General features: G+C 43.9%; 45 protein-coding genes (1 of these 45 cut by a window edge). 24 read left to right on the top strand and 21 right to left on the bottom strand.

The genetic code is table 11. The features are described 5' to 3' along the window. Positions 1-52: 52 nt before the first annotated feature. Positions 53-1,570 (bottom strand): fumarate hydratase, encoded by a 1,518-nt coding sequence (locus tag ATB74_RS17540; RefSeq protein WP_017068776.1) that lies wholly within the window; start codon positions 1,568-1,570, stop codon positions 53-55. A gap of 254 nt (positions 1,571-1,824) precedes the next feature. Here ATB74_RS17540 and pabB point away from each other — a divergent pair, with 254 nt between their 5' ends. Beyond that, positions 1,825-3,204, top strand: a complete 1,380-nt coding sequence (gene pabB, locus ATB74_RS17545; protein ID WP_061019284.1) for an aminodeoxychorismate synthase component I — start codon at positions 1,825-1,827, stop codon at positions 3,202-3,204. A gap of 145 nt (positions 3,205-3,349) precedes the next feature. On the opposite strand, the gene ATB74_RS17550 is transcribed toward pabB, so the two are convergent. Both ATB74_RS17550 and ATB74_RS17555 read right to left on the bottom strand, forming a co-directional pair. Continuing rightward, positions 3,350-5,068, bottom strand: a complete 1,719-nt coding sequence (locus ATB74_RS17550; protein WP_061019285.1) for an ATP-binding protein — start codon at positions 5,066-5,068, stop codon at positions 3,350-3,352. A 1-nt stretch (position 5,069) separates the two neighbouring features. Next, the gene (locus ATB74_RS17555) at positions 5,070-5,612 is read right to left on the bottom strand and encodes a heme NO-binding domain-containing protein (protein WP_061019286.1); all 543 of its coding nucleotides are present in this window, start codon (positions 5,610-5,612) and stop codon (positions 5,070-5,072) included. A 302-nt stretch (positions 5,613-5,914) separates the two neighbouring features. On the opposite strand from ATB74_RS17555, the gene ATB74_RS17560 reads away from it, so the two are divergent. The 3 genes from ATB74_RS17560 to ATB74_RS17570 all read left to right on the top strand — a co-directional run bounded on the left by ATB74_RS17560 (position 5,915) and on the right by ATB74_RS17570 (position 9,559). Continuing rightward, positions 5,915-6,514 carry a CoA pyrophosphatase gene (locus ATB74_RS17560; RefSeq protein WP_060981748.1) on the top strand — a complete coding sequence of 200 codons (600 nt, stop codon included), beginning with the start codon at positions 5,915-5,917 and terminating at the stop codon, positions 6,512-6,514. 309 nt (positions 6,515-6,823) lie between these two features. After that, entirely contained in the window at positions 6,824-8,077 is a 1,254-nt protein-coding gene (locus tag ATB74_RS17565) for an aromatic amino acid transport family protein (RefSeq protein WP_061019287.1), read from the top strand. A 120-nt stretch (positions 8,078-8,197) separates the two neighbouring features. After that, positions 8,198-9,559, top strand: coding sequence for an L-serine ammonia-lyase (locus ATB74_RS17570; RefSeq protein WP_060981746.1), 1,362 nt, complete (start codon positions 8,198-8,200; stop codon positions 9,557-9,559). A 105-nt stretch (positions 9,560-9,664) separates the two neighbouring features. On the opposite strand, the gene ATB74_RS17575 is transcribed toward ATB74_RS17570, so the two are convergent. Then, positions 9,665-10,807 (bottom strand): amino acid permease, encoded by a 1,143-nt coding sequence (locus tag ATB74_RS17575; protein WP_146491325.1) that lies wholly within the window; start codon positions 10,805-10,807, stop codon positions 9,665-9,667. A gap of 717 nt (positions 10,808-11,524) precedes the next feature. Here ATB74_RS17575 and ATB74_RS17580 point away from each other — a divergent pair. Then, a complete protein-coding gene (locus ATB74_RS17580; RefSeq protein WP_061019288.1) occupies positions 11,525-13,147 on the top strand; it encodes a methyl-accepting chemotaxis protein in 1,623 nt (540 codons plus the stop codon). A gap of 55 nt (positions 13,148-13,202) precedes the next feature. On the opposite strand, the gene ATB74_RS17585 is transcribed toward ATB74_RS17580, so the two are convergent. Then, on the bottom strand, positions 13,203-14,693 hold the full coding sequence (locus ATB74_RS17585; RefSeq protein ID WP_061019289.1) for a SulP family inorganic anion transporter: 1,491 nt from the start codon (positions 14,691-14,693) through the stop codon (positions 13,203-13,205). A 559-nt stretch (positions 14,694-15,252) separates the two neighbouring features. Here ATB74_RS17585 and asnS point away from each other — a divergent pair. Then, complete coding sequence (gene asnS, locus ATB74_RS17590; protein ID WP_017060416.1) at positions 15,253-16,653, top strand: asparagine--tRNA ligase; 1,401 nt, start codon at positions 15,253-15,255, stop codon at positions 16,651-16,653. Between the two features lie 134 nt (positions 16,654-16,787). On the opposite strand, the gene ATB74_RS17595 is transcribed toward asnS, so the two are convergent. Then, positions 16,788-16,994 carry a hypothetical protein gene (locus tag ATB74_RS17595; RefSeq protein WP_061019290.1) on the bottom strand — a complete coding sequence of 69 codons (207 nt, stop codon included), beginning with the start codon at positions 16,992-16,994 and terminating at the stop codon, positions 16,788-16,790. A gap of 127 nt (positions 16,995-17,121) precedes the next feature. Continuing rightward, positions 17,122-18,525 carry a PLP-dependent aminotransferase family protein gene (locus tag ATB74_RS17600; RefSeq protein ID WP_061019291.1) on the bottom strand — a complete coding sequence of 468 codons (1,404 nt, stop codon included), beginning with the start codon at positions 18,523-18,525 and terminating at the stop codon, positions 17,122-17,124. A gap of 218 nt (positions 18,526-18,743) precedes the next feature. On the opposite strand from ATB74_RS17600, the gene ATB74_RS17605 reads away from it, so the two are divergent. From ATB74_RS17605 to ATB74_RS17615, 3 genes are all read left to right on the top strand, one after another. Then, positions 18,744-19,043, top strand: coding sequence for a hypothetical protein (locus ATB74_RS17605; RefSeq protein WP_017060414.1), 300 nt, complete (start codon positions 18,744-18,746; stop codon positions 19,041-19,043). Between the two features lie 252 nt (positions 19,044-19,295). Further along, positions 19,296-20,837: an HD-GYP domain-containing protein gene (locus ATB74_RS17610; protein ID WP_061019292.1), complete on the top strand. Its 1,542-nt coding sequence runs from the start codon at positions 19,296-19,298 to the stop codon at positions 20,835-20,837. Positions 20,838-21,039: 202 nt separating this feature from the next. Further along, complete coding sequence (locus ATB74_RS17615; RefSeq protein WP_061019293.1) at positions 21,040-22,230, top strand: amino acid aminotransferase; 1,191 nt, start codon at positions 21,040-21,042, stop codon at positions 22,228-22,230. 103 nt (positions 22,231-22,333) lie between these two features. Here ATB74_RS17615 and ATB74_RS17620 read toward each other — a convergent pair whose 3' ends face one another. Then, positions 22,334-22,978: an outer membrane beta-barrel protein gene (locus ATB74_RS17620; RefSeq protein WP_061019294.1), complete on the bottom strand. Its 645-nt coding sequence runs from the start codon at positions 22,976-22,978 to the stop codon at positions 22,334-22,336. A gap of 150 nt (positions 22,979-23,128) precedes the next feature. Between ATB74_RS17620 and ATB74_RS17625 the strand changes: the two genes are divergently transcribed. Together ATB74_RS17625 and ATB74_RS17630 are read left to right on the top strand one after the other, a co-directional pair. Continuing rightward, positions 23,129-25,018 carry a DUF294 nucleotidyltransferase-like domain-containing protein gene (locus ATB74_RS17625; protein WP_050634573.1) on the top strand — a complete coding sequence of 630 codons (1,890 nt, stop codon included), beginning with the start codon at positions 23,129-23,131 and terminating at the stop codon, positions 25,016-25,018. 5 nt (positions 25,019-25,023) lie between these two features. Next, the gene (locus tag ATB74_RS17630) at positions 25,024-25,740 is read left to right on the top strand and encodes a 3'-5' exonuclease (protein WP_060982732.1); all 717 of its coding nucleotides are present in this window, start codon (positions 25,024-25,026) and stop codon (positions 25,738-25,740) included. A gap of 79 nt (positions 25,741-25,819) precedes the next feature. On the opposite strand, the gene ATB74_RS17635 is transcribed toward ATB74_RS17630, so the two are convergent. Both ATB74_RS17635 and ATB74_RS17640 read right to left on the bottom strand, forming a co-directional pair. Next, positions 25,820-26,512 carry an MOSC domain-containing protein gene (locus ATB74_RS17635; RefSeq protein ID WP_060982733.1) on the bottom strand — a complete coding sequence of 231 codons (693 nt, stop codon included), beginning with the start codon at positions 26,510-26,512 and terminating at the stop codon, positions 25,820-25,822. Positions 26,513-26,567: 55 nt separating this feature from the next. Further along, positions 26,568-26,756, bottom strand: coding sequence for a hypothetical protein (locus ATB74_RS17640; protein WP_244267560.1), 189 nt, complete (start codon positions 26,754-26,756; stop codon positions 26,568-26,570). A 141-nt stretch (positions 26,757-26,897) separates the two neighbouring features. Between ATB74_RS17640 and ATB74_RS17645 the strand changes: the two genes are divergently transcribed. Continuing rightward, on the top strand, positions 26,898-27,710 hold the full coding sequence (locus ATB74_RS17645; RefSeq protein ID WP_061019295.1) for an AraC family transcriptional regulator: 813 nt from the start codon (positions 26,898-26,900) through the stop codon (positions 27,708-27,710). 86 nt (positions 27,711-27,796) lie between these two features. Here the strand turns inward: ATB74_RS17645 and serC are convergent, their stop codons facing one another. Continuing rightward, entirely contained in the window at positions 27,797-28,891 is a 1,095-nt protein-coding gene (serC, locus tag ATB74_RS17650) for a 3-phosphoserine/phosphohydroxythreonine transaminase (protein WP_017065411.1), read from the bottom strand. A 163-nt stretch (positions 28,892-29,054) separates the two neighbouring features. Further along, on the bottom strand, positions 29,055-30,317 hold the full coding sequence (locus tag ATB74_RS17655) for a DUF945 family protein (protein ID WP_061019296.1): 1,263 nt from the start codon (positions 30,315-30,317) through the stop codon (positions 29,055-29,057). 183 nt (positions 30,318-30,500) lie between these two features. On the opposite strand from ATB74_RS17655, the gene ATB74_RS17660 reads away from it, so the two are divergent. The 3 genes from ATB74_RS17660 to ATB74_RS17670 all read left to right on the top strand — a co-directional run bounded on the left by ATB74_RS17660 (position 30,501) and on the right by ATB74_RS17670 (position 33,765). Next, positions 30,501-32,444, top strand: coding sequence for an ATP-binding protein (locus tag ATB74_RS17660; protein WP_061019297.1), 1,944 nt, complete (start codon positions 30,501-30,503; stop codon positions 32,442-32,444). Further along, positions 32,437-32,934, top strand: a complete 498-nt coding sequence (locus tag ATB74_RS17665) for a response regulator (protein WP_060982738.1) — start codon at positions 32,437-32,439, stop codon at positions 32,932-32,934. The genes ATB74_RS17660 and ATB74_RS17665 overlap by 8 nt, the downstream gene beginning before the upstream one ends. Positions 32,935-33,222: 288 nt before the next feature. Then, positions 33,223-33,765 carry a hypothetical protein gene (locus ATB74_RS17670; RefSeq protein ID WP_060982739.1) on the top strand — a complete coding sequence of 181 codons (543 nt, stop codon included), beginning with the start codon at positions 33,223-33,225 and terminating at the stop codon, positions 33,763-33,765. A gap of 131 nt (positions 33,766-33,896) precedes the next feature. Here the strand turns inward: ATB74_RS17670 and ATB74_RS17675 are convergent, their stop codons facing one another. Next, positions 33,897-34,478: a TfoX/Sxy family DNA transformation protein gene (locus tag ATB74_RS17675; RefSeq protein WP_060982740.1), complete on the bottom strand. Its 582-nt coding sequence runs from the start codon at positions 34,476-34,478 to the stop codon at positions 33,897-33,899. A 353-nt stretch (positions 34,479-34,831) separates the two neighbouring features. On the opposite strand from ATB74_RS17675, the gene ATB74_RS17680 reads away from it, so the two are divergent. From ATB74_RS17680 to ATB74_RS17700, 5 genes are all read left to right on the top strand, one after another. Next, a complete protein-coding gene (locus ATB74_RS17680; protein ID WP_060982741.1) occupies positions 34,832-35,752 on the top strand; it encodes an HDOD domain-containing protein in 921 nt (306 codons plus the stop codon). 54 nt (positions 35,753-35,806) lie between these two features. After that, a complete protein-coding gene (locus tag ATB74_RS17685) occupies positions 35,807-36,712 on the top strand; it encodes a lysine exporter LysO family protein (RefSeq protein WP_060982742.1) in 906 nt (301 codons plus the stop codon). Positions 36,713-36,886: 174 nt separating this feature from the next. After that, positions 36,887-37,414, top strand: a complete 528-nt coding sequence (locus ATB74_RS17690) for a hypothetical protein (RefSeq protein ID WP_017065407.1) — start codon at positions 36,887-36,889, stop codon at positions 37,412-37,414. A 118-nt stretch (positions 37,415-37,532) separates the two neighbouring features. Further along, complete coding sequence (panP, locus tag ATB74_RS17695) at positions 37,533-39,176, top strand: pyridoxal-dependent aspartate 1-decarboxylase PanP (protein ID WP_060982744.1); 1,644 nt, start codon at positions 37,533-37,535, stop codon at positions 39,174-39,176. Between the two features lie 359 nt (positions 39,177-39,535). Next, a complete protein-coding gene (locus ATB74_RS17700) occupies positions 39,536-40,390 on the top strand; it encodes a MurR/RpiR family transcriptional regulator (protein ID WP_004734686.1) in 855 nt (284 codons plus the stop codon). 104 nt (positions 40,391-40,494) lie between these two features. On the opposite strand, the gene ATB74_RS17705 is transcribed toward ATB74_RS17700, so the two are convergent. Beyond that, positions 40,495-41,796: an iron-containing alcohol dehydrogenase gene (locus ATB74_RS17705; protein WP_061019298.1), complete on the bottom strand. Its 1,302-nt coding sequence runs from the start codon at positions 41,794-41,796 to the stop codon at positions 40,495-40,497. Between the two features lie 406 nt (positions 41,797-42,202). Between ATB74_RS17705 and ATB74_RS17710 the strand changes: the two genes are divergently transcribed. Further along, entirely contained in the window at positions 42,203-42,466 is a 264-nt protein-coding gene (locus tag ATB74_RS17710; protein WP_009847069.1) for a GrxA family glutaredoxin, read from the top strand. Between the two features lie 247 nt (positions 42,467-42,713). Further along, complete coding sequence (locus tag ATB74_RS17715; RefSeq protein ID WP_017630384.1) at positions 42,714-44,396, top strand: aspartate:alanine antiporter; 1,683 nt, start codon at positions 42,714-42,716, stop codon at positions 44,394-44,396. A 326-nt stretch (positions 44,397-44,722) separates the two neighbouring features. Here the strand turns inward: ATB74_RS17715 and fabV are convergent, their stop codons facing one another. The 4 genes from fabV to ATB74_RS17735 form a co-directional block, all read right to left on the bottom strand. Continuing rightward, on the bottom strand, positions 44,723-45,925 hold the full coding sequence (fabV, locus tag ATB74_RS17720; protein WP_061019299.1) for an enoyl-ACP reductase FabV: 1,203 nt from the start codon (positions 45,923-45,925) through the stop codon (positions 44,723-44,725). A gap of 209 nt (positions 45,926-46,134) precedes the next feature. Continuing rightward, complete coding sequence (locus ATB74_RS17725) at positions 46,135-48,417, bottom strand: acyl-CoA dehydrogenase (protein ID WP_061019300.1); 2,283 nt, start codon at positions 48,415-48,417, stop codon at positions 46,135-46,137. Positions 48,418-48,472: 55 nt separating this feature from the next. Then, positions 48,473-49,102: a TetR/AcrR family transcriptional regulator gene (locus ATB74_RS17730; RefSeq protein WP_052878168.1), complete on the bottom strand. Its 630-nt coding sequence runs from the start codon at positions 49,100-49,102 to the stop codon at positions 48,473-48,475. A 444-nt stretch (positions 49,103-49,546) separates the two neighbouring features. Next, a complete protein-coding gene (locus tag ATB74_RS17735; RefSeq protein ID WP_061019301.1) occupies positions 49,547-52,642 on the bottom strand; it encodes a VCBS domain-containing protein in 3,096 nt (1,031 codons plus the stop codon). A 301-nt stretch (positions 52,643-52,943) separates the two neighbouring features. On the opposite strand from ATB74_RS17735, the gene ATB74_RS17740 reads away from it, so the two are divergent. Both ATB74_RS17740 and ATB74_RS17745 read left to right on the top strand, forming a co-directional pair. Next, the gene (locus tag ATB74_RS17740) at positions 52,944-54,251 is read left to right on the top strand and encodes a TolC family outer membrane protein (protein WP_060982749.1); all 1,308 of its coding nucleotides are present in this window, start codon (positions 52,944-52,946) and stop codon (positions 54,249-54,251) included. Next, positions 54,251-54,862 carry an OmpA family protein gene (locus ATB74_RS17745; RefSeq protein WP_060982750.1) on the top strand — a complete coding sequence of 204 codons (612 nt, stop codon included), beginning with the start codon at positions 54,251-54,253 and terminating at the stop codon, positions 54,860-54,862. The genes ATB74_RS17740 and ATB74_RS17745 overlap by 1 nt, the downstream gene beginning before the upstream one ends. Before the next feature lie 212 nt (positions 54,863-55,074). On the opposite strand, the gene nhaA is transcribed toward ATB74_RS17745, so the two are convergent. The 3 genes from nhaA to ATB74_RS17760 form a co-directional block, all read right to left on the bottom strand. Further along, a complete protein-coding gene (nhaA, locus tag ATB74_RS17750) occupies positions 55,075-56,238 on the bottom strand; it encodes a Na+/H+ antiporter NhaA (protein WP_029405366.1) in 1,164 nt (387 codons plus the stop codon). A 275-nt stretch (positions 56,239-56,513) separates the two neighbouring features. Further along, entirely contained in the window at positions 56,514-57,662 is a 1,149-nt protein-coding gene (locus ATB74_RS17755; RefSeq protein WP_061019302.1) for a lipocalin-like domain-containing protein, read from the bottom strand. Beyond that, a protein-coding gene (locus ATB74_RS17760; protein ID WP_060982753.1) for an ABC transporter permease crosses the window boundary here: on the bottom strand, positions 57,652-57,671 show its 3' portion. Its footprint extends 2,434 nt past the window's final position; the window shows 20 of its 2,454 coding nt (coding positions 2,435-2,454); its start codon lies off the right edge, out of view; its stop codon occupies positions 57,652-57,654. Before ATB74_RS17760 ends, ATB74_RS17755 begins: the two co-directional genes overlap by 11 nt.

The following is a 57,671-nucleotide window of genomic DNA, read 5'->3' on the forward strand; positions in this document are numbered from 1 at the left end:
GCAATTCAAACGCTGAAGTTAGCGACAATTACGATTTTTTGGCGTCGGTTAATTACGCTTTCTCAGCTTCAGCAATCTTCACTTTCCACGTGTCAGGGCCGATCTGGTGTGCGTTCACGCCGTTAGAGTCAACCGCTACCGTTACAGGCATGTCTTCAACTTCAAACTCGTAAATGGCTTCCATACCGAGATCTTCAAACGCAACAACGCGTGCCTTTTTAATTGCTTTCGCGACTAAATAAGCTGCACCGCCAACCGCCATTAGGTAAACCGCCTTGTGTTCTTTGATTGATTCAACCGTTGCAGGGCCACGTTCCGCTTTACCGATCATGCCCATAATGCCGGTTTCGTTCAGCATCATGTCAGTGAACTTATCCATACGCGTTGAAGTTGTTGGACCCGCAGGACCTACCGCTTCGTCACCTACTGCATCAACAGGGCCCACGTAGTAAATGAACTTGCCTTTGAAATCAACGCCAGCAGGTAAGCCTTCGCCGCTTTCTAGCATGCCTTGAATACGCTTATGTGCCGCATCACGACCCGTTAAGATCTTACCTGATAGCAGAACCGTTTCGCCGGTCTTCCACTCTTGTACGTCTTCTTTAGTTACTTCATCAAGGTTAACACGGCGTGTGTTTGCGCCCGCTTCCCAAGTGATGTCTGGCCACTCTTCGAGCTTAGGTGGCGTTAGCTCTGCTGGGCCGCTGCCATCTAGTGTGAAGTGAACGTGACGTGTCGCTGCACAGTTCGGGATTAAACAAACTGGCTTAGATGCTGCGTGTGTCGGTGCTGTTTTGATTTTCACATCAACCACAGTCGTTAGACCGCCTAGACCTTGAGCACCAATACCCAGCTTGTTTACACGGTTGAAGATGTCTAGACGAAGCTCTTCTTCTGCGTTCTCAGGACCTTTCTCGATAAGCTCTTGGATATCGATGTGTTCCATCAAAGATTCTTTCGCTAGCACAGCTGCTTTCTCAGCCGTACCGCCGATGCCTATACCTAGCATACCCGGTGGACACCAGCCTGCACCCATTGTTGGTAACGTCTTCTCTACCCATTCTGCAATATCATCAGAAGGGTTCAGCATAACCATCTTGGTTTTGTTCTCAGAACCGCCGCCTTTAGCCGCGATTTGAATTTCAACTTTGTTGCCTGGGACCATATTAATGTGGACAACCGCAGGTGTGTTGTCTTTGGTATTAATACGCTTACCTGCAGGGTCCATTAGGACAGATGCACGCAATGGGTTATCTGGGTTGTTGTAAGCTTGACGAACGCCTTCATCAACCATCTGTTGTACTGTTTGATCCGTTTCCCACCTAACATCCATACCGATGTTCACGAAACAAGTAACAATACCCGTATCCTGACAAATTGGACGATGGCCTTCCGCAGACATACGCGAGTTGATAAGAATCTGAGCAATAGCATCTTTAGCTGCTTGGCTCTCTTCTTTCTCGTACGCTTTTTCTAGGGCTTGGACAAAGTCTAAAGGGTGATAATAAGAAATGTACTGAAGTGCGTCAGCGACACTGCTGATCACATCTTGCTTACGAATAACCGTCATTGCATGCCTCTTTATTGTTCTGGTTCCATGTGGGTTCACAGCTTGGCTATCTATGCCAAATCGAATTAGGTGGTTTAGCTTTTTATTGTGTTGAGCTGTATTTAGTTGCTTTAGCAATCGCTTGCATAGCTTTAAACTAAACCACTTGGATTACTCCGTTCTAATCAAGAACCCATTTTATTTTCAATTTATGATACTCTTGCTTCCTCTCACACGCCATGCAGTGATCGAACTCTTTGTCACAAATTAAACAAATGAATAACAACGAATTTCGCTCTACCCAAATCAAGCCGCTTGAATATCAATCAACTTTAGCTAAACAGCTGTTTTCCCATATTGAAAACCTGCCGTGGGCTATGCTATTACGCTCCGCTTCAGAAAGCCACGTTGATAGTCGATACGATATTTTAGTTGCTCAACCCATCGCCACCTTCGAGACAATCGGTGTAGAAACGACCGTTAATGTTAATGAAACGTGCGAGGTTTCAGACTCTGATCCTTTCGAACTACTCGACCACTATCAGCAACAGTTATTACCTGCGACTAAAGAGCACGCTGAGTTGCCATTTGTTGGCGGCGCTTTAGGCTACTTTAGTTATGATTTAGGGCGTAGAGTAGAGACACTTCCTTCACTCGCAAAGCGTGATATTGAAGCACCTGATATGGCGGTTGGCTTGTATGAATGGGCAGTGATCGTTGACCACAAATTGAAAACAGCGTGTATTGTCGGCAGAAATATCGATGAACATCATGATTGGCTGATGCAGCAAATGGCTCAATCAAACGTAACACATGCGCCCTTTGGATTAACCACGCCGTGGCAATCCAATATGAGTGAAGAGCGCTACGCCACCAAGTTCGATAGTGTTCAAGAGTACCTGTTATCCGGTGACTGCTATCAGATTAATTTGGCTCAGCGCTTCAATGCCCAATACCAAGGCAGTGAATGGCTGGCTTACGAAAAGCTTGAGCAGTACAACTCAGCGCCCTTTTCTGGCTTTATCCGTTTGGCCGACTGCGCAATCATCAGCGTTTCGCCAGAGCGTTTCTTAGAACTCAAAGACAATGTGATTGAAACCAAGCCAATCAAAGGCACACGCCCTCGTTCTGACGACCACGTGATTGATGATGCTAACGCGCAGGACCTAGCAAGCGCAGATAAAGATCAGGCTGAAAACCTGATGATTGTAGATTTACTTCGTAACGATATCGGTAGAGTGGCAAAGCCAGGAACGGTTCATGTCCCTAAATTGTTCGATATTGAAAGCTTCCCTGCCGTGCACCACTTAGTAAGTACGATACGAGCTGACCTTGATGACCAATATTCAGCGACTGATCTTCTGAGAGCTTGTTTTCCTGGCGGGTCAATTACCGGCGCACCAAAGGGTCGCGCTATGCAGATCATTGAGGAATTAGAGCCACATCGACGTTCAGCGTATTGCGGCAGTATTGGTTACATCAGCCGAAATGGCAGAATGGACACAAGCATTACCATTCGCACTTTGGTGGCAGAGAACAATACGCTTTATGCTTGGGCTGGCGGTGGTGTGGTATTTGATAGTGATTGTGCTTCTGAATACCAAGAAACACTGGATAAGCTGAGTCGAATTCTACCGATACTTGAAGATTGCTAAGCATAGCGTCATTAATCGCCATTCCGCTGCTTTGCGACTAGCAAACGCTCGATATAACAAGAAACCGAAGGATCGCAAAATCACTTCGGTTTTTTTAGTTTCTAAATCAGGGAGTTCACAATTAGTCACTCGTTATTAGCACGGCTTAAACGATCTTCACAGCAGAAGCACCCCACTTCTTGAGCATTTCTTTAAGGTCGTTGGCTGTATAAGGCTTACTAAGAATGTCGTCCATCCCACACTGAATACAACGTTCGCGCTCTTCTAGCGTCGTTCCGGCGGTGAGTGCCACAATAGATTTAACGTAACCCTTCTCTCTAAGCTTCTCTGTCGCTTCAAAACCGTCCATGACTGGCATTCTGCAATCCATAAACACTATGTCATATTCATTGCCTGAAGCAAGCTCTAGCCCTTCGACTCCATTGCTGGCAATAGCAGGCTCTATCTTGTGCTTACGCAACATCTGTTGGATGATGATCTGGTTCATCTTAATATCATCAACCACCAGCACTTTTAATAAAGACAAGCCGACATCTGATTCAGTATCTTGCGACACTCGACTGTTTTCATCAGAAACATCGATTACCTGCAAAGGCAGCGCAATAGTAAAAGTTGTCCCACTTCCCACGATGCTGGTCACGCTAATATCACCATGCATCAATCCAACTAGCTTACGACAAATAGCCAGACCTAGCCCTGTGCCTTCATAATTTCGGCTACTTGAATTATCGGCCTGAGTAAAAGGTTCAAACAGTGTCTTATAAGCGGATTGAGCGATCCCGACTCCAGTGTCCTCAACGGAAAAGATAAATTGGTCTTTCAGCCATTTGATCTCAACATTTACATGACCTTGAGCCGTGAACTTGATAGCGTTTCCAATCAGGTTTACGAACAGTTGAGTAATACGCTCTAAGTCACCATAGAAGTGGCTCGGTACACCTTTGTCTACGTTGACATCAAACTTAAGCTGCTTTTCAAGCGCTCGATTGGTAAAAATACTATCAATAGTATTTCTCAGATCATGGAGCGCGAACTTCTTCGGTATTAACTCCAACATTCCCGCATTGATTTTACTGTAATCCAGTAGGTCATTGATGATGGTTCTGAGAAACTCTCCAGATTGGCTCAGGTTATTCACTATCTCACGCTGAGACCCACTTAATTCTGTATCACTGATCAGTTCAGCACTACCGAGTAAGCCATTAAGAGGGGTTCTTAATTCGTGATTAATCATCGCGACAAAATCACGGGTTGCCCTTTCGGACTCCTCTGCTCGTTTACGCGATTCAACATTTCGATTAATAGCAAGCTGATGAGTTAGTGCACTACAGATAAGATCAGTAACCAACACCAGTTGACTCTGTATAAATTCATAGTCTTGATCTAACAATCTGACCTTCACTATTAACGCACCGACTATCACCTTTTCTACCTCTAACGGCACGGTAAGTAGGCAGCCTTGCCAATGAGGCTCTTGAATATCTTGATCTAGTACCTCGACAGTTTCATCGCCATAGTCGTATGTTTTTAGCTGAGGAAGTAATTTTGGAGGCAAAATCAAGCGACTGCCTTCAATCAAATAACTGTTGGTCACATTCGTCGTCAGCTGTGATAACATGACATCGTCTAGATCATTCATAAGAAATGTACGACCGAAATCAATCAACAGGTTATCAACCTGTTCTTGGAATTCAATCCGACGTAAATTTGCGTTGGAGCGCTTTTCTAACTGACGCAGCGCAAGCTCAAGTTGTTGGTTTGCCTCAAACAGTTCGAGACTTTTTTGTTCCAACAACGCTTCGGCCACTTTCCGTGCAGCAATTTGACGTTTAAGCTTTTTCTCTAGGGCTGATGCCAGATCCATATCACTTTTCTACTTTGAGATTAAACCTAACCACGCTTTGGTCATCATTTTGTGGCGTCATTTCTACCACGATAGATTCACCATGGTATTCAGCACACCCTTCGATAAGCCCTAAACAAACGTGAGACATACACCTTGCGCTTTTGTAGTCAAAAACAAGTTGTGCTTCGGTCGTAGTGATAAAACTGAATTCAGGTGGCTCAGCATCCGGATAGAGCTTCTTCACTTCAACGTGAATGTAGCGCTCTACGTGCTGAATAAATTGAAAGGTGGTATTGCTATGAGCAAGGCTCGCTTTATTAGGTAAAGAGGCGAGTAAGTTCTTAAATACAGACTGCCCGAAAACGCGTTGCAAGCTTGCAGCATCGATATCCGTTTTTTTGCTCAAGTTAATGATGAGCTTAACCAGATCTTTGTGATCATAACTACCAACGGACGTGTAGATCCCTTCATCTTCTGACATTTCTAGAACTTCTTCCAAAAGCTCTAAACCAAACTTGTCTTCAACAAGCTCTAAAAATTCGGTGAATATGATTCCTTTCATCTCATACCTTTTCTTCTATTTCTTTTTAGAATGGTTCACTAAGTTATTGTTATCAAATTCTTAAACGAAAAATCTACGTTTCGTCACCCATTTTTATGACATGGATAACGCTTACTCGCCTGTATGCACATATTGAATATAGCAAAAATCATCATTTCGAGGAGATTCATCGGTAAACACCCCCTCATGACGCCCAATTCATAATTAAAGAGGGAAAGTAAATGAAGAAAAACTCAGTATTGGTAATCAAACCACTGTTATGTCTATACTTAAAATCATAACAATCAATATATTGGCTTGATATGAATAAAGAAAACTTCCTTCAACAATTCCAACTTAACCCTACCGTTGGCTATCACCCAGAGTCAGTAGAGCGTGTTTCGCATATCAGTGGCGATCAATTACGTAAAGCGGCGGTGGTGGTAGGTTTAGTTGAAAGAGAAGATGGTTTACATGTCATTTTTACTAAAAGAGCCGCTCATTTAAAGCATCACCCCGGCCAAGTCAGCTTTCCTGGAGGTAAACACGAACTTTCTGACCCTTCTATGCAATTTACTGCACTCAGAGAGCTCCATGAAGAGGTGGGAATTCGATCGGATCAAGTTAAAATTGTTGGGCAATTACCTGCATTGAGTACTATTAGTAAATTTTCTGTGACACCGATTGTTGCCATGGTCGATCCTGACTATAAAGCCATCATTGATGAGAACGAAGTTGCCTCAATTTTTGAGGTACCCGCCACCTATGTTTTAGACCAAGCCAAGTTACACAGCCACACTGTTAACTTCAAACAAATCAAGCATCGTGTTTTTGCGATGCCCTTCCAAGAGCACCTAATTTGGGGCGTTACGGCGCAAATTATCCAATCACTGCAGCAACATGTAGTGCAACAAATTACATAGCAACTACGTTTTGTTTAATCTCTGTTAACAAAACCCAGTCTTTCCATGGAACAGATTTATTAATGCAATTTTACGCAAACGTTTCCCTGATATAAATCTATACAACACCTCCTTTCGCATTAATAAAACTAATGCCAAGCATAAGCATAAATCACCTGTGGCACGCTATTTTCGTGATCAAAAATCCGTTTTTCGCATATCATGTGACACGCCGTTTCATTACATGATTTAGATCTATTTTTTGTAGAAGAAAATTCTGCAAAATTAGCCCCGACTTATTTCCTGTTCCCAAAAAATGAGTAATTTAACATGAACACAACAACTTCTTCGGCAAATGCCGTTAAAGATTCAAGCAAGTTTAACTACAAAGATTTTACCTGGTGTTTATCACTATTCGGTACAGCAGTTGGTGCTGGCGTACTATTCCTTCCAATCAAAGCTGGTGCGGGTGGTTTTTGGCCATTAGTTATCCTAGCTTTAATCGCGGCACCAATGACTTGGTTCGCACACAAATCTCTAGCTCGTTTCGTACTGTCTGCTAAAAACCCTGAAGCTGATATTACAGACACAGTTGAAGAGCACTTCGGTAAGACTGGCGCAAACATTATTACTTTTGCTTACTTCTTCGCTATCTACCCGATCGTTCTTATCTACGGTGTTGGTATCACAAACACGGTTGACTCTTTCCTAGTAAACCAAATGGGTATGGAATCTATTCCACGTCCTCTTCTTTCTGGTGCACTTATCCTTGCTATGACAGCAGGTGTTGTATTCGGTAAAGAGCTGATGCTTAAAGCAACTTCAGCGATGGTTTACCCACTAGTATTCATCCTACTAGCACTGTCTTTCTACCTAGTTCCTGACTGGAACACTTCAATGATGGATGTAAGCCCAGAATGGTCAACAATGCCTTCTATTATCTGGCTTGCTATTCCAATCATCGTGTTCTCTTTCAACCACAGCCCAATCATTTCACAGTTCTCTAAAGAGCAACGTCGTGTATACGGTGAAGACGCAGTTAAGAAAACTGACCAAATCACTGGCGGCGCGGCAATGATGCTGATGGGCTTTGTAATGTTCTTCGTATTCTCTGTAGTACTTTCTCTATCTCCAGAGCAACTAGCAACAGCACAAGCACAGAACATCTCTGTTCTTTCTTACCTAGCTAACGTTCACGAGTCTCCACTTATCTCTTACATGGGTCCTCTAGTAGCGTTCGCGGCAATTACTTCAAGCTACTTTGGTCACTTCCTAGGTGCTCATGAAGGTCTTGTTGGTCTAATCAAGTCTCGCTCTGGTTCTTCAATCTCTAAGATTGAAAAAGCATCTCTAGCGTTCATCGTTATTACAACTTGGATTGTTGCGGTAGTTAACCCAAGCATCCTAGGTATGATTGAAACAATGGGTGCTCCAATGATTGCAGCTATCCTGTTCCTAATGCCTGTATTCGCAATGAACAAAGTACCAGCAATGGCTAAGTACAAAACTTCAGCGCCTGTACAAATCTTTACAGCTTTATGTGGTCTAGCGGCTATTAGTTCTGTAATCTACGGCGCTCTTTAATCTCAAGCCCTTTTTATAAGATGCGCTTCATCTTATATCGCGAGATTAGACACAAAATATAATGATAATAAATGAGCCTCCCTACTCCCCTTGGGAGGCTCTCTTTTTGAGGTAATCGCTATGATTAGTGTATTTGATATCTATAAAATCGGTGTTGGTCCATCGAGCTCACACACAGTTGGACCAATGAAAGCGGGTAAAGAATTTATTGATGACCTACGTTCAATGGGAAAATTGCGCGACATCACTAAAATCACCGTGGACGTATATGGATCACTATCACTGACAGGGAAAGGTCACCACACAGATATCGCAATCATCATGGGTCTTGCTGGCAATACTCCTGAGCGTGTTGATATCGATTCTATTGCTGGCTTCATTGCTCGCGTAGAAGAAACTGAGCGCCTTCCTGTTGGCATGCACTGTCATACAGTATCGTTCCCACGCGATGGCGGTATGAACTTCCACACTAGCAACCTTTCTCTACACGAGAACGGCATGAGCATTCATGCTTGGATTGGTGACGAAGTTGCATACTCAAAAACGTACTACTCAATTGGTGGCGGTTTCATCGTTGACGAAGAGAACTTCGGCAAAGAAGAAGAAAACCCAATTAAAGCACCTTACGAATTCACAACAGCTGAAGAGCTGGTTAATCAGTGTAAAGAAAGCGGCCTTTCTATCAGTACACTGGTTATGAAAAACCAAGCGGCTTTCCACTCAGACGAAGAGTCTCGTACTTACTTCGCTAACATCTGGAAAACGATGCGTGAGTGTATGGATCGCGGTATGAATACTGAAGGTATCCTGCCTGGTCCACTACGTGTTCCTCGCCGTGCAGCAGCACTTCGCCAACAGCTAATGACTTCAGAAAAAACAACCAATGATCCAATGTCGGTTGTTGACTGGGTAAACATGTTTGCTTTCGCAGTAAACGAAGAAAATGCAGCTGGCGGTCGTGTAGTAACGGCACCAACAAACGGCGCATGTGGCATCATCCCTGCTGTATTGGCTTACTACGACAAGTTCATCCAAACAGTGACAGAGAAAGATTACATCCGTTACTTCGCAGCTTCTGGCGCGATCGGTGGTCTTTACAAGCGTAACGCTTCAATCTCTGGTGCTGAAGTTGGCTGTCAGGGTGAAGTTGGTGTGGCATGTTCTATGGCTGCTGCTGGTCTTGCTGAGCTTATGGGTGGTAGCCCTGAGCAAGTATGTATGGCTGCAGAAATCGGCATGGAGCACAACCTAGGTCTAACGTGTGACCCAGTTGCTGGCCAAGTACAAGTACCATGTATCGAGCGTAACGGTATTGCTGCAGTTAAAGCAATCAACTCGACTCGTATGGCACTTCGTCGTTCTTCTGCTCCTACTGTTTCTCTAGACAAAGTTATCGAAACAATGCTAGAAACAGGTAAAGACATGAACGCTAAATACCGTGAGACATCTCAAGGTGGTTTGGCTGTTAAGGTTGTTTGTTAATCACTCTGAATTAATAAACCGATAATAAAAAAGGAACGCCGAGGCGTTCCTTTTTTTGTATCTGAAGCTTGGTGACTGATTTATTCAACCGACCAAATTATTCTGTTAAATCACTTGCGAGATAAGTAGAAAGCAACCAAACAGCAATGAGAACAACATCATTGCGCTGCCGCCTTCTGCTCGGTATCGGTCATCAGCGACTTTCATAAAACGCTGCTTGTGAACCATAACCAAAGGAACAAACACAGCTAAGAATACTAAGATGATGCCAGCATAGTTCAGCACTTGTAGGAACTTGTCTGCAGCAAGCAGTGAACCCGCCAACGGTAAGATGAAGCTAATGCAGTACGTTACCGCTGTGTTTTGGTTGAACATGTCTTTGTTCTGGTTGAACAACGCCATCGCAACACCAAAGAAAGAGGTCAACAACGCCAAACCAGTGAAGGTAGACAGAACGTTACCTACCCAAGGAGATTGAGCCTCAAACGCCGCCATCAAATCTGATACGTTCTTGAAGCTTCTGAATTGCTCTTCACTCAAGTTACCTACCACAGCAAATAACCAACACAAGTAACACACTAATGGGATCAGAGAACCGACGATCACCATGTTACGCAGCTGTTTGTCTGTCGCTTCGTGGTTGTAGGAAACCAAGGTTGGAATCACAACCATAAAGCCAAAGCTTGTAAACAGGATGGCACTGGTTTTGATTAGATCAACGTGGTCATGGCTGGTCACCTGCATCAAGTTTTCTTGAGTCATGCTCGGCGCTAAGAACGCCATGGTTGCAAACAAGCTAGCAAGCATCACGAAGAACAATGCGCGGTTAAGTTTATCAATCACACCAGTGCCACTTGCGACTATAGCGCCAGCAACCAAGGTGAATCCGATTTGGCTTGCCGTAGCGGTGACTTCAATACCAAAGTTAGACAGTAGCTTACTCAGCAAATCACCTGCGCCCAGAATGTAAGCCATTAGCAGGCAAATCAATAACGCGTATAGCAAGCCGTTAGTAAGCAACTGACCTTGCTTACCCAAGGTTTTTCGGGCAATTGAGTTTAGTCCTAAACCGCCACCCGCTTTGATGGTCGCTTCTAGCAGTAGTAATGCTGCGTAAGTCGTACCGAAGCAGATCAGTACCATCAGCAGTGTGCCGTAAAGCAATCCGAATTGAGCTAATACCATTGGGATTGCAAGCATACCAGCACCGAGAGCGGTACCAGCGATAATTAGGGAGCTACCCATCATTTTAATATTCATTGTCTTTAACTTATTTATTTTGTTTTTAATAGGTGTAGTTCTCTGTCATCAACCAAGATGCAAAGAAAAATCGAAAGAAGTTAAGCTTTAAAACGAATATCGATAGGAGCGATAAGCGGAGTTAAATCGCGAAAAGGCAGTAGAAAACGAGTAGTACAAGCGAGAGTATAGAGAGGTGTGATCAGATAAAGAAGCCGTCTTCTGATGTGGTGACCCTTCTGTGGGTTCGATGATCGGTGATGTAATCTTGAATTTCATGTATGTGTCCAATATCAATAAGTCACATTCCATATTATTTGAAGCAGCGTATCCGTTGCTGCCCTACCTCTATCATAGAGGTCTTTTCATCTTATCGAATGAGCCTCGAAACACAACGCTATAACCACATTTTTTGCTATTAAATTGAACAAAACAGCCATTTGGATACAAATTAACCACTAAGCCGTCTAAAACAATAGTCTTTATTAATAGAAGATAAGCTGACAAATACATCTAGCCCATTGTATCCGAGACTCTCTCCTCTAATTAGAATCAAATTCACAACTCAACGTTATATTTTGACATAAGACATAACACAAACTTGCTACATCACAGAAACATAACCACAACCGGAGTATGGTCACACAATTCGCCATACCCCATAGGTGGTAGTGACTCTTACACGTACAGTATGCGCGTCATTAAAAAATAAAAAATTAATACCTTATGCGCTCAACTATAACCTTCAAAATTCTAGTGGCTCTCGCTATTGTGTTCACTTTTTTGCTGGCAATATCGACCTACTTTCAATATTCGCAGCAAAAACAACTTGTTAACTCTGTATTGAGTGAACAGCTTCACGATAAGGCAAGTAACTATTTCGATAGCCTCAATATGATGATGCTGACTGGCACAATGGCGCAAAAAGAAACCTTGCGTCAAAAAGCGTTAGCACAAGAAGGCATTGAAGACGTTCGTGTTTTACGCGCCGATGCTGTAAGCAAGTTATACGGTCCCGGTAATGACAATCAAATACCTGTTGATGATATCGACAAACGAGCGCTAGCAGGTGAAACGGTTATCGAACCCTTTTCTGCCGATTGGGGTAAAGGCTTAGTCATTGCCCTACCAATGAAATCCAGTGAAAACTACCGTGGCACCAATTGCGTGGCATGCCATATGGCACCTGAAGGCGAAGTATTAGGTGCGATTCGCCTCGAATATAACCTTAGTCATGTTAATTCCTTAATCAACACTCAAACCATAACCGCTATTGGCATTATGGCGGTGATCTCGTTTGCAGGATTCGTTCTTACAATGGGGCTCATTCGTAAGATTATCGTTCGTCCGCTGCAACAAACTTCTCGCTTTATGACCCAAGTAAGCAACGATAAAAACCTATCCACTCGGCTGCCTAAGCAAAGTAAAGATGAGATCGGTACGCTCGCGAACTCCATCAACTCATTCATGGGTACCGTTTCTGACAGCTTAGAGAAGGTACAAGACACCTCTCACAAATTGAATGCGTCTGCCAACCAGCTGACCAGCGTTGCACAAATTACCGAGCAAGCCGCCAGCGATCAGCAAAATGAAACAGCAGAAGTACAACACAATGTTGAAGGGATACAAGCGCAACAAGTCAATGTAGAGCAAGCCACTTTAACCGCGTCGGAGCTCATTAATCACACCGCCGATGTGGCGTGTAAGAGTGCGAACCAAGCACATGATGCAAGCGGTGAGATAAAAAACCTCGTCAGCAGCATAGAAGAGGTGAAACACAAAATACTGACACTCAACGAGCAGACTGGAGAAGTCTCTTCAATATTGAGCGTGATTCGTGGTATTGCCGACCAAACCAACCTTCTTGCATTAAATGCAGCTATTGAAGCGGCTCGTGCGGGAGAACAAGGCCGTGGGTTTGCGGTAGTTGCTGATGAAGTTCGCCATCTTGCCTCACGAACGGCAGAAGCAACAGGTAGTATTGAGTCAATCATTCATCAATTCCAACAAGGCAGTGAAGAATCGCTAGCTTCTGCTGATCGCGTTTGCGAACAAGCACATCAAAGCTCAACGGATATCGACGCTCTGTCTATTGAAATGAATGGTGTTGTGGAAGAAATGAAGCAAGTTTTGGCACATGCACAAAACATTCAGCAGCAAACGCAATCCACCACACACGCTACCCAAGATGTGCAGCAAAAAGTCGAGACCATTACCGCTCATGCCGATAATACGTCGCGTTCGGCTGGTGAAACTCGTGGGATCAGTAATGACTTGGAAGAACTATCCGATCACCTTGAGTCACTGATTAATCAATTTACTTTGTCGAGTACCAAGAAGAAGTCATAGATCGTCTACAACAAAAAAGCGCTCAACAATGAGCGCTTTATCTTCCTAACAATGATTAGTGCGTAATGGAAACCGCGGTTAAGTCTTTATGCTTGTGATACATCGCGTGTTTGACTATCAGATTCGCACTCACGCTATCCATTCCAGAAACCTCCACATAAGCGCCCTTTTTACGGAACTTGAACACAACCTTATCAAGCGCCTCGACCGAGGTATTATCTAAGAATGACGCATCCGATATATCGATGGTCACTAAAGAGGTCGCGTTGTCGTAATCGAATAGGTCAACAAACGCTTCTGAAGACGCAAAAAAGACATGCCCTTTTACTCGGTGAATGGTGTGCAGTTCGTTAGTCACGACTTCATCGAATATAAACACCATCGATTTGCTGGCATGTGCATAAAACAGAGCCGACAAAACCACGCCAACCGCAACCCCAATCGCTAAGTTATGAGTAAACACCACAACCGCCACGGTCGCTAACATGGTTACGTTAGTTGGAATTGTGTGGTCTTTAAGTTCAACAATAGAGCGCCACGAGAATGTGCCGATAGAAACCATGATCATCACAGACACTAATGCCGCCATCGGTATCAACTTCAACCAATCCGAAACAAACACTACCATTAATAACAAAACAACCCCGGCGATCATGCTAGATAATCGGGTTAAGCCTCCTGATTTGATGTTTATGATCGACTGACCGATCATCGCACATCCCGCCATTCCACCAAATAATGAGGCAACGATGTTCGCAACGCCCTGCCCTTTACACTCATTGTTTTTATTACTTTCAGTATCTGTCAGGTCATCGACGATTGTCGCCGTCATCAATGATTCCAATAAGCCAACCAGAGACAGAGCGATAGAATATGGAAGGATGGTCGCAAGCGTATCAAACGTGAATGGAATATTAGGAATCAAGAACACAGGCAGTGAATCGGGAAGCTTGCCCATATCGCCAATCGTTCTGACATCTAAGCCGAACAACAAACTAATGATTGTCAGGGTAACAATCGCGACCAATGGAGAAGGTATTGCACGACCAAACTTGGGAAAATAAGGAAGCAGATAAATGATCGCCAAACCCAAAGCGACTAATACGTAAACACTTGAAGGGACATTGATCAATTCAGGGAGTTGGGCCATGAAGATTAGGATGGCGAGCGCGTTAACAAATCCAGTAATCACAGATTTGGAAACGAAATTCATCAGGTTTCCAAGCTTGAGATACCCTGCTGCGATTTGAATGACGCCAGCTAGGAATGAAGCTGCGAGTAGGTACTCTAGTCCGTGCTCTCTCACTAAGGTGACCATTAATAGCGCCATAGCACCTGTTGCACCGGAAATCATCCCCGGACGACTGCCAACCAAAGCGGTTACGACACAGATACAGAACGAAGCATAGAGCCCTACTTTAGGGTCAACGCCTGCAATAATTGAAAATGCGATGGCTTCAGGGATCAATGCGAGTGCAACCACAATCCCAGATAATGAATCTCCTTTAACGTTTGATAACCAGTGTTTTTTTAAATAATTAAGCATGTAATTCTCTTTTACTTGTACAGCCAGTCCTGCCTTGTTGAGACATAATTTGATCGACTGTTTTTCTTGAATGAGCGAGCGCTCGAAAAGTGCGGGTGTAGAGAGAATGCAGGGGTTAAGGCGGCGTAATTAACACGTAGATATTAAACTCCTCTTGTTGCTTTAGTGGGAAATTAAGAAGGTGATCAAGTCCAAAATGACTGAATCTGCGCCAATATAGAGTGAGTCTCAACACAATCACACTCCCATTATTGAAAACAAAGGTTTCGACTACGCCTTGTTCGTTCAACGGCTGACATTGGGCTTAAAGATAAGGTGCAGGCTAAGATCGAACAAAAAACACACCCTCAAACGTATTTATGGTCAGTAGACACAATATTTCTTTCACCAAGCAAGAATAAAGGTTGAAGCTGTCGGTATGACAGGTAATATGTTCAATCGATTTAAAAAGTTTATACAACTTAATGTTTCGGCTAATTATTGTGCAAATGTATGTTTATATGCAGCAATGCCAGAGACTTTGAGTTGAATTTGTCCCTCAATGGAGAATGAAATCAACATGACTTACGCGCCTGTAACAGACGTACTTGGCGGCAAGCTAGCGGTAGACAGTGAAGTAACTGTTCGCGGCTGGATCCGTTCACGTCGTGATTCCAAAGCTGGAATCTCTTTCCTTGCCATTTATGACGGCTCTTGTTTCGACCCGATTCAGGCCGTGGTTCCTAATAATCTTAATAATTACGAAAACGAAGTATTAAAGCTAACGACTGGCTGCTCTGTTGAAGTAACAGGTAAGATTGTTGAGTCTCCTGCGAAAGGTCAAGACTTCGAACTAGCAGCAACTGACGTTAAAGTTGTTGGTTGGGTTGAAGATGCTGACACTTACCCAATGGCTAAGACACGTCACTCTATCGAATACCTTCGTGAAGTTGCTCACCTACGTCCACGTACAAACGTGATCGGCGCAGTAGCACGTGTACGTAACTGTCTATCTCAAGCGATTCACCGTTTCTACCACGAGCAAGGCTTCTTCTGGACTTCTGCTCCGCTTATTACTGCATCTGATGCAGAAGGCGCTGGTGAAATGTTCCGTGTTTCTACGCTAGACATGGAAAACCTACCACGCACTGAAAAAGGCGATGTAGACTTCAACGAAGATTTCTTCGGTAAAGAGACGTTCCTAACAGTATCTGGCCAACTTAATGCTGAAGCTTACGCTTGTGCACTAAGCAAGGTTTACACGTTCGGTCCTACGTTCCGTGCTGAAAACTCAAACACAAGCCGCCACCTAGCGGAATTCTGGATGGTTGAGCCTGAAGTTGCGTTTGCAGACCTTAACGATGTAGCGAAACTGGCTGAAGACATGCTTAAGTACGTGTTTGCTGCTGTTCTTGAAGAGCGCCGCGACGACCTTGAGTTCTTCGCTTCTCGCATCGACAAACAAGCAATTACTCGTCTAGAGCAATTCGTTGACGCTGACTTCGCACAAGTTGACTACACTGACGCAATCCAAATCCTACTAGACTCTGGTAAGAAATTTGAGTTTGACGTTGAGTGGGGCATCGACATGTCTTCTGAGCATGAGCGTTACCTAGCTGAAGAGCACTTCAAAGCACCTGTTATCGTTAAGAACTACCCGAAAGACATCAAAGCTTTCTACATGCGCCTAAACGACGACGGCAAAACAGTTGCAGCAATGGACGTACTTGCACCAGGCATCGGTGAAATCATCGGTGGTGCACAACGTGAAGAGCGTCTAGACATTCTAGACGAGCGCATGATTGCGATGGGTATCGACCCTGAGCACATGAGCTGGTACCGCGACCTACGTAAATACGGCACAGTGCCACACGCTGGTTTCGGTCTTGGTTTCGAGCGTCTAGTGTCTTACGTAACAGGTATGGGCAACGTTCGTGACGTGATTCCATTCCCACGTACACCGCGCTCTGCAAACTTCTAATTCGAAACCGATTCGATATTAAAAGTTAAGAACAAATAAAAACCTCCGCACTTGCGGAGGTTTTTTTATATTTGGAATAAAACGAGACAACAGATACTTCTGCGTACCACCAGCTGAAACTAATGCTTCAAAGGTTAATCGACATCTTGGTCTTTAGCATATTTGATAGCGAAACCGCAGATTGCCATCATGACGAACGGGATCGCCGCAGTGGTATATTCAGCCCACGCCATATCAGCGAATGCTTTTGCCAGCAGTACGTGGCCAAGAATAAGCAGAAGCGCACACACAATCGCGACGACAATCAGCTTAACTTCATTTCCCATAGTCATTTTCAACATAACAGTATCTCCAATATTTGGTCTACCGTTATTGAATCACAACTCTCTGGTCAATTAGGCGTACAGTTACGCCAGAAACAACCCGTACAGTTGGAATGATTGTCTTTTTTATGAGGGACTTAAGATTTTACGAGTGCGTAAGTTGATGTGCCAGTTTGCCAAGCAAAATGAGTGCCTGCTCTTTCTCTGCTGTGAGTTCATAAGAGAAGTTCAATCGTATCGCGTTATCCACTCTACCCTGTTCACTGAAAAGATCGCCAGATGCGACACTAATACCTTGCTCGATAGCCAGTTGATGAAATTGTTGGCTGTCGAATTCTTTAGAGACACGAATCCATATGAAGTAACCACCAGACGGCTCTTCAATCTCGATCGAATGCGGGAAGTACTGCTTAATAACGTCGATAAATCGCTTTTTCCTGACTAAAAGGTTTTTACGCAGTTTACGAAGGTGATTGTCGTAGCTTTCATGCGTTAAGAAATGGGCGACGCCAAGTTGAACGGGAGCACTGCTCGATAACGTAGAAAGAAGCTGTAACTTTTGAATCGCATCATTAAAACGCGTGTTCACAACCCACCCTACTCGATAACCCGGACATAGGCTTTTTGAATACGACCCACAAAGCAAGACGGAATCGGTCTTATCGAAGGCCTTTAATGGCTTCGGCTTATGCCCTTCGTAATAAAGGTCACCATACACGTCATCTTCAATAATGTAGGTTTCATGTTGTTCAGCAATCTCTACCACACGGCGCTTTGCCTGTTCCGACAAACAGGTTCCCGTCGGGTTTTGAAAAGTCGTCATCAGCCAACACGCTTTGATATCTTGGTTTTGTAGTGCGTTTTCAAACTGCTCTATATTCAATCCATTAATTGGGCAAACATCCACTTCGATAGGATTAAGCCCTAGCCTTTCGACAGCCTGTAGAGCACCATAGAATGCGGGAGATTCTATCACGACGTTATCACCCGACTTAGTGACCGTTTGCAGGCTCAAGTTGAGCGCTTCCATTGCACCTGACGTAATCACGATGTCTTGATGATTAACCGTAATGCCTTGCTGCAGATAACGCTGTGCGATTTGCCTTCTTAAAGACTCACTTCCAGGTGGCAAATTGTTAATCACACTGGCACCCGTCATCTTCCTGCCAGCACTGGCTAGATTTCGAGTCAAGGTAGGTAATGGGAAAAGATCAGGATCTGGGAATGCAGAGCCGAAAGGAATCACCCCCTCGGCTGAACTCGACTTCAAGAAATCGAATAAGCGGTCATTAATGGCTTTCTTTTCACGAACGAATGGCTCTACGTAATCAACGCCGTCCAGTCTCGGCGCGACAAAGTAGCCCGACTGAGGTTTAGCGATGATCCACCCTTCGCTTTCTAGCAACTGGTAGGCTTGTAAGACAGTACTATTGCTGACGTTGTAATTGCGACAACTCATGCGTACCGAAGGGATCTTCTCTCCGGATCGCCACGTATTGTTGGCTATCTGAATCCGAATATCCTTTGCAAGCTCTTCATAACGCGCCATCTAATTGTACTACCTAGAGAAATTCTGTAAGCCGGTGATTTTATCACTTACGCCAACAACTATTGCTGCTATCCATATGATCGCACCTAATTTCCACAATAGTGTGAATTAGTTCACAGATAACTTTGTAAGCTTTGCTAAGTTTGTACCCAAGGTAGGAGCTAAGTTGGCTTTCTACCTCAATAATTTGATGTAACCCAAAAACATGCGAGATAACAATGAAAAAAATAGAAGCAGACCAATTAAGTTATAAAGGAGAGTCAAACGGTGTTCACAGTTGGACAACACCGAGCGGCCAGCCATATTACTGGCACCCAGATTGGCTCCATATTGCTGAAGATGCGACAGGCTCACATCCAAAGCAAAAGATCGATGTTGAACAAGACCAAGCACCAACGGAAAAACACGCTGTGTCTGCTATTCTGAAACACATCAACCAATGGGCTGCAGACAAACTAGCGTCTCACCCTGAGATTGAAACAGGCTCTATTGAAGCTGAAATCAATCTGAAAAAGTAATTTGATTTAAAGTCGCTCGCGAACTCAATCACTCGCGACTTGAGTCAAATAGATCGACTGAGTAGCCTCGAACCTCGACCGAGGCTATTCAAGTATCTTCATAAAAATGCTGCAATAACCCTCATCTAGCTAACAAATCTCTAACACAAACCAGTTTCTTGTATCAATCCACGAAAGCTATCGATAGAATTTTCGGTCTTATTCACGTCAGTTATGCAAATCATTCGTAACTCTAAAGTCGTGAATCAATGAATGCGTAAATCTAATAAGAATGAGAACAAAGGCTTATCGATGGATACTTCAAATTACAATCAATCGCTAACGACTAAGTTATACGTCATTGCTGGCGTGCTGTTTGGCACCTATGGCAGTCGGGTATGTCCTATGCTCGAGAGCTTAACGACGTTGGAGATTTTCACACAAGTCAGTATTGTGTTTGTCTTATTATGGCTCGCGCGTCGTTACCTATTGGCGCAACATACCTTGGTCAAGCAAGGCCGATTCGCGCAACTCGATGCCCTGCTATTTTTTACTGCAAGTGTGCCTTTCGCGCTCTACTACAACTTAAGCTATGAATTCACCATAGATAGTAATTTGAAAGTGCTGTTTGGCATGAGTCTATTCGGCTTCTTTACCGGAACCATTCTTCAATTGAACGCCAAACTCAGCCAAATGGATAAAATGGAGACGACTGGGAAATTTGGCTTCCAACTAGTTGGTGAAAGGAGTTCGCTGGTTAAGCAAATGATTGGTTTAGTCATCGTACTTCTGGTAACACTGACGACTATGTTGACGATGATTGCCGTCAAGGACATCTTTTGGCTAGAACATAACCCTGAACGCTTATTGGATGGCACCGGCAAGATCAGCGTGATCAAAGAGTTTACTTATTTAGCTGTGGTACTGGGTGGATACGCAATCACCATCATGACACTGTGGAGCAAACTGATTAAACGTATTCTCCTTAGCCAAGAGTGCGCATTGAACAAGGTAACCAATGGCGAGCAAGGCGTTCGCTTACCTATATTCGGCTACAACGAGCTTGGTTCAATGGCATCAATGACCAATACCATGCTTGATAGCCTCGAAAACGCACAAAACGAAGTCAAAACAACACGTGACGTTGCCATTGTGAGCCTATCTGCGCTGGCAGAATCTCGAGACAATGAAACGGGTGCCCATATCCTAAGAACTCAAGAGTACGTAAAGGTACTCGCACAAGAGCTCAGCAAATCAGAAACCCACTCAAGCTTGTTAACGCCAAACTACATCGAGTTGCTTTACAAATCTGCGCCTTTGCACGACGTAGGCAAAGTCGGTGTGCCTGATAGCGTGTTATTGAAACCGGGCAAATTGACGGACAAAGAGTTTGAGATAATGAAAGGTCACCCCGCGATTGGTGCTGAAGCGTTATCTATTGCAGAAAAGCAGTTGGGAAGTAGCTCTTTCTTAAGAGTCGCAAAGGAGATATCTCTCACTCACCACGAAAAATGGAATGGCAGCGGTTATCCAAATCAGTTGTCTGGTGAAGATATTCCTCTATCGGGTCGTTTAATGGCATTGGCCGATGTTTATGATGCGCTCATATCGAAACGCGTTTACAAGCCAGCCTTTACTCATGAACAAGCTAAACAGATCATCTTAGATGGCAATGGGACGCACTTTGATCCGCAAATTGTCCAAGCTTTTCTGGCCGTCGAACAAGCATTTGTTTCAATTGCCGCGACCTACAAAGATGGCAAAAATGTACCCAGTGAACTTGAGCGCGAAAGTTTTATTGCTCAACCAGCATAATCCATTCAAAAACAACTAACTTCTTGCACCCTATAGGTTAATCCGTAGGGTGTTTTGTTATCAAATACCCTCTTTAGTCAATAAATCTGATTGAAATGGATTTTTTTTAGCCTTTCTGTTCACTTCGTATTGTCTTAAAAATTCCATACAGGTATAACTACCCATAGATACTATCCCCTCTCAATTGACATGGATGAAGATTATGTTTGAAAAAGTGTTAGCTGCTCCCGCCGATCCTATCCTCGGCCTTACTGAAGAGTTTAAAAAAGACTCTCGTGCAGAGAAAATCAACCTTGGTGTTGGCATCTACAAAAATGAAGATGGTCAAACGCCTGTACTTAAAACAGTAAAGAAAGCAGAAGCTGCACTTCTTGAAAACGAAAAAACCAAATCTTACCTAACGATTGAAGGCACAGCTGAATACGGTCTAGCGGTTCAAAAACTTCTTTTCGGTTCAGACGCAGAGATCGTAACGTCTCAACGCGCTAAAACAGCACAAGCTCCAGGTGGTACAGGTGCACTTCGCGTAGCGGGTGAATTCATCAAGCGCCAACTGGGCGACGTAAAAATCTGGATCAGTAACCCAACTTGGGCTAACCACAACGGCGTTTTCGCTGCTGCGGGTATCGAGACGGCTCAATACAGCTACTACAACGCTGAAACTAAAGACAAAGACTTCGCAGGCATGGTAGCTGACCTAGAGAAAGCTTCTGAAGGCGATATCGTTCTTCTTCACGGCTGCTGTCACAACCCAACAGGTATCGACCCAACGGCTGATGAGTGGGAAGTACTGGCTAAACTGGTTGCTGAGAAGAAACTACTTCCTCTATTCGATTTTGCTTACCAAGGTTTTGCAAAAGGCGTTGAAGAAGATGCGGCTGGCCTACGTGTTTTTGCTAAGTACAACAAAGAGATCCTTGTTGCTAGCTCGTTCTCTAAGAACTTCGGCTTGTACAACGAGCGTGTAGGTGCATTCACTCTGGTTGCAGAATCTGCAGACGTAGCAACGACAGCGTTCTCTCAAGTTAAGAGCATTATCCGCTCTATCTACTCTAACCCACCAGCGCACGGCAGTGCTGTAGTCACTCACATCCTTGGTGATGCTGATCTACGTGCTGAATGGGAAGCAGAAGTAGCAGAAATGCGCGACCGTATCCAAGAGATGCGTGAGCTATTCGTAACAACACTGAAATCTGAAGGTGTTGATGCAGACTTCACATTCATCGAACGTCAAAACGGTATGTTCTCTTTCTCTGGTTTGAGCAAAGAGCAAGTAAACCGCCTAAAAGACGAATTCGCAATCTACATTGTTGGCTCTGGCCGCATCAGCGTAGCGGGCATGACTAAGTCAAACATGGGTCCTCTATGTAAAGGTATCGCTGCGGTTCTTTAATCGTAACAATACCAAGTCTGCTCTTGCAGACAGTCGATATGCAAAAGCCAGCGATTAAGCTGGCTTTTTTGTATCTCTACTTTCAGTTTAAATGTTTTGTAAGTTAGTACTCTAGGAAGAACTCAACACCTAACTCATTCGTTCTTTCACTTACACCCGTGCTGCCCTCGCCATCCCGATGTTGGTAGGAACCACCAATCGCAAATTTGTTGGTCACCAGATAACGTAAGCCTAGGTGGTAAATCTCTTCGTCGAACAAATCGCTTCGATTCACTTGTACACTGCCATTGGCAATCCAACGTTTCGCAAAGCCATAGTTAAGCTCGGCTTTCACCCCTTGGATAAACTCAGTGTCAGAAGATTCAGTTCGGTTGGTGTCATTATCTTCAACCTTACCTTTAATGATACCAAGCAGGTAGTAAGCTACTATGTCTAAATCTTTCTTAATGCTGTAACGGTAACCAACACTTGGCATCAGCGTATCAATCCGAGTCGTGCTTTCATCAGGGTGAATAAAGCGTGCCGTATAATCACCAAGCAGCAACCACTCATCGGTCATGGTATAACTCACCCCCAACCCGAATGACGATGCATTGTTATTACCACCCGCATCTTCATTTAAACTACCCGAATGCGCCGTGGCATAAACATGGTCATAATCAAGAATATCCACTGCGTTAGTGTCCGCCCACAAACTTGGAGAAAACATAAAAACCGCAGATACAAAACTAAGCTTCCACTTCGACATTCCTATCATCCTTAAACTGTCACTCCATTAATTGAAAGGTTAGTCTATCCATAAGACTTTAAAAAGGTTTTAGCTCACAGATTGATTTGTGACGGCAAAATATTATCAAATGTTGTACCATGAAATCATACAAACCAATGGATGATCATTATGGATGCTGAGTTATTAGAGATTCAAAACTTTCTGGCACAATACCCCCCTTTCACAGAACTCCCTGAGGAGATGTTGGCGAAAGTGACCAGTAGCGTGGAAATTTCTTATTACCGCCAAGATACCCCGATCATTCACTTTGGTGATCAAATACATGACTTATACATCGTTCGAAGTGGCGAAGTCGAAGTCTACCGTCGTAAAGGCGAACTCTATAACCGCCTTGATGAAGGCCACTTGTTCGGTCAAATGGGCCTACTAACCAACAACAAGGTGCGTTTCCCAGTTAAAGCGACCGAAGACACCCTGCTCTACTGCATTCCTGAGCCTATCTTCCAAGAGCTCTACGACAACTACGACTCCTTTGCCGATTTCGTAGAAGTAGAAGATAACGCGCGACTACGCCAAGCCAACTCAGACAGCAACGACGCGAACGACCTAACGACATCCAAAGTAAAAACGCTGCTGACCAGCGAAGCACCAATGATCGAAAAAACGCGCACTATTCAGCAAGCTGCAACCATGATGGCACAAGATAATGTGTCCTCTTTGCTTATCATCGACCCAGATATCGTTGAAGATGATGAAGATGACTCAACACCAGTGATCGGCATCATCACCGACCGAGATTTATGTACGCGTGTACTCGCCGAAGGTCTAGACCCATCGGACGAAGTATCCAGTGTGATGACACCAGAGGTTATCTCACTCGACCATAATGCTTACGTATACGAAGCCATGATGACCATGCTTCGCTACAACGTGCATCACTTACCGGTGCTTAAAGATAAGAAGCCTATCGGTATTATCGAAGCGACTGATATTGTCCGTTACGAGTCTCAAAACTCACTGTTGCTTGTGAGCAGTATCTTCCAGCAACAAAGTATTGAAGATCTGAAGGTGCTTTCTGAGCAAGTAAAAGACAGCTTTGTGCGCTTGGTTAACGAAGATGCCAACGCCCACATGGTGGGTACTGCAATGTCGGTAATTGGTCGTAGCTTTAAGCAACGTATTATCGAACTGGGTGAAGAGAAACTAGGTAAGGCTCCTATTCCTTATTGTTTCCTTGCACTCGGCTCGATGGGGCGTGATGAGCAGCTGCTCGTTACTGACCAAGATAACGCAATTATTCTTGACGATACCTACGACGAGAAAAAGCACGGTAAGTACTTTGAAGAGCTATCGACCTTCATTTGTGATGGCTTAGACCAATGTGGCTATGTGTACTGTACTGGCGACATCATGGCGACTAACCCAACGTGGCGTATGACTCGTAGACAATGGGAAGAGTGCTTTGCCGATTGGATTGATGATCCAAACCCGAAAGCCCTGTTGAATGCTTCAATCTTCTTCGACTTAGATGGCGTTTATGGTCGTCTGAAATGGGCTGAGCAATTGAACAGTTTTATTGTTCGACGCGCCCGTAAGAACAACCGCTTCTTGGCGTGTCTTGCACGTAACGCACTCAACCGCACACCGCCGCTCGGTTTCTTCAAAGATTTCGTTATGGAGAAAGATGGCCGTCACAACAACTCAATCAACCTTAAGCGTCGTGGTACAGCGCCACTTGCCGATTTGATTCGTGTTCACTCATTGGCGGTAGGCTCTCGTTCTAAGAACTCATTCGAGCGTTTAGATGACATCATTGACGCCGGTATTCTGCCAAAAGGCCGAGCTCAAGATTTGAAAGATGCGATGGAGTTTATCTCTCTGGTTCGTATTCGCCACCAAGCACACGATGTCGACAACAACATCGAGCCTGATAACAACATCGAGCCAGAGAACCTGTCTGACTTCGAACGACGTAACCTAAAGGATGCATTCCAAATATTAAGTAATGCGCAAAACTTCCTTAAGTTCCGTTATCAAGCCAGCAACAAGTTTAAGTAGGGTCTATGAACAAACTATTCAGATCACCTGCGGTCGATTGGCCATTTAAGTTTGCTCAGAAGCTAGAACGAGCGAAAGACGAGCGCTTAAAGCACTATTATAGTCAGCCTCTTCCTGCTCCTGATACGCCTCTTTCAGAAGTGATGTTCTTGGCTGTCGACTTTGAAACGACGGGGTTAAACCCAAACAAAGACGGCATCATTACCATTGGTTTAGTGCCATTTACGCTCAATCGCATCTACTTGCGACAAGCCAAACACTGGACTCTAAGACCAAAACAGAAACTTGAAGAAGAATCTGTCGTGATTCATGGTATCACTCACAATGACATCATCGATGCGCCAGACCTTAGCGAAGTGCTGGGCGAGATCTTAGAATCAATGGCGGGACATATCCCTGTGGTTCACTATCGTCGTATCGAACGTGACTTCTTGGATAATGCATTGAAGGTGCGACTCGGAGAAGGCATTGAGTTTCCAGTTCTCGATACGCTCGAGATTGAATCTCAGATCCAGAATAAACTGGCTGGCGGCTTGTGGAATAAGCTAAAAGGCAAAAAACCAGCCTCAGTGAGGCTTGGTCAAAGCCGTCGTCGATACCACCTGCCCGACTACACACCACATCATGCATTAACTGACGCGATAGCGACCGCTGAGCTACTCCAAGCTCAAATTGCTCATCACTTTGACTCTGAGATGCCTTTGAAGAATTTCTGGCTCTAATTGAGTTACGTAAGCTCGACTTAAACACAAAGCCCACTAACTTCCATTAGTGGGCTTTGCTATTTTTTATCATCTAAGTTTATGCCGCTGTTGGCCCAACTAATCGCATTTCCCAATCTTCAACTTCACCCGTTTCTAGGCGTCGTTCAACCAACTTGCCCCAAGATTCTACGAGTGGCAGTTCAGCCATCTGGCTCAGTTCATCTCTATCCAGGCTTCCCGTAAAAACGGCACTCATGATGCGAGCGAGCGACCACTCTGGGTAAGGTCTTTCACAAAGGATAATTTCGTCACCTTCACCAATGTCACCTTCCTCTAATACACGGAAGTACCAACCCGTTCGAAGCGTGTCTTGCAGCCTTCTCGCCATGTCATTTTGGTCGAATCGTACATTGAGCTTCCAACAAGGCATGCGCCCCTGGGAGACTTCCAATAAAGTTGATCCAATACGAACCTTATCTTTCAAGCAAATGGATTGTTCTGTAATACCGCTTGAGCTTAAGTTCTCGCCAAATGCGCCTGCAGATTGGAAGATGTCTTTGTCGCCCAGTTCTTGCTGCCAAACTGGGTAGTGCTCGCTCGGGTAGATATGAAGAGCTTTTTGAATGCCACCATGAAAGCGAGGATCACCTTGTTCATCATTGGTAAAACCAAGCTCTGTGGCGTGTTGGCGCTCCGACAAAACCTGCTTATCAATGGCACTGTTTGCACCGTGCGCAAAAGTAACGGTTTTGCCAGCCAATACACTATTTACTACGCCTAACTTCTTCATATCTCTTCCTTCTTACCTGAAACTTATTTGCTGTGTCATACAAGCTAAAGCCAACTTATTGCTCGCCCAGTGATGCAAATACCGGAATCGCCGCCAGTACTTCCATGGTGTGTTCTGTGCTTTTTAAGTAACGTGTTTCGCTGTCGGAAACCAATACATGACGCTGATAACCTTCAGCTTTCGGAAACTTAGTTAGCACGGTTTCGAGCGATGTTTCGCACTTGTTTTGGTTAATGCCTTCAATATCAACTTTGAATAGTAGTTGGTTTTCTTTCTATATTTCAACTTGATATCGCATACGTGCACCCTCATTACTTCATTCACTCTGCCGAGCATGATAGCCTAGTCCCGCCACGTCAGAATAGGGATATAAAGACAGTTAACCATGCCAAACCGCCAAATAGATTCTCACTCCGGAATCATCACCTCAAATGAGATGATGGTCGCTAATCCTAATTCACCAGCGTTAGTGAAGACCATCGATATGCCCAAGGGCTACGTCGATGCAATGCACCAACATACGTGGCATCAAGTGATCTTCCCACTCAAAGGCCTATTGCAAACGAAAACCGAGTACTACCAACATCTTGTGCCCCATACTTCTGCTTTGTTTGTGCCTGCAGGGATTCAACATGAATCTATCGCATTGAGCCATACGACGTTTGTCGGTATTTACCTTAATCCTGACTTTGGGATCAAGTATGAGCCTCAAGTGCGAACCATTACCCTGACGCCGTTTTTAAATGAGTTATTACAGGAAATTCGCAGACAGTGCGAAGGGTTAGTGAGTGGTGAAGAGGTATCGCGATTGCTCTCGGTATTGCACGATCAGATCATGAAAGACAACGTTCAGACCTATCAATTGTTGCTACCCGAAGACCGACGTTTGAAGCTTATATTTGAAGCGCTGACAGATGCACCAACGTTGAACTTTTCGTTGAAGGAATGGGGAGAGAAAGTCGGCGCATCAGAGCGAACCTTATCGCGCTTATTCTCAAAAGAGTTCAATACGTCATTTCAGTTATGGCGACAACAAATCCGACTGATTTACTCATTGTCTTTGCTCGATGAAGAGTTCTCAATCCAGAACATTGCTGATCAAGTCGGTTATCAAAACGACTCGTCTTACATTAAAGCCTTCAAGGCGTCTTTTGATGTAACGCCACAACAGTTTCGTTTTAATGGTCGAAGACGGTAATTAGGCCTCTATATTTTCACCTTCTATAGGAAACCAAAAGAGGAGCCTAAGCTCCTCTTTTCATTGGTAAACATCGAACTCGCTTATTAAGCGTATTTCTCTTCGAAATCTTTCATGAAGCTAACTAGCGCTTGAACACCTTCCAGAGACATTGCGTTGTAAAGTGAAGCTCTCATTCCACCTACTGCTCTATGGCCTTTTAGTGACTTCAGACCTGCAGCATCAGCCAATTCTAGGAACTTGCCATCTAACTCAGGTTTCGCCAGTTGGAACGGCACGTTCATTCTAGAACGGTTTGCAGTGTGAACATCGTTTTTGTAGAAAGCTGAGCTATCGATTGCATCGTAAAGCAGCGCTGCTTTCTCTTTATTCACCAATTCCATCGCTTCAACGCCACCTTGAGCTTTCAGCCACTTGAACACAAGGCCTGATAGGTACCAAGCATACGTTGGTGGTGTGTTGAACATTGAGTCTTTTTCAGCAAGTACTTTGTAGTTCAGAATACTCGGCAACACGTCGTTTGCGAGTTCGAGTAGATCATCACGCACGATTGCAATGCAGATACCAGCTGGGCCAATATTCTTTTGCGCACCGGCGTAGATAACACCGTACTGAGACACGTCGATCTTACGAGACAGAATGTTAGATGACATATCCGCAACGATTGGCTTATCCGTTTGAGGAAGCTCGCTGATTTCAATACCATCGATGGTTTCGTTTGGACAGAAATGAACGTACGCCGCTTCTGGATCGATTTTCCAATCTTTAGCTGGAACAACCGCTGCTTTGCCATCAATTGACGTCTTCGCGTTGAATACATCGATTTCACAATATTTGCTCGCTTCAGTTACTGCGCTTTCTGCCCAGTAACCCGCATCGATGTAAGTCGCTTTCGTCGCATCGCCTAAAAGGTTTAGAGGAACAGCAGCGAATTGAGCACGAGCGCCCCCCTGACAGAAAAGAACTTTGTAGTTGTCTGGGATGTTCAGAAGATCACGTAGGTCCTGTTCAGACTCGTCAGCAACTTGAATAAATTCCTTGCTGCGATGGCTGATTTCCATCACGGAAGTCCCTAAACCATTCCAATCAATAAAGTCCGCTTGCGCTTGTTTCATTACCGGTTTAGGCAGTGCAGCTGGGCCAGCACTGAAGTTGAATACGTTATCTAATGTAAGTTCCATGGGGATGATTGCTCCTGCTAAATAATAACTATGCAAGTAATACCATGTTTTACCCAACATAAAAACAACAAAAGAGGTCTTAAGACCTCTTTTGTTTTGTACCGTATAAAATGTTTAAGCTTAACCTGCTAAATCACCCTATCAGTATTCAATCCTGCTCTGTTTATTGAACAAAAACCGGCATAATTAGGGCGATTAATGGAATTTCTTGTCCATTTTCGAACACTAGGTTTCCATTTTCTAAGTCAGCGCTGATTTCATAACCACTTTCTGTTTGCTTGATCATTTCCATCACAAGCAATTCATCGATACCTTCACGGATGAATGGGTATTCTTCAACAAGCTCATTTGAGAAGCTAGAGTGAACGTTGCCCGCTAATGCAGGCATGATCATCGAAGGGTTGCTGCTGATATTTTCTGTTCCTTCCGGTACGCTCACCAACCACTTAGATTCGAATTGACCCTTGCCTAGTTCTAGCGACATGTTGTTCATTGAAAGGTCAAAGCCTTTAGCAAACAGGATATCGATAAATGGAATAATCTCTGCGATGTCTTCTTGCGTCAGCACTGGATTAGATTGGTAAATCTCAAAGATTTTCTCAAAAGACTCGCTATCCAATTTCGATATTTCAAAATCAACATTTAAGTTGTTCAACTGACCTTCACTGGTCTCGACATTTGCGATATCCAGTTTAAGATTGCTGCGCAGGCGCTTAGTGGCTTCATCTAGGTGCGATTCAAAATCGTACTTAGAATTTTCAATGGTCATGAATGGCTGCATTGCAGAATCTGAAACCAAGAAGCTATCGATAGTAAAATTCTGGGTTCCTAACCAGTAGCCTTTCGCTTGTTGCCCTGAACCAACACCTTTCAAGTTAGACAGCGTTACCTCTTCACCGGTTTCGAAATCAATTTGAACTGAAGGAATAGAAAGCTCGTAATCAACCTGCCCTAATACAGTAGCATGGCCAGAAAGATTCGATTTAGTGATCGATACCGAAGTACCATTCTCATCAGAGCCTTGATGATTGAACTGGCTTAACTCGAAGTTAAAGTCAGTGTTGCCGTTTAGCTCAGTGCTAGTTGTCAGAGTTAGAGGCAGAATATCAGTATTCTCAAACGTCGACAGTGCATTTAGGCTCACCAAACCGTGGCTAACCGCACTATTGATGACAAACTCACTCGGCAGGCCATCGATCGCAAGTTGCTCTTTCAGGTTTTCATCCGTCACAGTTAGACGAGTGGTTACGTTGGAAGACAAGTAACCTCTATCGTATTCTACGATCTCAGCTTGAATGCTTGAATTGTTAAGCTTTGCAACGCCATCGGTAATCGCATTTTGTCCAATTTGTCCAACCGCTAGCGGCCAGCAAAGTGCTAATGAGATTGCTCCGCCAATTGCACCAATTTTTCTTAACTGTTCCATGAGTTCTCTTTCTACACTAGTCTGTTTTTTTTAGTCTAACCCATCAGTAGCAAACAAGAAACATTGAGTTAAATCAGTCTATTGCTCGATACTTCAATTGCCTCAGTAAATTAAAGGCTAGCTCTCATCCTTACTGAGCAGTTCTTGCTAGGCTAGAAGCGTCGCTACTACTAAGGTTGAACTGTGAATCAATACGCTGTTATCTGCTTGGACAATAATCCGGTTAGCATTGAAAGAATACGTTCGGAGCTGGCTCCATTAGCTTCTGTATTCGATATTTATACTGCCGAGAACATAGAAGACGCGCACCAAGCATTAGAAGATATCCATGATCACCATCAAACCGTTGCCTTGGTGATCACCCATCATCATTCTGAATTTAATGGCGTGCAATTTCTTATTGAACTGGAACAGCTGCCCCATAGTAATACCGCAAGAACGATACTAGTCAGCGCCTCGTCAGACATTCAATCCATTCTGACCGCAGTGAATGAAGGCCGACTCAACCACTGTCTAACCAAACCAGTTCAAGATCAGGTTCTGTTCAAATCAGCGCAAAAAGAGCTAACGTCTTTCGTTATCCAATACGACTCCGAAAACCTGTTGTCTTACAGCGGCGCATTGGATCAACAGCGCTTACTCAGAGCCCACATCGAGCAAAAGATTCACTCTTTTCAATCGGGTTTTATTCACGACTACCACCAGCTTTCTGATAATGCACTTGCAGAACGTGTCGTTAGCGCCTTACAAGATGTATTTTCAAAAGATGACAAAAACAAGGCTATCCGTGACTACTCCCCTGAACATCTACTCACTGTTGAAGGTGAAGACAATCGCTTTTTATGGCTAATCATTGAGGGGGAAGCTGCGCTCTACAAGAAAGATGAGTTGGGGCAACAGCGAGAAGTGGTACGTCACTCCAAGGGGAACATTGTCGGCGGGATGTCATTCGTTACCGGTGAGCCCTCCTTTTCTACCGCGATAACCCTAACGCAAACACGCGTTATCAAACTGGATAAAGATAGCTTTGCTCAGGTTATGCATTCCAACAATACGCTGCTGCCATTATTTACCAATCTACTGCTCCGTCATTTCAATCGACGTTTGCAACGCAGCATCACCAATAAGATCAAACTGCAGCAAACATTAGAATCATTAGAGTCTGCGCATCAACAACTGATTGAGAAAGAGAAAATGGCGATGCTCGGGCAGCTTGTCGCGGGAGTTGCACATGAGCTGAATAACCCGATTGCAGCCATATTAAGAAGCATCGAAACTTTGTCAGAACATCTCGACCAGATATTGGCAAACCTATCCGTTCCTGAGTCCAATAAAGGGACTGACGTACTTGCACATTCAAAGTTAGCTAAGCCACTGTCGACGGCTCAAGAAAGACAGCTCGTAAAACATCTTACGTCGACTATTGATGACCGAGCTTTAGCCAAAAAGGCAGTGAGACTAAACCTAAGTCAAGATTCTTCGGTACTAGGCACCTTGAAAGAGTCCCCTGTCGCAGGCAAAGAACTGCTTAATGACTTAGAGCATTACCACTATGTTGGAAACTCTATCCGCTCAATTCAAGTGTGCAGCAAGCGTATTGCCGACATGGTCAAAAGCCTAAAAAGCTATGCCCGGGAAGATGAAGAAGTTCGTCACTACACAGATATCCACGAAGGGCTTGAAGACACCTTAGTGATCTTTGAAAACAGGCTTAAACATCACCAACTCGAAAAGCATTACGACACTAACTTACCGCCTTTATTGTGCCAGTCGCTCTCGCTGCAACAAGTGTGGACGAACCTCATCTCCAATGCACTTGACGCCCTTTCCGAACGAGGAAAAGTGTCCATTACTACCTCTCAACAGACAAAAGGCGACGACACGTTTCTTGTGGTGAAAATCTCCGATACTGGTCACGGGATTGCCAAAGAAGACATCAACACCATTTTCAACCCAAATTTCACAACCAAAAAAGAAGGCAACTTTGGTTTAGGGATTGGGTTATCCATTTCACAACAAATCGTTTCGGCTCATCAAGGGTTTATTTTGGTTGAGTCTGAGGTAGGTAGCCATACTCACATGCAAGTGTGGCTTCCATTCAAACAAGAAGGAGCACCTCATGAATAAGTACTTAATTTTATGTGTCGATGATGAACCTGAGGTCCTCAACAGTGTCCTTCAAGACTTAGCTGTATTTGAAGAGAACTTTATCGTGGAAGGTGCAGAATCGGTTGACGAAGCTAAACAAGTAATTAAAGAAATGGGACAAGATGGTATTAAGCTCGCGTTAATCTTATGCGACCACATCATGCCAGAAAAGACCGGCATCGATTTCCTGATCGAACTCAACCAACACGGCGCAACTAAGCCAACACGTAAACTGCTGCTCACCGGACAAGCTGGGCTGGAAGATACCGTCACGGCCATTAACAACGCTGCACTTGATTTCTATATTTCAAAACCTTGGCAAGGCGACCAACTGAGAGACACGATTACTCAACAATTGACCGACTATGTCATTGCCAACGACAAGCAATTGCTTAACTGGACTTCGATCTTAGATACCGAGCGCATACTGACTTCAATGGCGGATAAACGCACCAGTTTTGGTGAATAGCACTAATTAGTTAATGGATACTGAGAAAAGCAGCATCCAATATAAGAACCGTCCGAATACATATAAATTTTGGATAATTCGCTCGTCTATTTTCCTTATTCGCCCTAAAACATGAGATCTCCGTTGCAGACTGATCCTTAATTTGCTTATTTTTTAACTAAATGAGTAAGGATTTACATTTTAAAGGATTACTTTTCCGTGAGTTAGATTAAACTGTCTCAATGTTTATGGTTTGCCGATTTGTCTCAAACCAAAGGAATTAACACTAACTATAGGTTTACGGTCGTTATGCGCAAAATTCTACTTACTACCGCTATGCTATTGGCTTCTGGTCAAGCGCTAGCTGTTGATGAACAACCACAAGTAATGAGCAACTTTAACTATGATTACTTTGAAGCACGTATCGGTGCTAGCCCAGTAACATTTGGTGGCGCGTTCAGTAAGTCAATTCACCCGAACGCTCACGCTATAGCTCGTATCGATTCTGAATTTGAAGGTGATTACGACTCTGCTGTAGGTCTTGGTTTCCACGCTCCGTTAAACAACTGGGCAGACCTAACAGGTGAAATGCTAGCTCGTATCGTTCAGCCTGAGAACTCAAGCTCTACTGATATCGGTATGGAAATCAACATTGGTGTTCGCCAATGGCTTGGTCCACAACTAGAAGTTGGTGGTAAAGGTGGTTACGTTTCTATCGATGACAACGATGATTGGACAGGTTCTGTTTACGCGCGTTTCCACTCTACAGAGCTTTTCTCTCTTGGTGCTGAAGCTCGTATTAACGACTTCTACGGTGACCAACTTATGTTCACAGCTCGCTTCAAGTACTAATACTTAAAGCCAAGCTAGCTCTTAATGAGCACTTAGCCTCTCAAATTTGCTAAGACAGAAACAAAAAAACCGAGGACATTCCTCGGTTTTTATTTATTAACAGTAATCTTAAGCATATAAGGCAAACTTCTTTAGTGGCAGCTCTTTAGTAATTGCTGCTTGCGTGGCTCTTGTAATAGTTTCCAGTGAATACCATCAATTGCACCCGCAAATTTCCAAAGTAGTTTTAGGTCAACATCGTTTCCGTACGCTTCGCGAACCTTATTAAACACTTCAGGCGCGCCCAACTGCATAAACATTGAAACATCATCCACTCCCGCCTTTTTAACCATGCGCTCTAATGTAAGTTGCATGTTTGGTAGATCTCTTAATCTGCGGCTAGCTGATGACTTCTTGAAGCTACGCTGCTGAATTGAATTATCGATTGAAGTACGAATAATACAATCCAATTCAGGATGTTCACATGTAAACAGATCAGTAATATCGTAGTAGTTTACGGTTGCTGTTGTCTGTTTTTTTACATGACGATACTTTTCACAATCAAGATCGGTCAGTTTCTTATCTAATGACTTTCCACCTCTAATGAATAAACAACCTTCACTCAATAAAGCGAACATAGCGTCATTTTGAAAGAGGCCAATACCTCCAAACATAGAACGTTTTTGATGCTCACCAAATTGATTCACGTAATTAATAAATGCTGTCTCGGTCATATCCGTTGATCCTTAATCAAATTACCCCGATTAGGTTGATCACCAGACAAGCAGCTTTTTATGCGAAAAATTTTTATCTATTTAATATTTAGGTGAATATTATGATTTCGTTTTTCACCTTGAAATAAATCATACTTCGAAAAGAAAAATAAGTCTGGACTTAGTTCACATCAATCAATTGAGCATTCTGGTTTTTCATGATTCACATCACACTAAACTATCAAACCATGCTTGAATTTTGACACTCAGTGATACACCGGTTCAAATTATTAAAGGTTATGTCGTCGGATGAGTATTGCCTCCCTGCATCCTGGCTTGTAAAATGGAAGGACATACATGTTTTTACTTTTTATATGAATCATTTATCGTTTTTCTGGCTACCACAAAATAAGGCTCTTCTCCTAAAGGGTCTAGAATCAGAGTTTGCCCAACTTGTTGGCCATTCTATCTCAGCGGGAAAAATAACACTTCCTCCTATCCCTAACGTCGTACTGAAAATTCAAAAGCTTTGTACCCTAGACTCAACCGGAATTGCCGAAGTTGCCGAGTGCTTACTCGAAGATCCAGGCCTCACAGCTATCGTCATTCGCGTGGCTAACTCCGTTGTTTTCAACAGACGCAACATTACTTGTGTCGATATTATGACGGCCGTATCACGCCTTGGTATATTAAGAGTGCGTGACATCGTTACGGCTCAGGCTATTGAACAACTCAAACATTCAGTCAATCTAAGTAAAGAGTGTAATGAGTTATTGGTTCAGAGTGCTTCTGTGTCAAAAGAGCTAGGCGCAACCATGGTATTAGTTACCAACGGCTTCAAAGAGCTCTCCCCTATTGAATACCGCTACCTTGAACATGAGAAGTCACTGCTTGTTGGATTACTCGCTGACATTGGCTTGTTCTGCTTGGTTAGCGAATACCACCTTTACCTTGAGAACGGCAATTACCTAGACCACAATATCGCCCTACAAATATTCCAAGGCCAGTGCTCTGCGACCAGTAAATTGGTACTTAACCGTTGGGGTTTCGACAGCGACTTTATTGATGTGTGTAGCAATACCATCAATAACCATGAACAGCGTGAAGTGTCTTACTTGGATATCGCTCGAATCGCTAACCACCTGCTGATGTTCAGAAACAAGGACGAGAACATCGATGATCACGAAGTTGAACTCAACGTGACTGGTGCAGAGGTGCTTTATAAATTAAGCAACTTGAGCAAACGTGATTTTAATGCAAAGCTAAGCGACGTGATCAATACTAGCGGCTTCTAAGTCACTGTTAAATTACAAGTAAATGCAATATGAAATAAATGCAACGGGGAAAGCATGTTTACAGGGATGATCTTTATATTTGCGCCACTCGTCGTGGGGTATCTTTTTTCTATTTCAAACACTCAAACGCTAGAATTCATCAACCGCTCAACATCGCGGTTGATCTACGTGATTCTCGCGTTAATGGGGCTAAGCTTAGCCGCTCTTGATAATCTAGGCACTAACCTGCAGACAATCCTTCTTTATACCGCCACTTTCTTTGTCTGCTTAAGCGTCTGTAACCTGATGGCTCTGCCCGCTATTGATAAGTTACTGCCACTCAAGACTGACAGCAGTAACAAGAAACTTCCCCTATCTTCTATGGCCATGGAGTCTGCCAAGCTGATCCTTGTGGTGGGTTCAGGCCTTATCGCTGGTTTAGTACTGCCTATTAGCCTTGATTGGGTTGATACCGCAAGCGAATGGATTCTGTTTGTTCTTCTCTTCTTTATCGGCATTCAACTGCGTAATAGCGGGCTGACACTTCGTCAGATCCTGCTCAACAAACATGGCATGTTCATCGCAATCACGATTATCACTACCTCAATGCTAGGCGGTGTGATCGCGGCTTATATTCTTGATATTCCTCTTTTCAAAGCCCTAGCTATGTCTTCTGGATTTGGCTGGTACTCTCTGGCAGGTATCTTGATGGGTGACGCCTTTGGCCCTGTCTATGGCGGCGCATCTTTCATGCTTGAGCTATTGAGAGAGTTGGTTGCCTTGGTACTGATTCCAGTACTGATTCGCAGCTATCCATGCACTTCCATTGGTTATGCTGGTGCTACGGCGATGGACTTCACCCTACCGGTCATTCAAACAACAGGCGGCGTCCGATGTGTGCCTATCGCTATCGTCAGTGGCTTTATCCTAAGCTTGCTTGTTCCGATATTGATGTTGTTCTTTGTATCTCTTGCTAACTAGATCGCAGGAATAGCGTTTGTTTTAGATTAGAATGCAACTCGAATACCAATGCCCAAGACACCGATACAGTTACCGAAATAAAAAGACACTAAGTGTCATTGCTCAACAAATAACGATCACGGTAACCTGTAACGACAAAGTTATAAAAAGAATAAACTTACAAAAGGAACCACTATGAAACGCCTTTGCGTCGCATTACTGCTAGCTTCAACTTCTACTTTCTCTTTTGCAGCAGATTCAATGTCTGAGACAAACCAGTGCCAAGCAAAAAAATATGATGCGTACATCGACGCTTCTTTGAATTGGTATGCCGACCTTGCTGCATTAACCTCTGAGCAATATCCAGAACTAACAGAAGTCAGTGAGTGGTTCCTAGAAGGTCGTAAGCACCACTTCGAGCTTAATCGTGCTGCGGTTAACTACTACCTTGTGAACGATTCAAGTAAAGTGGCAACAGAGCAACCTGTAGAAGGTTGGTTGCAACTAGAGCAACACGACATTAAAACGCTATCCACACGTGATGATGAGCTTGGTAAAATCGCGAAAACAACGTTCGACGACCGCCAATCAACGCCTCACGCTCAAAACTACGAGCTACGTTCGGCCTTTGCAGAGCTGCTTAGTCACCCTAAGCAAATCGACTCTGCGCTGCAGCGCTACAACCAGTCGATTAGTAAACTAGAAGCGATTAAGTGTAAATAACCCCTAATTTAATAGGCTTTTTTGAGAAGTTGGATTTCATAATTAAGACGGGACATTGTTCCCGTTTTCGTTTAGATTGTCCCGCTCGCGTCAATATTAGAAAAATAACTCGCTTGCTATGGTTACGGAACAAAAAACAGCAGATGTTAGCTTCGACAGTCTTCTACGTATCTTCACGGTACCTGAAGGCCCAGATTCAACACTCACTCAAATTGAAGACAAACTTTCACGAAACCTGAATCAATTCTTACGTGAACACATTGTGGCTGAAGAAAAGCCGCTGCGTGAAATTGAGAAAGATTTTTCAAATGCTCATATCCCAGAGCAGCCTGAGTTTGTTTCTGAACATACTGAGCATCTCCTCGATTCTCTTGTGTCTCATTCGGTTCACACGTCTTCGCCAAGTTTCATTGGCCACATGACCTCTGCTTTGCCGTACTTCCTGATGCCGCTTTCTAAAATCATGATTGCGTTGAATCAGAATCTAGTAAAAATAGAGACTTCAAAAGCTTTCACTCCCCTAGAACGTCAAGTTCTGGGCATGTTACATCGCCTAATTTATCAAGATAGTGACCAGTTTTATTCTCGTTGGATGCATAGCGCAAACCACTCTTTAGGTGCGTTTTGTTCTGGTGGTACCATCGCGAACATTACTGCGCTTTGGGTTGCACGTAACAACGCACTAAAAGCGCAAGGTTCGTTCAAAGGTGTGGAAAAAGAAGGCTTGTTTAAAGCCATGAAGCACTACGACTACGAAGGCCTAGCCATCTTAGTCTCTGAACGTGGTCACTACTCTCTGAAAAAAGCCGCGGATGTCCTTGGTATTGGTCAAGAAGGTCTAGTGTCTGTTAAAACGGATAACGACAACCGTATTTGTACGGATGATCTCCGACTCAAGATTGAGCAGCTCAAACAGAACAAGATCAAACCTTTCGCCGTCATTGGTGTGGCTGGTACCACCGAAACTGGTAATATCGACCCACTAAGAGACATTGCAGAGGTGTGTGCCGAATCAGATTGTCACTTTCACGTTGATGCAGCTTGGGGCGGTGCGACTCTGATGTCGAACAATCATCGTCACTTACTGGATGGTATTGAACTGGCGGATTCTGTCACCATCGATGCTCACAAGCAGCTTTATATCCCGATGGGTGCTGGTATGGTTTTGTTTAAGAAACCAGATGCGATGACAGCGATTGAGCATCATGCTCAATACATTCTTCGCAAAGGCTCAAAAGATCTGGGGAGCCATACATTAGAAGGTTCTCGTTCTGGTATGGCAATGCTGGTTTACGCCGCAATGCACATCATCAGCCGCCCTGGATACGAACTGCTAATCGACCAGAGTATCAACAAAGCGCGCTACTTTGCCGACCTGATTAAAGAGCAAAGCGACTTCGAACTGGTTTCTGAACCTGAGCTTTGCCTACTGACCTACCGCTATGTTCCTGAAGCCGTAAGGTCAGCATTGCTTAAGGCTGATCCTGAACAACGCGTAGAGCTGAATGAACTTCTGAATGAACTCACTAAGTTTATTCAGAAAAAACAGCGTGAAACGGGTAAGTCGTTCGTATCTCGTACTCGCCTAAATCCTGAAGCGTGGACTCATCAGCCAATCATCGTTTTCCGCGTGGTGTTAGCAAACCCACTAACGGGCAATGATATTCTCTCTTCAGTGCTTGAAGAACAGCGTGAAATCTCTAAACTAGCACCTAACTTGATGGGCAAAATCACCAAACTGGTTACGCAAATCAACGCATAGTCATTCAATTTTAGTTGCATCAAATTGAAAATTTATTTCTTTTTGATGTAACTAAGCTGTCAGTTCATACTCAATTTGCATTCTTTTTGTTCAAAGCCTCTTCCAATTCTGTAGTTTTCTAAAATTTTGTTGAGGTTTGTCATATTCTTAAGCATTGATGCCGTGTTTTTGTATTAGTGAATAGTATGTTGGGTTTATACTGACTCTATGGTGCTAGTTAGCTTGATATCTATTTGATGCAGCAGTATTTACGATACCGAACATAAGTTTGGTTTTGTGTTTACTGATATTTGTCTCAGCCATACCCCCTGGTAAAAGATATTAACTAGCAAGTTGTTCTCTATACCCTTGTGAACACTATGAATACATTAGAAAAAATACAAAAAAACCTGGAAAATTTTAGCAAGTCTGAGCGTAAGGTAGCCGAAGTAATTATGGCTTCTCCTCAAACTGCAATTCATTCTAGCATTGCTACCTTAGCTAAAATGGCTGACGTAAGTGAGCCTACAGTTAACCGCTTCTGTCGTCGTTTAGACACAAAAGGCTTCCCTGACTTCAAACTTCACCTAGCTCAAAGCTTGGCGAACGGTACACCTTATGTGAACCGTAATGTTGAAGAAGATGATGGCCCGGATGCTTATACGCATAAGATTTTTGAGTCAACTATGGCTTGTCTAGACGTTGCGAAAAACAGCCTAGATGCAATGCAAGTTAACCGTGCAGTTGACTTACTGACTCAAGCAAAACGTATTTCGTTCTTCGGACTGGGTGCCTCTTCTGCTGTAGCGAAAGATGCTCAAAACAAGTTTATCCGTTTTAATATTCCAATCACTTGTTTCGAAGACATCGTGATGCAACGAATGAGCTGCATTAACTGCAGTGACAACGACGTGATTGTTCTTATCTCTCATACCGGTCGCACTAAAAGCCAAGTTGAGATTGCAAACCTAGCACGTGAAAACGGCGCGACAGTTATTGCCATCACAGCGAAAGACTCTCCACTAGATAAGGCAAGCTCTCTGTCTATCTCATTGGATGTGCCAGAAGACACTGACGTTTACATGCCAATGGCAAGTCGTGTTGTCCAGATGACGGTTATCGATGTATTAGCAACCGGCTTTACTCTACGTCGTGGTTCTGGCTTCAGAGAGAATCTAAAGCGTGTCAAAGAGTCACTTCGTGATTCACGTTACGAGAAATACTCTCAGTTCTAATCTGCTTAGTCATGAACTGAAAACAGATGACCAGAGAACAAGTTAAATTAGAAAACGGAGCCTAGTGCTCCGTTTTTATTTGTCTTTTGATACGATGAATACAGCTAGATAGTCCAACTATTTCCCTTCTCAACCACACTGTTCTCAGAGGCATAAGAGTTGATAATGGTAAAACTCGATTCCGCAGTTTGAGGCTGGTTGATAAGTTCATCCTGATCCAGTAGCGCTATCTCACGGTAATTACTGCCGCAACTGCACTCTTGGCAAACCTGCTCTAAAATATGAACTAGCCTCTCTTGATTCAACGGTAGAGGGTTTCCTTTTATCGCAACTGACTTCAATGCATCTGCAGATACCTCATCAAACTGGGCTTCACAAACACCAAATTCCAACAAGTTGGGTAATTTAAGTGTATCTAACACTTCAGATAACCAAGAAATTGCCTCTTCTTCTTTCGCCTCGACGTTCCCCGTGACTATCTGAGCGATTCGTTGATAACGCACTAAGATATCGCTTCTTTGCTGCTCTTTCGCTACCGCTATGTTCTCTAACATCACAAATGGCGCTAAGCGCGCGGTAATCACACTGTGAGGCGCAGAAATCTTACCGCCTAACGCAGAAGCTAATCCGTGTGCGGCACCAAGCTTTGCATTAGTGATTGCCATTCCACCAAGCATTGAAGCAAAAGCGAGATCAGAACGCGCTTGAGGTTCATCATAAATACACGCCTGAATTACCGAACTACTCAGCTTACGTAATCCTTCTTCGCAGATCATATCGGTCAGTGGGTTCGGTTCGCCACACACGTAGGCTTCCATTAGATGAGTAAAGGCATCCATCGCACCTCGCCCAGATAAATACAGATTAGTTCCATGAGTTAGGGTTGGGTCGACAATCGCAACGTCAGCCAGCATGTCTGGACTTCTAAGGCTGATTTTCACTTGGTCTTGGCCTGATTTCAGCACCGCATTTTTAGTTACCTCGGCGCCGGTACTCGCTGTGGTTGGGATAGCGATAAACGGCAGAGGTTTGGCTTTAAGAGGTACATTACGCCCGACAACTTCGACATAGTCATATAAGTTGCCTTGATTAGGTAAAACCGCAGCTAGCGCTTTTCCCATATCGATGGCACTGCCGCCGCCCATTGCGACCACCATGTCTGGCTTGAATCGACGTGCAGACGTGGCAGCCTCTTCGACCATTTTGATATTAGGTTCACCGGAAACGGCAATGTGCTGATAACGCATGCTCTGTGCATCTAGATAGTCAGTAACAATTGAGGTGCGCTCCAATGTATTACCAGTAACCAATAGCACACTGTAGCCATATTGATTAAAGAGAGACAATGAAGCGGAAAGTGCTCCATCACCAAAGATGATCTTTGTAGATGTCATAAATTGAAACATGGTGCCTCCTGCGCCTATGACCGAACAAAACTGCGAACTCTTGGTTGTTGGAATTTAGCCTTTATATCGTGCATCAGTATTAAGATGCCTCGTTCTGTATGAGCTTTTTTTGACGAGGTGCAACTTGTCGCATTAAAGATGAATTAAAGTCGTATTCTTAGGGGTAATTCACACTCTTAAATTAAGGGTAATCAATCTAGATACCCATCAGAAATCAACATGGATCCTTTTTGTGACCATTATTTGCTCTGATAGACAAGACCTATTGTATTAAGAGGCAATTCCATCTTTATTTCCCCATGGCATTGAGGCATAGTTGGTTTCAAGAAATTTTGAGTGGCATTCATTAAAGAATAGTTAACATCATTGAGTTAACGAGCCTCATCCCGTATTTAGGAGAAATTAAATGTTTGTAGTTATTTTTGGTCGCCCTGCTTGCCCATTCTGTGTTCGTGCAAAAGAGCATGCTGAAACTCTTAAAGCTAAACGCGATGACTTCAACTACCGTTACGTTGACATTCACGCTGAAGGCATCAGCAAAGCTGACCTAGAGAAGACTGTCGGTAAGCCTGTAGACACAGTGCCACAAATCTTCATCGATCAAGACCACATCGGCGGCTGCACAGAATTTGAAGCATACGCAAAAGAAAACCTAGGTCTTTTCGACTAAGCTAAGATTTCTCAAATGAGAATGAGGCTCAAGCCTCTGACAGATGACAAATTTAAGAGTCTACTGTACGATTTATAGAAAGCCCGCTCACTGTAGCGGGCTTTTTTATGGCCAGTTTTCATACGAAATAAGAATAAGGTCAAAATCAAGTAAATTAGCAAAATATCGCTTATAATTTATTTATATTTAGATACAATTCACCTCTCAAACTTACCCTGTGTTTCACGCCAATTATTGAGCGACCACTGTGAATATCGACGTTGTTTTTCTGTTAGAACAAAACCCCATTCTCCTCATCTTTGTTGTTTTATCGATTGGATTAGCCATTGGTAAAATTCGTTTCGGTAGCCTCCAACTCGGCAATTCAATCGGTGTTCTGATTACTTCCCTTGTCATGGGACATCTTGGCTTTTCATTTAACGCCGATGCGCTAACCATTGGTTTCATGTTGTTTATCTACTGTGTTGGCATTGAAGCTGGGCCAAACTTCTTCGGTATTTTCTTTAGAGACGGTAAGCACTACCTCATTCTGAGCCTTGTGGTACTTTCTACAGCTATTGCCCTAACCTATTTCAGTAGTCATTACCTTGGCCTAGGGTTTGGTTTATCCGCTGGTATGATGGCTGGTGCTCTTACTGCAACCCCTATCTTAGTGGGTGCGCAAGACGCATTGAATTCAGGGCTCGCTGAAGTACCAAGAAATATGGATCTGAGCCTGATTATCGAGAACCTTTCTGTTGGTTACGCGATGGCTTACTTGGTTGGCTTAATCAGTATGATTATGTTTGCCCGCCTGATTCCCAAGCTTCAAAAAGTAAACCTACACGACTCGGCTGAACAGATTGCTCAGGAACGCGGTTTGGGTGCTTCTGGTCAACGTAAGGTTTACCTACCCATTATTCGTGCTTATCGAGTGGGCCCAGAGCTTATCTCTTGGACTGATGGTAAGAACCTGCGTGAACTGGGCATCTATCGCCAAACAGGCTGTTACATCGAGCGTATTCGACGTAATGGTATTCTTGCCCACCCAGATGGTGATGCAATCCTGCAAGAAGGCGATGAAATCGCATTGGTTGGTTTCCCAGACAGCCACGCTCGTCTAGACCCAAGCTTTCGTAACGGTAAAGAGGTTTTCGACCGTAACCTACTCGATCTACGTATCGTGGAAGAAGAGATTGTCGTCAAAAGTGACAGCATCGCAGGTAAACGCTTATCTGACTTAAACCTGTCTGAATACGGCTGTTTCCTTAACCGCGTAGTACGTGCTCAGATTGAAATGCCGATGGACTTAAACATCGTGCTTTCTAAAGGTGATGTATTACAAGTGAGTGGCGAAAAGAGTCGTGTCCACGGCCTAGCAGAGAAAATTGGTTTCATCTCAATCCACAGTCAAATGGCCGATTTGATGGCCTTCTGTAGCTTCTTCATTCTGGGTATTTTGTTTGGTTTGATCACCATGACATTCGGTCAGGTTTCGTTCGGGCTAGGTAACGCAGTAGGCCTTCTTCTTTCAGGCATCATGCTTGGTTTCCTACGAGCTAACCACCCTACTTTCGGTTATGTGCCTCAGGGTGCGTTGAATATGGTCAAAGACCTCGGTTTGATGTTCTTTATGGTCGGTATCGGCTTAAGCGCCGGTGGTAAGATATTTGAGCATTTAACCCAAGTCGGCCCTCAGGTCATTGGTATTGCTCTGGTGGTGAGTGTGCTGCCGGTATTCTTCGCTTACTTAGTCGGCGCTTACGTGCTGAAAATGAACCGCGCGCTGCTGTTTGGTGCGATCATTGGTGCGCGAACCTGTGCTCCAGCAATGGACATCGTAAACGACCACGCTCGCTCAACGATTCCAGCGCTAGGTTATGCGGGTACTTACGCGATAGCCAATATATTGATGACCTTAGCTGGTACTTTCATCATCATCATTAGCTAGCTTATTCAGCGTCATAGATTAGATATTTTAAATGCACTAGTTCATATTTGGATTAGTGCATTTTTTATGACTTCTTTTCTCTCACTTGTTCTTAGAGCTCTTCGAATCCCATATCCGCTCCTAAATCTTTTCGCATCTCGCTACTCGTATCCCTTATCTGCTCTTAATCTTTTCGCATCTCGCCACTCGAATCCCGCATCTGCTCTTAAATCTCTTCGCATCCCGTCACTCAAATCCCACATCCGCTCTTAAATCTCCGAGCTAAATAACAGACAAAAAAATAGGCGCTCAATGAGCGCCTATTCGTTTAGATTCGATAATTTGAATTAGATGTCAGCTACATCAAATTCAACAGCTGGGTTAACCTCAGCTTCGTAATCAACACCTTCAACACCGAAACCGAATAGCTTCAAGAACTCTTCTTTGTACTCTACGTAGTCAGTCAGTTCTTTTAGGTTCTCAGTTGTGATTTGAGGCCATAGGTTACGACAGTGATCTTGAATGTCTTCGCGAAGTTCTAGGTCATCTAGACGTAGACGGTTTACGTCATCAACTTCTGGAGCGCTACCGTCTTCTTTGTATAGACGTTGGCTGAACATACGGAAGATCTGTTCCATACAACCTTCGTGAATACCTTCTTCACGCATCTTCTTGAACACCATAGCGATGTAAAGAGGCATTACAGGGATTGCAGAGCTTGCTTGAGTCACAACAGACTTAAGAACAGCAACGTTTGCAGTACCGCCAGTTTGGCCTAGTTTCTCGTTAAGCGCTGACGCTGCACGGTCTAGATCCATCTTAGCTTTACCTAGCGCGCCATCCCAGTAGATTGGCCACGTTAGTTCAGTACCGATGTAGCTGTAAGCAACAGTCTTACAACCATCAGCTAGAACACCCGCTTCAGATAGAGCATTGATCCAAAGTTCCCAATCTTCACCGCCCATTACAGTAACAGTATCTTTGATCTCTTCTTCAGTAGCAGGCTCAACGCTTGCTTCGATGATCATGTCTTTGTTTGTATCAACCGCAGTTGATGTGTACGTTTCACCGATAGGTTTTAGAGCTGAACGAATCACTTCGCCAGTCTCAGGCATTTTACGCACTGGAGACGCCAGTGAGTACACAACCATATCGATTTGGCCTAGATCTTCTTTGATCAGGTCAATCGTTTTCTGTTTCGCTTCGTTAGAGAAAGCATCGCCGTTCAGGCTTTTTGAATACAGGCCTTCTTCTTTAGCTAGCTTGTCGAACGCTGCTGAGTTGTAAAAACCAGCTGTGCCCGGCTTTTTCTCAGTACCGGCTTTCTCAAAGAAAACACCGATAGTTGAAGCGCCGCCACCAAATGCAGCCGCAATACGTGAAGACAAGCCGTAGCCACTTGAAGAGCCAACAACTAGTACACGTTTAGGTGCGTTTGCGATTGGGCCTTGAGCTTTTGTGTAAGCAATTTGTTCTTTTACATTAGCTTCACAACCGACTGGATGTGTTGTAGTACAGATGAATCCGCGAATTCGAGGTTTGATGATCATATTCAACTTCCTTAAAAAATCAGGTTAAGGATAAAAGTTTCGTACGCAAATGGCATCTAATTTCTGTAAAAATGTGGTGAAAATGCAAGTGGTTGGAGCACTCAGCTGATATTTGCTGACTAAGTCACCATTTGTTAACGCATCTATTGCGACTTCTACGACAAAAACAAAAAAGGCACCTAATTAGGTGCCTTTGTATCATTTTTTATCTAAGCAACGCTATTTAGCTTAGGTTTTAACTCTTTTCGCGTCAAAGTTTCACTAAAGTCATGACTGAAGTGGTCGACTTGAATCGCAGCGTAACGCAGTTTATCGGCAGCCACAATCTGGTCAACTTCTTCTTGCGTTAGTACATCAGCAGCAAGTGCTTGAGCAAGTTTATCTTCTAACAAACCTTTACGAGCAACTTTGCCCTCTTTCACTGCTTTGAAGATCTTACGCTCAAGAGGCTTGATGCTGTACATCGCATTGAACGCGTTCTCCATCAAGCCAACACTGTCCTCTTCTTCCTTGCCAATGTAACAAAGGTGAGTCAGACGTTCACGGTGGGCGCCCGGAGTCATCAAGCTTTCTGCTAGTTGCACTGTTAGGTTATCACTTGGTTTTTCAAAGTGGTTGCCGACAGGGAAAACTAGACCTTTAAGTACTTTACCAACCATCTTGTTCGGGAAGTTTCTGTACGCTTCCTGTAGCGATTTAGCCGCGTTGTGGAAACAGTGTTGAACCGCGTAATGTACGTAGTCTAAGTCAGCTTGTTGACGACCTTCGTCTTCATACTTCTTAAGCGCTGCAGACGCCATGTAAAGGTAACTTAGGCCATCACCTAAACGTGCAGAGATAAGCTCTTTACGTTTCAGTTCACCACCTAGCGTCAGCATTGCGAAATCCGCACTTACTGCAAGCGCACGACTCAAACGAGTAAGATCTTGGTAGTAAGGTTTTGTTGGACCACTCATGTCGGCTTTAATGAACTTAGAGCCAGTCAGTGCTGCACCAAACGCGCCGAACGTGTTCTTAGTTGCATGAGAGATATGCTTGAACAGCAAGCTATCAAAGTCTTTTGCACCTTGCTTCTCATCTGGGTTCGCTGCCGCTTCCATTTCGCTCAATACGTATGGGTGACAACGTGTCGCTCCTTGACCGAAGATCATCAGGTTACGAGTTAGGATGTTGGCACCTTCTACTGTGATAGCAACTGGAATACCTAGGTAAGGCGCAGCCAAGTAGTTCATTGGGCCATCTTGAATAGCACGACCTGAGTGGATATCCATTGAGTCATTCAGAATAGTACGGGCCATCTCTGTCATGTGATATTTCGCGATAGCCGTTACGATACCCGGCTTCTCTTTCATATCAAGTGAAGTGGTTGTCAGTGTACGAGTTGCTTCAAGTAGGTATGTTAAGCCACCAATACGGCCTAGGCTCTCAGCAACACCTTCAAATTTACCAATCGACATACCAAACTGCTTACGAACATAAGCGTACGCGCCGGTCGTTTTCGCTGTTAGGTGGCCCATCGCCGTGCCAAGTGCTGGTAATGAGATACCACGCCCCGCAGACAGACATTCCACCAGCATACGCCAGCCTTTACCTGCGTAATCTGCACCACCGATTAGCCATTCCATAGGAATAAACACATCGTGACCACGTGTTGGACCATTCATGAATGCAAGACCAAGTGGGTCATGACGCTCACCAATCACAACACCTTCATGATCAGCTGGGATTAATGCACAAGTGATACCAATGTCTTCCTTGTCGCCAAGTAGCTTCTCAGGATCGTGCAGTTTGAAAGCCAAACCAAGTACAGTCGCTACTGGTGCTAACGTAATGTAGCGCTTGTTCCAGTTAAGCTTAATACCTAGTGTCTCTTTGCCTTCGTGCATTCCCATACACACAGTTCCGACATCAGGGATACCACCCGCATCAGAACCCGCTTCTGGGCCCGTTAGTGCGAAACACGGAATATCGGTACCGTCAGCAAGACGAGGTAGCCAGTAGTCTTTTTGATCTTGAGTACCGTAGTGAGACAGTAGCTCACCCGGGCCAAGAGAGTTTGGAACCATTACCGAAACCGCAGTACTGATACTACGCGTCGCAATCTTAGTTACGATGGTTGAGTTTGCGTGTGCTGAGAATTCACGACCGCCGTACTCTTTCGCGATAATAAGAGAAAAGAAACGCTCTTTGCGTAAGAAGTTCCATACCTCTTCAGGAAGGTCTCGATCTTCTTTTACAATTTGGTGGTCATCAAGCATAGCCAGCAAAGTTTCAAGCTCATTATCCATGAACGATTGCTCTTCTGCTGTCAGCTGAGGTTTTGGGTATTGGTGCAGCTTAGTGAAATCTGGTTTGCCAGAAAACAGCTCTCCGTCCCACCACACGCTACCCGCTTCCATCGCTTCTTTCTCGGTGCTAGATAGTGGTGGTAGTACTTTTTTAAAGAGTTTAAAAGCTGGGTCACTTACCCATTTTTGTCTTAGAGAGCTCATAGTTCAGATCCTTTTGTTCACTATATTGGTTGTGAATGTTTCGCTTTTTATTGTTTTATTCTTCTGCTGACATACCAGCGGCTAAATATGGAATAAGAATATCAACCACTGCTTTAGCATCTATCTTTCTGCCATAGTCATTCTCTGCAATTTCTACTAGAGCCTGACTTGATGCCATGGTGAATACACAAGTCCCTAGGGTGAAGTGTAATCGCCAAAATAACTGTTCTTGAGTGAGGTTCGGATTCGCCTTCATTACTGACGTCGTAAACAGAGAAAGAACTTCGCTATAACGCGTAGTAATGAACCAACGCAGGTGCCCTTGCACATCCGTATAGCCTCTGCCGATAAGCAACATGAAACGACTGGTACCATTTGGCCTAACATCATTAAGTGCTCTTAGTGGCTGTCTCAAAGACTCAAACACGTCACTCATAGAATACGTTTCGTTCAAGTTTAAGTTCACTAATGCATCTTGCAGTGCTGGCATAAATGCCTCTAAGTAACGATTGAGTACCGCACGAACCAGAGTCTTCTTATCGCCAAAGTGATAGTTCACTGAAGCTAAGTTGACATTCGCTTTACTCGTAATCGTGCGTAAAGAGGTGTCATTAAAACCGTGCTCAGCAAATAAGCCTTCAGCCACATCTAAGATTTTGTCTTTGGTTGTACTTCTTGGTGCCATTTCAATCACTCGTATTAAACAACTGTTTGAAATATACGCTTAGTACATTTATTTAACAAGCAAGCAACATCACATTTTCACAAATTGGTCGTACCAGTTAATAAAACTCAGCACTAACCGATTGAATCGCTGTGTGTTTACAAAAAAATAAAAAAATAATGAATTTTCTTGGAACTGAAATGGAAATGGGGGGTCATAAATTAGGTAGAAAACAGCGTATTTAGAAGTTTAACAGGCCGTCAAACTTGTTCTTCTCACTGCTTTCTTAATTACTGCATTTTCCTTATTAACTCCTATACTTGTATCCGCCCAAACCACGTTGGTTTGGGCTTTTTTTTGTGTGTTGATCTGATACCTTTTCTTTGGCTGTTACTCGACACAAAAAAGCCCCCGAAATCGAGGGCTTTTCTTACGTTAAGCATTAGAACCTTTCACTTTATCTAATTAAGCAGCATCATTTTTTATCAGCTCTCCCAGCACAGCAAGGTCATTACCTAGATCAACCGAACCACCCAGTTCAGTCGCAATCCCCTCAACAACTATAGTTTGGACATCATCCCCTCCATTGATTGGAATAGACAACGCGATATCTTCTCCGTCGACAGAGACCTCAATCGCATCAAGTAGCTCTGCCATTTGAGTCTCATCTTGAGGGTCTTCGACCAAATCATTGAGGTTGATCAGATCCCCAGAACCACCAGTATAAAGCTCGAAATCTTTAATAATATCAGTACCGTTGTCGAGCGCAGAGTCTAGCCACGTGAAGATGTTGTCTCCACTATCTCCAATTAGCAGATCGTTGCCTGACTCGGCATACAAGGGTTCATTACTCGCTGCACTAACAACGTTATATTGCTGCGGTTCTTCGATATCTATGGTGACCGTCTCTACCGTGCTTTCTGCACCATTAGAGTCGACCGCGACATAATCAAACTGCGGGTCTTCGGTTACTGCCTCGTTACCTTGAACATAGCGTAACTCCCAACTGCCCCCTGTCGATGACAGCTCCATCCCAACAATCGGATTGTCTGGTGAAGAATAACTAAAATCATACAGAATTTGGTTATTCCCTGTATCTCCTGGATCTTTTTGATATTGCTCCGTCTGAGTCGTGCCATCAGCAAAGGTATAGAGCACTTCAACATAAACATTACTATCAGTGTTAAATGAACCACCCAAACCATCTAAACCAAAGTCAACAACCTCTAATGGATTATTAGTAAAGTCGAGGACCAAGGTCTCCTGTTTGTTCATACCTCTACCATCAGTATCACCAATACCAAAGCCAACATGAGGTTGTTCACCTTGATACTGTTTCAACGGTTTATCATTGTTATCTTCGATCGTTACTGTAATCGTATTACCGTTATCTAGCGTAATAAGTCTCTCTGTTGGTGAAACTTCTACACCCCAATTATAGAAACCATCAACAAGCTCTGGCATATCCTCAGGATCACCACTGAAGCCCATTTCAAACATTTCTCCAGGCCCAGCAACAAAACTGATATTGTTCGGAACAAACAACACACCGTTATCAACATCAGACTGCACGATTTCTCTCGTGACGCCATTTTCATCGGTATACAAAAGGCTGCCGTTGGTTGGCAGACTTTCGATTCGAATATTAAGTGGAATGTCATCATGGTCATCTTCTATATCTGAGATGTAATCAGGCATACCACCGTCTTCAGAATCGAAAAGGATTGGTATGACCGCGTCCTCATCATTAACGACCGTAAAGCTGGTCGCTTCAGGTGCGTCATTGACACCATTGATTGTTATCTCGATAACATGCTCTACACCATCAATAGCGGTTACCACATATCGCTCAATAACCACGTCATCATCATTCAAGTATTGAACCGCATCGTTATCAACGACATAACTCCATGCCCCCTCAGGAGTAATCGTTAACATGCCCAGAGCAAGTGCATAAGTAGACCCAATCGGGGTAAACACACCATTAGGTTTAAAGGCGGGCATGTCACTCGTATCGACATCAGTAATCGTTAAAGTACCTGAAACTGAAAGTTCGTTGGTATCAGGATCAACATCGACATCTTCCGTCACCTCACCCGTGTCAGAATCACCTTCACCAACAGTGATTTCAGACGGGTCATCAGCACCATTGATGGTGATGGTCACTTCACTTGTGGTTCCGTCAATCGCAGTAACCGTGTAAACCTCGGTAACGAACTCATCGTCATCAAGATATTGCACATCATCGTTGTCCACGACGTACGTCCATTCACCGTCGTCGGTAATGGTCAACATACCCAACGCAGTATCATTGGTCGAGCCTTCTGGGTTAAACGTACCATTGGGTTCAAAAGCAGCGACATCACTGTCGTCTACATCGGTGATGGTTAGCGTTCCGGAGGTTATTAAGTTGTTGCTCTCTAGGTCAACATCCACATCCTCAGTCACTTCACCTGTGTCTGAATCACCTTCGCCAACGGTTATATCAGATGGATCATCAGCTCCGTTAATAGTGATGATAACTTCGCTTGTGGTACCGTCGCTGGCTGTAACGGTATAAACCTCAGTTACGAACTCATCGTCATCTAAGTACTGTACGTCATCGTTGTTAACTACGTAAGTCCACGCACCATCAGGGTCGATGCTCAAAACGCCTAGCTGTGAGTCGTTTGTTGAACCTACGAGGTTAAACTCACCATCAGCTGAAAAGGTGGGAGTGTCGCTGTCTACATCTGTAATCACGATCTGACCAGACGTCACTAATTGGTTGGTGATGTCGTCTACATCAATGTCCTCGGTCACACTGCCCGAGTCGTCAGTGGCTACAGCCGCATCATCAGTACCAATTATCGTTACTGTGATGACTTGTTCGACTCCATCGGAGGTTTGTACTGTCGTCGTGTCTTGAATTTGCTCGCCATCGGCAAGCTCATCATAAGGGCTGTTGGCCACGAAGGTCCAAGTACCATCTTCGTTTACAACAAAGGTACCGAGATCATTATCTCCAGCGACCTCTTTGCCAATAAAGGTAACGTCCGGATCATCGCTGGTTAAGGCGCCACCTGTCTCAATTGGTTCATCCTGCTCAAACTCAATAACATTAGTTTCACCTGAAATAAGCGCAAAAGCGATGATATCCAAAAGAGCAATACTTTGAGTTTCTGACAATCCTTGAGACTCAAACCCTTCAGTTTCAAAATTCGTGGCAGCTTGAGTTTCAGCCCCAGTACGTTCAATCCTACCGCTGTTGGTCAAACTCGAGCCTTCCTCACCAGCAGCAGTATCAAACTCATCTCCTAGTTCTGTTGGATCAAATCCTTCTTCAATTGCACGCTGAACTTGAGCGATCGCATCGTCAGTATCTAGCACATTTTGTTGGCCCTGGTTATCTACAAAACGTGCAGAAACACTTGGCACACTCTCTTCACTAGTATCAAAACTGATAATTACGTCGCTAGCAGCTGGTTGTTCGCCCGGAGACAAACGTCTAACTTGGCCTTGAGCGTCGAGCACTACACTCCCGCTAGCAAGACCTAGTATATTTAGGTTGATATTTCCCATATCCATATTCCCACTTCTACCCAGAACACACCAAACGCGGATCCAATCCCACTCTGCGCTGTGGCTATTTCCTACAATAAATTTAGTAGTGGCACTATTGATAATCAACTCACTAAAGTAGTGCAACCAAAGCACTTTTCAAATTAGTCAATAGCAATAGCGACTTACATTCAAAAAAAAACCAACAAACTTCGCATTTTTTTGCAAATGTCCTAAGCTTCGTTTAATACCCTTCTCTCAATTCAGCGGTAAACGTAGGTTGGGAAACGGATGAGACATTGAAAGTAGAAGGAGAGCTACTTTGAAATTGTTCAAATTATCCATCATGTGTTGCTTAGTTGCAGCAACACCACTCGCCGCTCAAACTCTGGAACAGTCGGTGGCTATTACTTTGGCAACCAATCCAGAGATAAAAAGCATCTTTAACGAATATGTGAGCGTGAAAAAGCGTAATGATGCCTCTGGAGGTGCATACAAGCCCAGTATCGATCTTGATGCCGGTATTGGTTACGAAGGCATAAACCCAGCACCAAACAACGGTCCCGATACCGATCTAACAAGAAAGGAAGCGACGATTTCCCTCACCCAATTGCTGTGGGATGGTTCCGCAACACTGTACGACATTGATCGTACCGCTGCAGAAGCCGAATCAGTTCGCTTGCAATTGATAGCGGATGCCGAAGACAAAGCGCTAGAGGTGACCCAAATCTATTTAGATGCTGTGAAAGCCACAGAAGTACTGGCACTGTCAGAAAGTAATCTTTCGATACACAAGAAAATCTACAAGGATATAAAGAAACGAGCTAATTCAGGCATAGGTTCAACCGCGGATGTATCTCAGGTAGAAGCTAGGATTGCAAAAGCTCATGGTAACTTGTTGGCCGCACAGAATAATTTAATCGATACACACACCCAGTTTAGACGAGTGGTTGGCCAAGAACCCCTAGGCTTAATTTACCCACGAGCCGATATTTCGAGGATTCCTTTGTCGTTAACGGACGCCATTGTTGATGCCTTAGACAAACACCCAGTGATAAAAATCGCAACGGCTGATGTCGACGCAGCACATTTTCAATACAAACAATCAAAAGGCGTAAACTACCCCACATTCTCCATCGAAGCATCACAGTCGTGGCGTGACGATGCGGGAGGCGATGAAGGCTCTAGTCAAGAGACACTCGCGATGCTAAGAATGCGATATAACTTGTACAACGGTGGAACAGACAGTGCTAATTCTGAAGCAGCTGCTTACCAATTGAATAAAGCAAAAGATCTGAGAGATCGTGCTTATCGCCAAGTCGAAGAAGGTCTTCGCCTTTCATGGAGTGCCTTAGATTTAACACTGCAACAAAAAAACTTTCTATCTGACCATGTTGATTCAGCTTCGGAGACCGTTATCGCTTATGAAAAACAATACCGAATAGGCAAACGTACTCTGCTTGACTTGCTCAACACAGAGAACGAACTATTTGAAGCCCGTAAAGACTATCTAGATGCGCATTACTCCGAGCAGTACGCTAAGTACCGTGTGATGAACGCAACCGGTTCTTTATTGAACGCTCTACTGGTCGACATACCAGAAGAGTGGACAACGGCCGTGGAGTATTAATGATGAAAATAACTTACTTATTACTTCCCGTATTAACGATGACTCTATTCGCCTGCTCTAGTCAACAGGAAGAGGCCTACATCGAGACACCTGAAGCGGAACAGATTGCAGACCTGCAAGATGATGACAAAGATGGTGTGGTCAACGCACGCGATACCTGCCCAGGAACGCCTGAAGCATCACAAGTCGATAATGATGGCTGTGGTGAAACGATTCGTGCAGAAGAAGTCAGACAGCTAAAAATACTCTTTGCTCATGACTCATTTGAAGTGAATCCAATATTTTCTGATCAAATCAGCACGATGGCAGAGTTCCTTGAAACCTACAAAAGTGCTTCTATCGAAATCCAAGGTTACGCGAGTAAAGTGGGTTCCAATGAGTACAACTTAGATTTATCAAAGAAACGAGCGAATAATGTGCAAGACGAGTTATTGTCGAATGGTATAGAACCAGAGCGTGTGAGAATTGTTGGCTATGGCGAAGAACGCTTAGAAAGCGATGGTGATGACCCTACTTCACACGCACTGAACCGAAAGGTAACGGCGACCGTAGTTGGGTTAAGTGAGCAGATCGTTGAAGAGTGGACTATTTTTACAACACTAGAAAAGTAGCGTGACATTGTCACCGTATTTGCAAAACAAGCCATCTTACAAATAGTAGCTTAGCAACATGATCAATAAAGCCGTGATAGGGTTACCTATCACGGCTTTTTGTTCTTTGTCGTCACATGAATCGTGTGGATGACTCTGTGACTCTTCTTGCTACTCAGAAATTGACTTGTTGCTCAGGAATTGGCTCGATGGTTAATCGAACCAATTACCGATTATAGTTTTACTTCTTGATGCTTAGTTTTCGGTAGAGAAATACTTAGCAGGAAGTAACCTAAGATAGCTGCAGTTGTTGAGCCCATCAGGATACCTAATCGAGCAAGCGTATCAAAATCTGCGTTCGTTGGACCAAATGCCAGTGACGAGATAAAGATAGACATAGTAAAGCCAATACCACACAACACAGATACCGCGAAGATGTTCATGAAATTCACACCTTCAGGAAGCTTAGCTACGCCGGTTTTCACAGCACCCCAGCTGAATAGGAAGATACCCAGTGGCTTACCAACCAATAGACCCATAGCAATACCAAGCGGTAGCATTCCTGTAAGGTTTGAAATTGAGATGCCTTCTAGTGATATACCTGCGTTTGCAAATGCGAAGATTGGCAAGATTGCAAAAGCGACGTATGGGTGCAGAGCATGCTCTAAGTGTTTCAGCGGAGAATGTTCTCCTTTATTACCTTTTAGTGGGATAGCAAAACCAATTACTACACCAGCCAATGTTGCGTGAACACCAGACTTCAATACAGCGAACCATAGGATCGCACCAACAATTAAGTACACGCTCAGCTTAGTTACATGCTTGTTATTTAACATGAACAACACACCAGTCGCGATGAAACCAACCGTTAGTGCAAGCGTTGATAGGTCGCCTGAGTAGAACAATGCAATGATAACAACAACACCTAAGTCATCGATAATTGCTAGAGCCAGTAGGAACACTTTCAAACTTACTGGTACGCGGTTACCAAGAAGAGCCATGATACCCAACGCAAATGCGATATCCGTTGCAGCAGGGATAGCCCAACCTTGAAGCGCTTCAGGGTTACTTGAGTTAAATAGCACATAAATAAGTGCAGGAGCTAGCATACCGCCCACAGCAGCGATAGCTGGGAAGATTGCCGTCTCTTTAGACTTTAATGCGCCTTCTAAAAGTTCACGCTTAACTTCTAAGCCGATTAGAAGGAAGAAGACAGCCATTAAGCCATCGTTAATCCAGTGAGACACAGACATACCAAGAACGTAACTATGAAGTACACCTTGGTACATTTCGTTCAGTGGTGAGTTTGCTACAAACATTGCGATCGCCGCAGCGATAACTAGGATGATGCCGCCAGCAGATTCTAATTTAAAGAAGTCACGGATGACGTCGGTCATGATTTCGCCCTTATATTTATTATTTAAATAAACGAATAACAAAGAATAACCCAGAGTTTATATCTAAGCTTTATCGATAGATAATCACTTCTTCGGATGTTTAACTTCGGTTTTTCCTACAAATACTAAACAATACGTCGTATATTCCATAATATTATTATGCGCCATAAAATAAGTATAGATGAGATCACCAAGGCTGTATGCACAAATAATTCGAGTCTGGTAGGAATCGCCAACATAAAAAAAGGCTATCAAATGATAGCCTTAGGTGTTTTTTAGTAGCCTGTTAACTGCATAAAGCCTGTTGCTTCATGGCTTCCGCTCGCCATAATTGGCCCTTCCCAATAGGGTATGACAAAAGGCAGCCACATATCCCTACGCTTGATACGCGTCGTGAGGTTGATATTGTGTTGTGGCACATTAATAATCCATTGCAGTGGCATCCTTCTACCATTCAGTAGCGTCGTATTCTGTAAAGGCTTGATAGAAATATCGGAGTCCGTGAGCTGATACACTTTACCAGAGCGAGTGGCCAATGTTCCGAAAACATAAGGCAACTGTTGATTATGGCGGTAGCGGTTAATGCTCAGTGCTGTGCCATCATCAAGATTAAACACGAACCAATCCCAGCCTTGCTGACCCACTCCGAGTAAGCCACTCCCCCACTCTTTATGTACCCAAGCAGTGCCTTCAACTTCCTTGGCAACACCGTCCAAATTCAACACGCCACTTAGAGACAAGAACGGAGCGCTGAAGTTATAAGACGCAACAGGTAATAAATCGTGCTTTTTCTGATAGCCGTTATCACCGTTGAGCACGTATGGACCTTTCGCTATAGTGTCGAGTTCAAGGCCAAACGTATCAGTTTGCACTTGAAGTCGACCCGGGAATGGTGTGCTACCGAGTGCGCGCCAGTTCCAGTTATCAATCCAAATCCTAAACGGACGACTGGTCATTCCCGCCTGGCCTATGCCACCACGCGCTAAACGTTGCTCTTTCCAAACTTTGGAATCAGAAGAGATCACAACATTTGAAATATAGACCTGAGGACTTTGCCATCCTGGGGTCTCACGTTCATCAGTAGCTATACGGAAGAAGCTCCACTGCACTGAGTACTTTTTACCGTCATCCCCTTTTAGAGATGCAAAGTAATGCCACCACTCGTGTTGGAATTCTGGGTGGAACTGAAAGTCACGAGGCAATGAAACGCTGCGGTCAGGTAGCACAGGCTCAAACACATTGAAATGTTCGCTAACAAGTACTGAGTTAACCTCGTTAACCCCCTTTTCACCAACGTCAACAAAATAAGAATAATACGCCCAGATACCTAAAATAGTGCCAAAGAAACCAATCAGTAATAGAGAGGAAATAAGTCGGTGTCTGAGTTTCGTTGAGCCATTTCGTTGAAGCATATTAAAGCGCATCCCTCAATG

Origin of the sequence: Vibrio splendidus, assembly GCF_001557875.1 — a bacterium.
In the GTDB taxonomy this organism is placed as follows: domain Bacteria; phylum Pseudomonadota; class Gammaproteobacteria; order Enterobacterales; family Vibrionaceae; genus Vibrio; species Vibrio splendidus_F.

Bases quoted from the DNA above. Each gene is read 5' to 3' on its own strand.
- ATB74_RS17540 (WP_017068776.1), bottom strand. From the start codon at position 1,570: ATGACGGTTATTCGTAAGCAAGATGTGATCAGCAGTGTCGCTGACGCA.
- pabB (WP_061019284.1), top strand. From the start codon at position 1,825: ATGAATAACAACGAATTTCGCTCTACCCAAATCAAGCCGCTTGAATAT.
- ATB74_RS17550 (WP_061019285.1), bottom strand. From the start codon at position 5,068: ATGGATCTGGCATCAGCCCTAGAGAAAAAGCTTAAACGTCAAATTGCT.
- ATB74_RS17555 (WP_061019286.1), bottom strand. From the start codon at position 5,612: ATGAAAGGAATCATATTCACCGAATTTTTAGAGCTTGTTGAAGACAAG.
- ATB74_RS17560 (WP_060981748.1), top strand. From the start codon at position 5,915: ATGAATAAAGAAAACTTCCTTCAACAATTCCAACTTAACCCTACCGTT.
- ATB74_RS17565 (WP_061019287.1), top strand. From the start codon at position 6,824: ATGAACACAACAACTTCTTCGGCAAATGCCGTTAAAGATTCAAGCAAG.
- ATB74_RS17570 (WP_060981746.1), top strand. From the start codon at position 8,198: ATGATTAGTGTATTTGATATCTATAAAATCGGTGTTGGTCCATCGAGC.
- ATB74_RS17575 (WP_146491325.1), bottom strand. From the start codon at position 10,807: ATGATGGGTAGCTCCCTAATTATCGCTGGTACCGCTCTCGGTGCTGGT.
- ATB74_RS17580 (WP_061019288.1), top strand. From the start codon at position 11,525: ATGCGCTCAACTATAACCTTCAAAATTCTAGTGGCTCTCGCTATTGTG.
- ATB74_RS17585 (WP_061019289.1), bottom strand. From the start codon at position 14,693: ATGCTTAATTATTTAAAAAAACACTGGTTATCAAACGTTAAAGGAGAT.
- asnS (WP_017060416.1), top strand. From the start codon at position 15,253: ATGACTTACGCGCCTGTAACAGACGTACTTGGCGGCAAGCTAGCGGTA.
- ATB74_RS17595 (WP_061019290.1), bottom strand. From the start codon at position 16,994: ATGTTGAAAATGACTATGGGAAATGAAGTTAAGCTGATTGTCGTCGCG.
- ATB74_RS17600 (WP_061019291.1), bottom strand. From the start codon at position 18,525: ATGGCGCGTTATGAAGAGCTTGCAAAGGATATTCGGATTCAGATAGCC.
- ATB74_RS17605 (WP_017060414.1), top strand. From the start codon at position 18,744: ATGAAAAAAATAGAAGCAGACCAATTAAGTTATAAAGGAGAGTCAAAC.
- ATB74_RS17610 (WP_061019292.1), top strand. From the start codon at position 19,296: ATGCGTAAATCTAATAAGAATGAGAACAAAGGCTTATCGATGGATACT.
- ATB74_RS17615 (WP_061019293.1), top strand. From the start codon at position 21,040: ATGTTTGAAAAAGTGTTAGCTGCTCCCGCCGATCCTATCCTCGGCCTT.
- ATB74_RS17620 (WP_061019294.1), bottom strand. From the start codon at position 22,978: ATGTCGAAGTGGAAGCTTAGTTTTGTATCTGCGGTTTTTATGTTTTCT.
- ATB74_RS17625 (WP_050634573.1), top strand. From the start codon at position 23,129: ATGGATGCTGAGTTATTAGAGATTCAAAACTTTCTGGCACAATACCCC.
- ATB74_RS17630 (WP_060982732.1), top strand. From the start codon at position 25,024: ATGAACAAACTATTCAGATCACCTGCGGTCGATTGGCCATTTAAGTTT.
- ATB74_RS17635 (WP_060982733.1), bottom strand. From the start codon at position 26,512: ATGAAGAAGTTAGGCGTAGTAAATAGTGTATTGGCTGGCAAAACCGTT.
- ATB74_RS17645 (WP_061019295.1), top strand. From the start codon at position 26,898: ATGCCAAACCGCCAAATAGATTCTCACTCCGGAATCATCACCTCAAAT.
- serC (WP_017065411.1), bottom strand. From the start codon at position 28,891: ATGGAACTTACATTAGATAACGTATTCAACTTCAGTGCTGGCCCAGCT.
- ATB74_RS17655 (WP_061019296.1), bottom strand. From the start codon at position 30,317: ATGGAACAGTTAAGAAAAATTGGTGCAATTGGCGGAGCAATCTCATTA.
- ATB74_RS17665 (WP_060982738.1), top strand. From the start codon at position 32,437: ATGAATAAGTACTTAATTTTATGTGTCGATGATGAACCTGAGGTCCTC.
- ATB74_RS17670 (WP_060982739.1), top strand. From the start codon at position 33,223: ATGCGCAAAATTCTACTTACTACCGCTATGCTATTGGCTTCTGGTCAA.
- ATB74_RS17675 (WP_060982740.1), bottom strand. From the start codon at position 34,478: ATGACCGAGACAGCATTTATTAATTACGTGAATCAATTTGGTGAGCAT.
- ATB74_RS17680 (WP_060982741.1), top strand. From the start codon at position 34,832: ATGAATCATTTATCGTTTTTCTGGCTACCACAAAATAAGGCTCTTCTC.
- ATB74_RS17685 (WP_060982742.1), top strand. From the start codon at position 35,807: ATGTTTACAGGGATGATCTTTATATTTGCGCCACTCGTCGTGGGGTAT.
- ATB74_RS17690 (WP_017065407.1), top strand. From the start codon at position 36,887: ATGAAACGCCTTTGCGTCGCATTACTGCTAGCTTCAACTTCTACTTTC.
- panP (WP_060982744.1), top strand. From the start codon at position 37,533: ATGGTTACGGAACAAAAAACAGCAGATGTTAGCTTCGACAGTCTTCTA.
- ATB74_RS17700 (WP_004734686.1), top strand. From the start codon at position 39,536: ATGAATACATTAGAAAAAATACAAAAAAACCTGGAAAATTTTAGCAAG.
- ATB74_RS17705 (WP_061019298.1), bottom strand. From the start codon at position 41,796: ATGTTTCAATTTATGACATCTACAAAGATCATCTTTGGTGATGGAGCA.
- ATB74_RS17710 (WP_009847069.1), top strand. From the start codon at position 42,203: ATGTTTGTAGTTATTTTTGGTCGCCCTGCTTGCCCATTCTGTGTTCGT.
- fabV (WP_061019299.1), bottom strand. From the start codon at position 45,925: ATGATCATCAAACCTCGAATTCGCGGATTCATCTGTACTACAACACAT.
- ATB74_RS17725 (WP_061019300.1), bottom strand. From the start codon at position 48,417: ATGAGCTCTCTAAGACAAAAATGGGTAAGTGACCCAGCTTTTAAACTC.
- ATB74_RS17730 (WP_052878168.1), bottom strand. From the start codon at position 49,102: ATGGCACCAAGAAGTACAACCAAAGACAAAATCTTAGATGTGGCTGAA.
- ATB74_RS17735 (WP_061019301.1), bottom strand. From the start codon at position 52,642: ATGGGAAATATCAACCTAAATATACTAGGTCTTGCTAGCGGGAGTGTA.
- ATB74_RS17745 (WP_060982750.1), top strand. From the start codon at position 54,251: ATGATGAAAATAACTTACTTATTACTTCCCGTATTAACGATGACTCTA.
- nhaA (WP_029405366.1), bottom strand. From the start codon at position 56,238: ATGACCGACGTCATCCGTGACTTCTTTAAATTAGAATCTGCTGGCGGC.
- ATB74_RS17755 (WP_061019302.1), bottom strand. From the start codon at position 57,662: ATGCGCTTTAATATGCTTCAACGAAATGGCTCAACGAAACTCAGACAC.